Below are 57,671 nucleotides of genomic sequence, written 5' to 3' on the forward strand. Positions count from 1 at the left end.
AGCGGATCCGGGCGGCGGACGGCACGATCAGATCCGCGTCATAGCGGCGCAGCCGGCCGTCGCCGTACTTGTCGCGGGTGGCGTCGACCGCGGCGCAGCGCGGTGAAGAGCACCACGTTGATCGCGCCCAGGATGGCCGACGTCCCGATCACCGCGCTGGCGCTGATGCGGAAGTCGCCCGCGCTGCCGTTCGAGGCGAACAGGTCGGCCAGGGTCGTGTTCAGCGAGTTGAACACGCCCATCGCGTCCAGCGCCAGGTACAGCACCGAGGTGGCGACCACGATGACGACCAGGAGCACGAAGGACACGGCGAACGAGAACTTCATGACCGACCACGGGTCGATGCGCTTGATGCTCAGCCGGGCCCGGCGCGGGCCGCGCGAGGCGGCCGAGCCGGCACTGGTCCGGGCAGCACGCACGGCTTCGGTGACCCGTACCGCGCCGGCGCTGGCGCTGTTGACCACCGAGCGCAGCGTCGAGGAGCCGGCCGCGGCCCGACCGGTGGCCGTCGCCGGCCGGTCGGAGGTCGCGATGGCGCCCGTGGGCTCCGAATCCGGGACGGGCATGCCCGCCGGCCGGGTGAAGGTGCCGGTGGTGGTCGTGGCGGCAGCAGCAGCGGTGCTGCCGGCCGGCTCGTCACCCCCGGTCGCGGACCGGGCCGGGGTCGGCTCGGACTGATCAGCGGGGACTGTCGCGCGGCCTACGGCCGCCCGGCCGGTCGACGAGGCGGCGTCGCCGCCGTCCTTCTCGACCGGACTCGCCGGAGCCCCCGCGGTCTCCGACATCGCCTGTGTCTCCGTCATGCACTAGTCCTGTTCGTCCGGCTCATCGGCATTGCGGGCAATGGCGACGAGGGTTACGCCTTCTGGGAGGTCCATCAGCTTGACACCCATTGTGTTCCGATCGCGCGTCCGCCGCACGGGCTTCACCGGAGTTCGGATAACTCCGCCGTTGCTCGTGATAGCGAAGAGCTCGTCTTCCGGGCTGATAACGACCGCACCCACCAGTCCGCCACGGCGTTCGGTGATCTTTGCGGTCAGTACGCCCTTTCCGCCCCGGCCCTGCACCGGGTACTCGTCGATCGGGGTGCGCTTGGCGTAGCCGCCGTTGGTCGCCACGAGGACGTCCATGCCGTCCCGGACCACCTCCATGGCCAGCAGCTCGTCGCCGTCGCCGAAGCGCATGCCGATGACGCCCGACGTGGCGCGGCCCATGGGGCGCAGTGCCTCGTCGGTGGCGTTGAAGCGGATGGCCTGGGCCTGCTTGCTCACCAGCAGCAGGTCGTCCTCCGCGGCGATCAGGGCCGCGCCGACGAGCTCGTCGTCGTCGCGCAGGTTGATCGCGATGATGCCGCCGCTGCGGTTGGAGTCGAACTCCGCCAGCGCGGTCTTCTTGACCAGACCGTTCTTCGTGGCCAGCACCAGGTACGGCGCGACCTCGTAGTTCTGGATCTCGATCACCTGGGCGATCTGCTCGTCGGGCTGGAAGGCGAGCAGGTTGGCCACGTGCTGGCCCTTCGCGATGCGCGAGGCCTCGGGGAACTCGTACGCCTTGGCGCGGTAGACCCGGCCCTTGTTCGTGAAGAACAGGATCCAGTCGTGCGTGGAGCAGACGAAGAAGTGGCTGACGATGTCGTCCTGACGCAGCGTGGCGCCGGAGACGCCCTTGCCGCCCCGCTTCTGCGAGCGGTACAGGTCAACCTTTGTCCGTTTGGCGTACCCGGTTCGGGTGATGGTCACGACGACGTCCTCGCGCGCGATGAGGTCCTCCATGGAGACCTCGCCGTCGAACGGGATGATCTTCGTGCGCCGGTCGTCGCCCCACTTGGCCACGATCTCACCGAGCTCGTCGGAGATGATCTTCCGCTGCCGCTCGGGCTTGGCCAGGATGTCCTTGAGGTCGGCGATCTCGATCTCGATCCGGGCGAGCTCGTCGATGATCTTCTGACGCTCCAGCGCGGCCAGGCGGCGCAGCTGCATGTCGAGGATCGCGGTGGCCTGGATCTCGTCGACGTCGAGCAGCGCCATGAGGCCGGTCTTCGACTCCTCCGCGCTCGGCGAGCGGCGGATGAGGGCGATGACCTCGTCCAGCATGTCCAGCGCCTTGACCAGACCGCGCAGGATGTGGGCCCGCTCCTCGGCCTTGCGCAGGCGGAAGGCCGTCCGTCGCTGGATGACCTCCATCTGGTGGCTGACGTAGTACATCAGGAACTGGGCGAGGTTCAGCGTGCGCGGCACGCCGTCGACCAGCGCCAGCATGTTCGCGCCGAACGTCTCCTGCAGCTGGGTGTGCTTGTAGAGGTTGTTCAGCACCACCTTGGCCACGGCGTCGCGCTTGAGCACGAGCACCAGGCGCATGCCGGTCCGGCCGGACGACTCGTCGCGGATGTCCGCGATGCCGCCCAGCTTGCCCTCCTTGACCAGCTCGGCGACCCGCTCGGCGAGGTTGTCCGGGTTGACCTGGTAGGGCAGCTCGGTGACGACGAGGCAGGCGCGCCCCTTCTTGTCCTCCTCGACCTCCACCACGGCCCGCATGCGGATCGAGCCGCGACCGGTGCGGTACGCCTCCTCGATCGTGCTGGTGCCGACGATCAGACCGCGGGTCGGGAAGTCCGGGCCCTTCACGATCCCGATGGCGGCCTCGAGCACCTCGGCCTCGGTGGCCTCGGGGTTCGCCAGGCACCATTGCACGGCCTGGCCGATCTCGCGCAGGTTGTGCGGCGGGATCTTGGTGGCCATACCGACGGCGATGCCCTCGGAGCCGTTGACGAGCAGGTTCGGGAACCGGGCCGGCAGGATCGTCGGCTCCTGGTTGCGCCCGTCGTAGTTCGGGATGAAGTCGACGGTGTCCTCGTCGATGTCGCGCAGCAGCTCCATCGCGAGCGGGAACAGCCGGCACTCGGTGTACCGCATGGCGGCGGCGGGGTCGTTGCCCGGCGAGCCGAAGTTGCCGTTGCCGTCGATCAGCGGGTAGCGCAGGGACCACGGCTGCGCCATGCGGACCAGCGAGTCGTAGATCGCGGTGTCGCCGTGCGGGTGGTAGTTACCCATCACCTCGCCGACGACGCGGGCGCACTTGAAGTAGCCGCGGTCGGGGCGGAAGCCGCCGTCGTACATCGCGTACAGGATCTTGCGGTGCACGGGCTTGAGGCCGTCGCGCACGTCCGGCAGCGCCCGGCCGACGATGACGCTCATCGCGTAGTCGAGGTACGACCGCTGCATCTCCACCTCGAGCCCGACGGGCTCGATGCGGCCGTGCACGCCGACCTCTTCCGGCCGAGGGTCAGGAGTCTCGCTCACTGTCTAAAACTCTTTTCCTGCGTATGAAGCTGAGGAAGCTGTGGATAACGCTGTGGATCAGGGCCCGACCTGTGGATAAACAGTGTGTCTATCCACAGGTCGGTAGGTTCCTGCTCTTAAATGTCCAAACTCGGACATCTGTCCGGACTAGATGTCCAAGAACCGGACATCCTTCGCGTTGCGCTGGATGAACGAGCGGCGTGCCTCAACGTCCTCGCCCATCAGCACGCTGAAGAGTTCGTCTGCGGTTGCCGCGTCGTCCAAGGTCACCTGACGCAGTGTCCGGGTACCCGGGTTCATCGTGGTCTCCCACAGCTCCGGGTAGTTCATCTCGCCCAGACCCTTGAACCGCTGGATGTCGTCGGGCTTGGCGTTCGGCTTGGTCTCCTGGCGCAGCCGGATCAGGCCGTCCCGCTCGCGGTCGGAGTACGCGTACTGCGCGTCGTCGCCCTTCTTGTTCCACTTGATCTTGAACAGCGGCGGCGACGCGAGGTACACGTGCCCCAACTCGACCAGCGGTCGCATGAAGCGGAACAGCAGCGTCAGCAGCAGCGTCTGAATGTGCTGGCCGTCGACGTCCGCGTCGGCCATCAGCACGATCTTGTGGTACCGCAGCTTCTCGATGTCGAATTCGTCGTGGATGCCGGTGCCCAGGGCGGTGATCAGTGCCTGGACCTCGTTGTTGCGCAGCACCTTGTCGATGCGCGCCTTCTCCACGTTCAGGATCTTGCCGCGGATCGGCAGGATGGCCTGCACCCGCGGGTCGCGACCCTGCTTGGCCGAGCCGCCGGCCGAGTCACCCTCGACGATGAACAGCTCGCACATCTTCGGGTCGGTGGACTGGCAGTCGGCCAGCTTGCCCGGCATCGAGCCGGACTCCAGCAGCGACTTGCGCCGGGCCAGCTTGCGCGCCTGCGCGGCGGCGATGCGGGCACGGGCGGCCTGCGAGGCCTTGGTGATGATGGTCTTGGCCTCGGCCGGGTTGCGCTCCAGCCAGTCGGCCAGCCACTCGTTGCAGACCTTCTGCACGAAGCTCTTGACCTCGGTGTTGCCCAGCTTGGTCTTGGTCTGACCCTCGAACTGCGGGTTGGCCAGCTTCACCGAGATGATCGCGGCCAGACCCTCGCGGATGTCCTCGCCGGAGAGCTTCTCGTCGCTCTTGAGGATTTTCTTGTCCGCGCCGTACTTGTTGACGATGGTCGTCAGCGCCGCGCGGAAGCCCTCCTCGTGCGTGCCGCCCTCGTGCGTGTTGATCGTGTTCGCGAAGGTGTAGACCGACTCGCCGTACGACTCGTTCCACTGCATCGCGATCTCAAGGGCCATGCCCTCGCCGTCGGCGCCGAACTCCACCACCGACTTGTGGATCGGGCTCTTGGTGTTGTTCAGGTGCCGCACGAAGTCGGCGATGCCGCCCTTGTAGCAGAAGGTGACCTCGCGGATCTCGGCCTCTTCGCCGTCGGTGGCCAGCGCGCGCTCGTCGCGCAGCGCGATGGTCAGCCCCCGGTTGAGGAACGCCATCTCCTGCACGCGGCGGTAGATGGTCTCGAAGTTGAACTCGACCGTCTCGAAGATGTCCGGGTCCGGGTAGAACGTGACGCTGGTGCCGGTGCGGTTGGTCGCCTCACCCTTCTCCAGCGGCTCGGGCTTGGAGTTGTTGTAGCGCTGCCGCCACACGAAGCCGTCCTTGTGGATCTCCAGGTCGATGCGCGTGGACAGCGCGTTCACCACGGAGATGCCGACGCCGTGCAGACCACCCGAGACGGCGTACGCCTGGCCGTCGAACTTGCCGCCGGCGTGCAGCACGGTCAGCACGACCTCGACGGTCGGACGCTTCTCCACCGGGTGCATGTCGACCGGGATGCCGCGGCCGTTGTCGACGACGCGCACCCCGCCGTCCTTGGTGAGCGTGATGGAGATCGTGTCGCAGAAGCCGGCGAGCGCCTCGTCGACGGCGTTGTCGACCACCTCCCACACGAGGTGGTGCAGGCCCCGCTCACCGGTGGAGCCGATGTACATGCCGGGGCGCTTGCGTACCGCCTCCAGGCCTTCCAGGACCGTGATCGATGACGCGTTGTAGGCCTTGTCGTTCTGCTTCGGCGTTGCCACTCTCAATCCCTCCTCCGCCGCCGGGGCGACGGGGACGACAACCAGTCCTGTCTCACCGCGTCCGCATACCCACGCACCGGGGACAGGCTTCGCCGGGCAGGCATACGCGGGACGGGGGTGACACACAGCGCGGCACAGGGCGGACCTGCGGCGCGCGGGACAACCCACCGGTGTCGCGTACACGGTCCACCCAGTGTTCTGCTCTCGGTCTCGATCCTACTGTGTCGCGCTGACATCTGCCGCACGCGGCACCCACAGAACGTCGTTTCGGGGCCCTCACAGCCCCGTAGCCGCCCGAAAGCCTCCGGTCGCAACTCCCCCTACGGACGTGATGCTCCTGAGGGCCGCTGGCGAGCGGGCCCAGAAGCACCGGTTCAGAGGGTCGCGCAATGTCCTCCGTATGCCGTAAGTTGCGCACGGCCTGGAACTCAAGCGCTCGAGAGGCTGACATGGGTCTGGACAACGTCGCGGTGCAGTGGCCGGCCACGGGCCGCTTCTACGACCCGGTGGCGCCCGCGGAATTCGTCGACTTCGCCGAGCTGGCCGAACAGCCGAGCACCGCCGCGCCGACCGCCGCGCTCGCGGGTCACATCGCCCGCACCGGCACGGTCCGCGCCACGGCGTACACCGAGGTCGTCGATCTGCTGCTCGGGCTCAAGGGTGTGCTCTACGCCACCGAGGCCGCCGAGGAGGACGAGGACCCGGTCATCGACCCCGACGGCTGCGCCTGGATCGCGGGTGGCCTCGAGAAGTTCGTCGCGGGCCATGCACCGCACGGCGACACCGTCACGTTCGACAGCGTCGCCGCGGTGCTTCGTGCCGCACTGACCGATTCCCGACTCCCCGAGCAGCAGCTGCGCTGGCTCGAAACGCGCCTCGACGCGCTGCGCGAGGAGACCGACGGCGACCCCCAGTGGAGCTTCCCGCTGTCGGAGTTCGGGGTGCTGGCCCAGTTCTACCGCCGCTGCGCCGACCGCGGCTTCGCCGTCTACGCCGAGTCCTGACCGTCCGGGCGGGCCTCGTCCGGTCCCGCGGTCCCCGCGTCAGCGGGACCGGACGCCGGATGCGCCGAACGGCGGCGCAGCACCCACCAGAGCGCGAACGCGGCGAGCAGCACCACCGCGCCGCCGCCGAGCAGTGCGGCGACCGGCACGTCGCCCTCCAGCTCGACCTCGGGAGCTGCGCCGAGCAGTTGATTGCCGGAGCACAGGCTGGTCTGGCCCTCGCGGCTGTACACGAGATAGCGGTTGCCCTCGACGAAGTCGAAACCGCAGCTCGGCCCTTCGATCGCGGTCTTCACCTCGACGTGACCCTGCGCGTCGCCTTTACGCACCTGCTCGACGGTGAGCCGGGCGGTCATCAGGTCGCCGGACGACATGCTGAACGCGGGCCGGTCGACGTCGACGACCACCCCGACGAACACCAGGTCGGCCCAGGCCGTGTTCTCCACCGGATCGGGTTCGGCGCAGCTGCACGCGCACGCCGCCCCTGACGGCCCGACCACCAGCACCGAGGTCAGCACCACCAGCGCCGCAAGATGTCCCCACAGTCTCCGCATGGCCTTCAGATGCCCAACCCGCCACCGAGGTTCCAAAGATCCGCCCCGATGCCCGACAGCATCGAATCAACCGACTCATGATCGCTGTCTGTGGTCAGGTCGCGCGGTCTGACCGAACGTTTCGCCCTGAACCAGCGATCACCACTCGCCACGGGCGCGTTAAGAAGGGCACCTTCCTCTACGCATAGCGATGTGAAGGTGCCCTTCCTTTGCTTTGGGTCAGCCGTAGGTGTCGCCGGGGCCGGTGCCGCGGACGCGTTTGCGGCCGTGGGTCCAGGAAGGGGCGGCGGGACCGTGGATGTGGAGTTTGGTGACGACGTTGTTGCCCACGGTGCCCGCGATGCGGGTGAGGATCGTGCGGGCGAGCAGGCGGAGCTGGGTCGCCCAGGCGGTGGACTCGGCTTCGACGGTCAGTTCGCCGTTCTCCAGTTTCACGGGGCGGCTGTGGCTGGCGATGTCGGGGCCGACGCACTTCTCCCACTCGCCGAACACGGTCGCCTCGGCTGTCGGGCGCTGCCAGCCGCGCGTCTTCATCAGTCGGGACAGCACATCGCCGAGCTTCGCCGGGTCGCGCGGGTCGGGCCCTGGGCCGGAGTAGCCGCGCGGCCGGTAGCGGGCCGGGCTCTCACCCTTGGCTCGTGCCTCCGCCGCGGCCTGGTTACGTGCCGCGCGCTTCTTGAGCGCCGCGTCCAGCGCGGCCCGCGCCAGCTCCGGGCCGTTCTGCTCCGCGGGGGGTACGGCGTCAGCCACGGCTCAGCTCCCCGGGAGTCACGAAGTATCGGGCACCGCGCAGCGCGGCGGGCACGTCGGCCTCGACCGCGCACGTGATGATCACCTGCGCGGCGTCGCCGATGAGCTGGGCCAGCCGCTCACGGCGTCCGGTGTCCAGCTCGGCGAAGACGTCGTCGAGGATGAGCACGGGTTCGATGCCGTCCGCGCGCAGCAGGCTGTAGCCGGCCAACCGCAGCGCGAGGGCGTACGACCACGATTCGCCGTGGCTGGCGTAGCCCTTGACGGGCAGGTCGCCGAGGCGGAACACCAGATCGTCGCGGTGCGGCCCGGCCAGCGTGGTGCCCCGGGCGATCTCGTCGGCGCGCACCTCCGCCAGCGCGGCCAGCATCGCCTCGGACGTCGGCTCGGGCACCGAGGCGCGGTACTCCGCGACCGCCTTGCCGACCCCGGCACTGACCTGCTGGTAGGCGTCCTCCAGGTACGGCGCGAGCTGCTCGACCAGGCCGAGGCGGGCCCGCAGCAGCTGCGCCCCGTGCTCGGCGAGGTGGGTGTCCCACACCTCGAGGGTGCTCAGGTCGCCGCCGCGGGCTCCGCCGACCTTGCGGCTCAGGTACGCGGTGCGCAGCAGGGCGTTGCGCTGTTTCAACACCCGGTCGTAGTCGGCCCGCACCCCGGCGAACCGGGGCTGCCGGGCGGTGAGCAGGTCGTCGAGGTAACGCCGCCGCTGGTCGGGCTCACCGCGCACCAGGGCCAGGTCTTCCGGCGCGAACAGCACGAGCCGCAGCGCGCCGAGGATTTCGCGGGGCCGCTTGGCCGGAGACCGGCCGAGCCGGGCGCGGTTGGCCTTGCCCGGCACGATCTCCAGCTCGACCAGCAGCTCACGGCGCTCGTGCACGATCGCGCAGCGGATCACACCGCTGCTCGCGCCCACCCGCACCAGCGGGGCGTCGGTGGAGACCCGGTGACTGGCCAGCGTCGCGATGTAGCCGAGTGCCTCGACCAGGTTGGTCTTGCCCACCCCGTTCGGGCCGATCAGCACGTTCGGCCCCGGCTCGAGGTCGACGCCCACCCGTGGGTACGAGCGGACGTCGACGAGTTCGAGCCTTCTGACGTACAACTCAGCCGGCCTGCTGCACGGCGTGGCCACCGAACTGGTTGCGCAGCGCCGCGATCGCCTTCATCGCCGGGGAGTCGTCCTGGCGGGACTCGAAGCGGGCGAACAGCGACGCGGAGATGACGTGCATGGGCACGGCGAGGCGGATGGCCTCCTCGACGGTCCAGCGGCCCTCGCCGGTGTCGTCGGCGTAGCCCTTCAGCTTCTCCAGGTGCTCGTCGTCGGTGAGCGCGAGGTCCATCAGGTCGAGCAGCCAGGACCGGATGACCGTGCCCTCGCGCCACGACCGGAACACGCCCGGCACGTTGGTGACCAGCTCGGAGGCCTCCAGCAGCTCGAAGCCCTCGGCGTAGGCGTGCATCAGGCCGTACTCGATGCCGTTGTGGACCATCTTGGCGTAGTGGCCGGCGCCGACCGGGCCCGCGTGCACGAAGCCGAACTCGCCCGCCGGCTTGAGCGCGTCGAAGACCGGCATCATCCGGGCGACGTTCTCGTCGGAACCGCCGACCATCAGGCCGTAGCCGTTCTCCTTGCCCCAGACGCCGCCGGACACGCCGACGTCCATGTAGCCGATGCCGCGCGTGCTCAGCCGACCGGCCCGCGGGCCGTCGGAGGAGAAGCGCGAGTTGCCGCCGTCGATGATCAGGTCGCCGGGGCTGAGCAGCGGAGCCAGCTCGTCGATGGTGGCCTCGGTGACGCCCGCGGGCACCATCACCCACACCGCGCGCGGCGCCGCCAGCTTGGCGACGAGGTCGGCCAGGTTCTCGGCGTCGGACAGGGCCGGGTTGCGGTCATATCCGACGACCTCGTGACCCGCCTCGCGCAGGCGGTCACGCATGTTGCCGCCCATCTTGCCGAGTCCGACCAGACCGAGCTGCATGTCTTCCCCCTTGGTGCGTTGGAGCCTGGCCGCTGTGTCAGCGGCCCACCCTGATCGGCATGATCAGGTAGCGGAACCCGGGGATCACCGCACCGTCGGCGTCGGCGGGGGTGATCACCGCGGGCTTGAACGGGTCGTTGAACGAGAACACCGCAGTCGGCGCGCCGAGCGCCCCCAGGCCCTCGATGAGGTACTGCGGGTTGAACGCGATCGTCATCGACTCACCGGTGAAGGTGGCGTCCATCGCCTCGCTCGCCCGCGCCTCCTCGGTGCCGCCGGCCTCGACCACGAGACCATCCTCGCTGAAGCTCAGGCGCACCGGCGTGGCTTTCTCGGCGACCAGCGAGACGCGCTTGACGACCTCGACCAGCGCCGACACGGTGACCCGGGCCTCGGAGGCATAGCTGGGCGCGAACAGCGAACGCACCGGCGGGTACGACTGGCCGTCGAGCAGACGGCTGGTGGTCCGGCGGGAGCCGCCGACCTTCGAGCCGCCCAGGAATCCGATCATGCCCTCGCCCTTGCCGCCGTCGGCGAGCGCGATGGTGACGTCGCCGCCGGTCGGACCGAGCGTCTTGGCGGTGTCGGCCAGGGTGCGCGCCGGGACGAGCGCGTTGACGCTGATCTCCGGGTCGTCCGGCGTCCAGGAGATCTCCCGGATCGCGAGCCGGTAGCGGTCGGTGGCGAGCAGCGCCAGGGTGTCCCCGGAAAGCTCCAGCCGCACGCCCGTCATCATCGGCAGCGTCTCGTCGCGCCCGGCCGCGATGGCGACCTGGGACACGGCCGAGGCGAACACGGCGGCGTCGACGCGCCCGGCGCTGGCAGGCAGCTCCGGCAGGGTCGGGTAGTCCTCGACGGGCATCGTCGGCAGGGTGAACCGGGCGCTGCCGCACACCAGCTCCAGGTGCGCGCCGACGGCGGCGATCTCCACCGGCTTGGCCGGCAGCGCCTTGGTGATCTCGGCGAGCAGGCGGCCGGAGACCAGGGTCGCGCCGTCCGCGTCGGCCTGCACCTCCACGTCCACCTGGTTGGAGACCTCGTAGTCGAAGCCGGAGACGTGCAGGCGGCCGTCGGCGACCCGCAGCATCACGCCCGCGAGGACCGGCACCGAGGGCCGGCTCGGAAGGCTCTTGGCGGTCCAGGCCACGGCGTCGGCAAGCGCGTCACGCTCTACCCGAAACTTCATCTCAGCCCTCCTGTGGTCACGTCGATGCTGCCAAGCTGACCACTGAAACCTTAGGACCCCCGGGCGATCTCCCCTCGGCGGCCCCTGTGGATCGGCGGTGGCCGAGCATCCACAACTTCCCGAACCCCGATGATTTCTTGATTTCTCTCTTAGAGATAACTCCCGTCTTCATCATCGGTGCTGTGGAAACTGTGGATTAACGCCGTACTCCCTGGTCAGCACGCATGCGGGGGTGTGGAGGAGCGGTGGACGGCCGGTGGATAACCCGCCTGGTTCTCCACAGCCGGAGCTTCGTCCACCGGTTGTCCACGGGCGTCCACAGGTTATCCACCGGCAATCCCCAGTGGTTCTCCCCAAACTGTGGACACCGGGCATCCACGTCCTCCACAGCGATATCCACCGATCATGGTCCGCTGTCCACGGATCAAGCGCTCCGTCCACACGGGCGTCCACACCCTTTCCACAGCAAGATTTTTGGCGGATCCTTCGTCCACATCCGTCCACAGCGGATCCACAGGCAATCCACCGGGTTATCCACGGACTTATCCACGAACGCTGTGGACAACGGGCAACCTTTCGCCGTCGGAGGCGGCTTCTAGGGGGCGTACCCGGCTTCGGGCACCCTCTACCCACAAGGCGGATCCCGATGAGTGCATCGCGCGCCGACGAGTTCGAGGCGTACGTGCGGGCGCGGACGCCGGCCCTGCTGCGGGCCGCCTATCTGCTGACCGGTGACCAGCATCTGGCCGAGGATCTCGTCAACGACGCGCTGAGCCGCACCCACCAGGTCTGGCACCGGGTCTGGGACGGCAGCCCCGAGGCGTACACCCGAAAGATCATGTATCACCTGCAGATCTCGTGGTGGCGTCGCCGCAGGCGCTCCCCGGAGCGGCTGACCGATCTCCCGCCGGAACCCGGTGCCCACTCCTCCTCTCACGTCGTCGACGAGCAGGCCCGAGCCGTCACCCGGCTCGCACTGCAGGAGGCGCTCGGCCGGCTCGGCGTCCGCCAGCGTGCGGTCCTGGTCCTGCGCTACTTCGAGGACCGGTCCGAGGCAGAGGTGGCCGACCTGCTCGGCATCACGGTCGGCACGGTCAAGTCGCAGTCCGCCAAGGCGCTGGCGAGACTCCGCACCGTCGCGCCGGATCTGCTCGACTTCCCCACCAGCGACAGGAAGCTGTGATGAGCGACCTCTTCCGCGCCCAGCTCGCCGAGCTCGCGGCGCAGGCGACTCCGGTCGACCTCTATCCCCGGGTGCTGGCCGCCTCGCGCCGACGGGCGCGGCGCAGGGTGGTCGCGTCGGTTGCCACGGTCCTGGCGCTGGCGGGTGGGCTGTTCGCCACGGTGGTGGTCGTCGGCAGGCCCGTCGCGCCGCCGGTGATCACGCCGTCCACCTCACCCGGCGCGGTGACCGCTCGGCCGTCGCCCGCGGCGACCCCCGCCCCGACGGTGACGTCGCCGGGGCAGGGCCTCGCCGCGCCGGATGTGCGCAACGCGTCGTTCGAGGTGCCTGCGATGGCGCTGTGCCCGGCGGGCCGCCGGACCTTCGTCGACGGCACGGAACGGGAGGGCCCGTACAACTTTCTGACTGTGGCCGAGCTGTCCCCGCCCGCACGCGCGGATCTCGACAGGGTGCCCGGAGACGAGCTGCTGGTGCTCGTCAGTTGCCGGATCGAAGGGATCTTCACCCGTAAGCAGGTGCTGGCACTGACCGTCGCCGACGGCTCGCTCCGCCCGCTCGGTTTCGTGCTCGACGCGAAGACGTTCGACTTCTTTCCGTGGGTCGACCCGGGGCAGGTCTCGGTGCGCGGGGACGTGGTCACGGTGCGCATCGAGGGGTACGGCAACGACGACGGCGCGGAGCGCATCACCCCGCAGGATCGGGGCTACGCGTACCGCGACGGGGTCTTCGTCCAGGTGAGCGGTCCGACGGCGCGGCCGTCGCCGTTGCCCCGTTAGATCTGCTTGATGCGGTTGGTGAGTTCGGCGATCTGGTTGTAGAGGGATCGCCGCTCCGCCATCTGCTGCCGGATCTTGCGGTCGGCGTGCATGACCGTGGTGTGGTCACGTCCCCCGAACGCCTGTCCGATCCGGGGCAGGGACAGGTCGGTCAGCTCGCGGCACAGGTACATGGCCACCTGGCGCGCGTTGACCAGCACCCGCGAGCGTGAGTGGCCGCGCAGGTCCTCCAAGCTGACGCCGAAGTACTCCGAGGTCGACAGCATGATCTGGTCGGCGGTGATCTCGGGGGCGGCGTCGTCGGGGATGAAGTCGCGCAGCACCTCCTCCGCGATCGACAGCTTGACCTGCTCGCGGCTCAGGTTCGCGTACGCGGTGACGCGGATCAGCGCGCCCTCGAGTTCGCGGATCGAGTTCGACACCCGCGACGCGATGAACTCCAGCACGTCGGCGGGCGCGTGCAGGCGCTCCTGAGCGGCCTTCTTCTGCAGGATCGCGATCCGGGTCTCCAGGTCCGGCGGCTGGATATCGGCCAGCAGGCCCCACTCGAACCGGGTGCGCAGCCGGTCCTCCAGCGTCGACAGCGCCTTGGGCGAGCGGTCGGAGGTGATGACGATCTGCTTGTTGGCGTTGTGCAGGGTGTTGAAGGTGTGGAAGAACTCCTCCTGGGTCCGGTCGCGCTTCTCCAGGAACTGGATGTCGTCGATCAGGAGGATGTCCACGTCGCGGTAGCGGCGCTGGAACGCGCTGGCCTTGTCGTCGCGGATCGAGTTGATGAAGTCGTTGGTGAACTCCTCCGTCGACACGTACCGGACGCTGCGGGCGTGACCGAGCTCCTGGGCGTAGTGGCCGATCGCGTGGAGCAGGTGGGTCTTGCCCAGCCCGGAGCCGCCGTAGATGAACAGCGGGTTGTAGGCCTTCGCCGGGGACTCGGCGACCGCCACCGACGCGGCATGCGCGAAGCGGTTGGAGGAGCCGATGACGAACGTCTCGAAGCGGTACTTCGGGTTCAGCTTGTTGCCGCCGGCGTCGCCCGCAGCCGAGCCGGGGGTGGCGCCGGGACGGCGCTCGCGCTCCTCTCGTACCGCAGCCAGCGGGTGCGGCACGTTGCGGCTGTCCACCGGGCCGGTGCCCCGGCCGGGGCCGGAGTCGGACGGGCCGTCGCGGTCGGGCGTGCGCAGCACGGCGGCACGCACCGGGGCGACCTCGGGGTGCCGCGGGACCGGGACGGCGAACAGCGCGTCCTCACCGTCGGCGGCCGGCGCCACGATGGAGTGCTCGGCGGGCGGCGGGGTGTAGACGGGTGCGGTGTACGCCACCGGGGCGTACTCGGCGGGTGGGGGCGGTGGCGGCGGCGCGGGCCGGGCCGCGGACTCATCCGGGGGACGCACCTTGACCGCCACCTGCACCGGCCGGCCCATGATCCGCGACAGTGTGTCGGTGATGGCGGTGCGCAGCTTCGTCTCGATGATGTCGCGGATGAACGCGTCCGGCACGCTCAGCAGCACGAGGTCGTCGACCACCGCGAGGGCCTGGGTGAGCCGGAGATAAGCACGGTGCTGCGCCGAGACGATCTCGTCAGCGAGCTCGTCGGTGGCAGCCAGCCACACGGCATTGAGGTCGCTCACCTGTCAGCCTCGTTCATGCGGTCGACCCTTCGATTCCGTGTAGCGGGGCTCGGTCTCGCACCGGGCTGCCCGTCAGCGCCCGCCCGACGGCTCCGATCAATGACGGTGTCATCACGGACCGTGGTTTTCCCCCGGGTTATCCCCCGAATCAACGAGGTTCTCCACAAGTTATCCACAGGCTGTGTGTCGATCGGTATCCGAGGTCCGGCTGGCATGGGTCGCCCTATCCGGCGCACGAGCGCCTGCAACACGGCCCACCGTGCCGAACGAGCCACCTTATTGCCCGGTTTTGCGGTAACTGCCACAATTAACGGCCAGCCCCGTCAGCCAGGCACTCCGGCACGCTAACAGGGTTATCCACAGGCGTCCACTCGTTGTCCACAGCTTCACTCTCGGTGAGTGTTGATAACGACACTGTGGGTTGCGGCGTAGGCGACACTGTTGACACGGTGAGTGAGCTGCGAAGAGTTCTTGGCGGACATCGACGGCACGTGTACCCTGGAGCGGTTGCTCCATCACCCTCTGCTAGGGTGTCGGTTGCGGCGTCCGCCCTGACTCAGACAAGATCGAGATTCTTCGTCCCGATCCTGCCGTCAACCGGGCGGTGCATCCGCGAAAAGCTAGAACTTCCCCGCTTGACGGCGGGGCGATCCCCAGGAGACCTGACGTGAGCAAGCGCACGTACCAGCCGAACAACCGTCGGCGCGCGAAGACCCACGGCTTCCGGCTGCGTATGCGCACCCGCGCCGGGCGCGCGGTGCTGTCGTCGCGCCGGGGCAAGGGCCGCGCCCGCCTGGCGGTCTGAGACCCCGGACGGGCCTCGGATGCTGCAGGCTGCGCACAGGTTGAGGCGAAGCGCTGACTTCGCCGCCGCCGTGCGGGCAGGCCGCCGAGCCGGTCGTGGCGCCGTGGTGGTGCACCTGACGGTGCCCGCAGCGGCCATCGAGCATGAAACGGCGTGGCAGGGAGCTGATCCCGGCCACGCCGTTGCCGTGTCCGGGCAGGTCTCACAGGCGGGGTTCGTGGTCTCCAAGGCGGTGGGGAACGCGGTGATCCGCAACACGGTGAAGCGCCGGCTGCGCCATCTGGCGGCGGACCGGCTGGACGGGCTGCCCGCCGGAACCACCGTGGTGGTGCGCGCGCTGCCGCAGGCGGCGTCCGCCTCGTACGAACAACTGGGTCGGGACCTCGACGGCGCGCTCGCCGCGGCGCTCAAGCGCGACCCCGGCCAGGCATCGCGCCGCAGGTCGACCGGGGGTAAGACATGACGCAGCCGTCGCGACCCACGACACTCGCCGGGCGCGTGCTGGCCCTACCCATCATCGCGTACCGTCGTTGGGTGAGTCCGGGCCTGCCAGCCCGTTGCCGGTTCTACCCGTCCTGCAGCGCCTACGCGCTGGAGGCCATCGCGCAGCACGGCGCGCCGCGGGGGTTCTGGCTGACGGTCAAGCGGCTCGGTCGCTGCCATCCCTTTCACCCGGGCGGATATGACCCAGTGCCACCCAACACCCGCCGCAGTACTGATGTGACTGGAGCAACACCCTCATGATGGACTGGATCTACACGATCGTCTCGAAGGTCCTGCTGCTATGGCACAGCCTCTTCGACAAACTCTGGGGCGACGGCACCTGGCTCGCCACCAACTGGGACTGGGTCCTGGCGATCGTATTCCTGGTGCTCACGGTGCGCGTGTTGCTGTTCCCGCTGTTCATCAAGCAGATCCGGTCGCAGCGGGCCATGCAGACCCTCCAGCCGCAGCTGAAGGCGCTGCAGGAGAAGCACAAGGGTGACAAGGAGACGCTCCAGCGCGAGATGATGGAGCTCTACCGGCGGGAGAAGGCCAACCCGCTGATGGGCTGCCTTCCGCTGCTGATCCAGATGCCGATCTTCTTCGGCGTCTTCCACGTGATCAAGCGCCTCGGCACGGGCACCGTCGACGAGACCCTCTACGGCTGGACCGCCGCGCAGTTCCAGAGCGGCATGGCCGCCGACCTGTTCGGCGTGTCCATCGGCGCGACCTTCACCCAGGGCGGCGCGGCCGCCGTGCTCTGCGGCATCCTCGGCGTGGTCATGATCATCACGACCTACATGACCAGCCGCCAGATGATCCTGAAGACCGGCTGGTCCGAGGACCCCACCCAGAAGATGATGCAGAAGCTGATGCTGTACGGCATCCCGGCGACGCTGATCATCTCTGCGGTGGCCTTCCCGCTCGGTCTGATCATCTACTGGACCACGACGAACCTCTTCACGCTCGGCCAGCAGATGTGGGTGCTGAAGAAGTACCCGCCGCCGAAGATGGCCGGCGCCAAGGCGGAGCCGAAGGTCATCGACCCGGAGGTCGCCAAGGCGCTCGCGCCCAAGGTCGGCGCCAAGCCGACCAACACCAAGCGCAAGACGGTGAAGAAGAACGTCGGCTGACCTCAGCCATGATCGCCCTGCGATCGCGGCCCTGCCCGAAGCCGTCCTCCGCCTCGCCGCGGAGGACGCCGGGCGGCGGCCGCCGGCGCGGGCCGGCTGACTGCCACCCCCACAGACCTGCTCGTGATCCCCGCTTCGTGAGGCGCGGGGCCGATCACGGGGTTTTGATCGGACCGAACACCCGGAGAAGAACGTGACCGACCAGACTGAGCTGGACGACGTGGCAGTCGAAGACCTCGCCGAGACCGAGGCGGCAAAGGGCACGGCGGAGGCCGAAGAGACCGAGGAGGGCGCCGACGAGGCCGCCGCTCCCAAGCGCAAGGCCGCCAGCGACGCCGACCTGTTCCGGCAGAGCGAGATCGCGGCGGACTACATCGAGGGCCTGCTGGACATCCTGGACGCCGACGGCGACATCGACGAGCTGGTCTCCGGTGGCCGCCCGGTGGTCGAGGTGGTCGGCAGCCGACTGCAGTCCCTCGTCGGCCCGCGCGGCGCGACGCTGGAGGCACTGCAGGAGCTGACCCGACTGGCGATCTTCAAGCAGACCGGTGAACCGAGCCGCCTGCTGCTGGACGTCGGTGGCTACCGCGACCAGCGCCGCAAGGAGCTGGGCGCGCTGGCCAAGAACGCGGTGGAGAAGGTCAAGCAGCACGGCGAGGCCGTCAAGCTGGAGCCGATGTCCGCCTTCGAGCGCAAGTGCGTGCACGACGTGGTCAACGCCGCGGCGGGGGTGCAGAGCGAGTCCGAGGGCGTCGAGCCCAACCGCCGGATCGTGGTACGTCCGGCGTGAGTTCCGACGACAAGACGGAGCCGGTCATCCCCGACGGGGTGACCGGCTCCGTGCTCTCCCCCGACCTTCGTCCGGCGGCCGAGACGCTGTTCGGCGACCGCCTCGACATCGCCGTGCGCTACGCCGACCTGCTGGCCACCGACGGGGTGGTGCGCGGCCTGATCGGCCCGCGCGAGGCTCCCCGGCTGTGGGAGCGACACCTGTTGAACTGCGCCGCAGTGGCCGAGCTGATTTCCCCGTCCGCCACGGTCGTCGACGTGGGCTCCGGAGCGGGTCTGCCCGGTATCGTGCTCGCAGTGGCTAGACCGGATATTTCGGTCATTCTGGTTGAACCACTGGCACGTCGGACCTCCTTCCTGGAGGAGGCGGTGGCGGCTCTCGGCCTGACCGGTCAGGTCACCGTGGTACGCGGCCGCGCGGAGGAGCAGATCGGCCGGCTCAGCGCGGACGTCGTCACCGCTCGCGCGGTGGCGCCGCTGGACCGGCTTGCGGGCTGGTGTCTGCCGCTGGCCTCGCTGGGAGGCCGCCTGCTGGCACTCAAGGGGGTGTCGGCCACCGAGGAGATCGCGGAGCACGGTGACGCCGTTGCCCGCCTCGGCGGTGGCCCGGCCGTGATCCACCAGTGCGGCGTCGGCCTGATCGACCCGCCCACCACCGTGGTGGAGATCGTTCGGGAGCGCGAAGTCGTGCCGAAGACTGCCAAGCCGACCCGGCGGGCAGGGCGCGGAGGGCGCCGGCGCTGAGCGATGCGCCCTCCGCTGACGGAGAGGGCGCACGACGATGGGTGTCCTGCGAACCGACGGAGCCGGCGCGTCCGCCTCGGCCGACCTGCCGCGCCCGCGAACCTATGCCGGTGCTTTTCCAGGCACAGGGGCGGCCATCCGGTCGCCCCTGTCCGGCGCGGTGCTGGCGACCGGTGCGCCCCCGGCCCGGCGGGTGATGCGTACGGCTCCCGTCGCCCCCGTGGCCGCAGGTTGGCCGGGCACCTCCCTGGCGCTGCGGCGGCTCGGATGTCGCATGTCACTGGTGCCGGGATTCTTGGTGTATGTCCAGCCAGAAGGCCGTCACACGCGTGCCCAACCGGAGGACGGTGGTAGCTTCCGTCGCCCGTCCGCCGTAGGCTGGCCGCGCGTCGATAATGTGGACCCGACTGTCGCGGGTGCGGTCTTTGCACCGCCGGCAGAGACGCCAGCGCGCGCCGGACCGGCCGGCGCAGCCATCCGATCCGATGCGGGCAGGGATGACACGGTGCAGGAATACGGCATGAGCCTCCCCCAGGGCTCTTACGGCGTTGTTTCACGTGAAACATCAACCCCGGCGCAGCGAGGCGCCGCCAACCAGGGCTCCGGTATGAGGCCGACCGTCGCGAACACGTACACGTCGAGCGCGGCAGGGTCATATCCGGCTCCCGGTGGTCCGGCGAGCCCTGACGCGACCGGTTTCCGTGCGACGGCCTCGGTGCCGCCGCCGGGGAGCAGTGTGCCGCCCGCGGAGTTCTCCTCGGCTCCGCACGGTGCGACCGGCTACGTGCCGGTGTCCGCTCCCCCGGCGAACCGGCCGCCGTCGCCCCGCCCTCAACCCAGTTCTACGCATGTCGCGGGTGAGGATCAGAGTGCGACCGCGTACGGTGCTTCTGACGCGAACACGACAGCGTCCGGTAGTTCGGAGGACCCACCGTTGGCCATGGAAGCGATGCGCGCCGTACAGATCCTTAACCCGAGCGGTGAGGTCACCATGCCTCGCCCGACCCGGCAGCGCGTCATGTGCGTCGCCAACCAGAAAGGCGGCGTGGGCAAGACGACCACGACGGTGAACCTTGCGGTGGCGTTGGCCCTGCACGGCAACCGGGTCCTGGTGGTCGACCTCGACCCGCAGGGCAACGCCTCGACCGGACTCAACGTGCCGCACCACGCGGGCGTGCCGGACGTCTACGACTGTCTGATCGACCAGGTGCCGATGGAGGAGGTGGCGCAGGCGGTCGAGGGCATCCCGAACCTCTACTGCGTGCCGGCCACCATCGACCTCGCCGGTGCCGAGATCGAGCTGGTCTCCGTGGTCGCCCGCGAGTCGCGGCTCGGCCGCGCGATCCAGGGCTTCCCGATGGAGTTCGACTACGTCTTCATCGACTGCCCGCCGTCGCTCGGCCTGCTGACGGTCAACGCGCTCTGCGCCGCACAGGAGGTGCTGATCCCGATCCAGTGCGAGTACTACGCACTGGAGGGCCTCAACCAGCTGCTGAACAACATCAACCTGGTGAAGGCCCACCTGAACCCGAACCTGGACGTGTCCACCATCCTGCTGACCATGTACGACCGCCGTACCCGCCTTGCGGACGCGGTCGAGCAGGACGTACGCAACCACTTCGGCGAGAAGGTGCTGACCTCGGTCATCCCCCGCAACGTGCGTGTGTCCGAGGCACCGAGCTACGGCCAGTCGGTCATGACTTATGATCCCGGTTCGCGTGGAGCCACCAGCTACTTCGAGGCCGCGCAGGAGATCGCCGAGCGCGGCGCGAAGATCGGAGTTGCGGCATGAGCACGCGGAACAGCACCACTGCGGAAGGCGAGGCAGCGGCATGACCCCGCCCCCCGTACGTAAGGGAGGCCTCGGTCGCGGTCTCGGTGCGCTGATCCCCTCGGCCCCGGTGGCGGCGGAGGCTCCTGTCGCGGCCCCGGTGCCGGCGCAGGCCGCCCCGGTCGAGGCTGTACCGGCCGCTGTGCCGGTCTCCGCTCCCCCGGCCGTCACGGTCGCCGTGGAGGCTCCGCAGGCTGTGGAGATGCCGCCCCCGGCGCAGGTGATGGACCTGGCACCCGTGCCCGGCGCGCGGTTCGCGGAGATCCCGGTCGGCTCGATCGTGCCCAACGCGAAGCAGCCCCGGCAGATCTTCGACGACGAGATGCTCGACGAGTTGAAGATCTCCATTCAGGAGGTCGGCTTCCTGCAGCCGATCGTCGTTCGCGAACTCGGCCAGGACAAGTACGAACTCGTCATGGGCGAGCGGCGCTGGCGTGCCGCACAGGCCGTCGGCAAGGAGATGATCCCGGCGATCGTGCGGGACACCCGCGACGACGCCATGCTGCGCGACGCCCTGCTGGAGAACATCCACCGGGCGCAGTTGAACCCGCTGGAAGAGGCGGCGGCGTACCAGCAGCTGCTGGAGGAGTTCGGCGCCACGCACGACGAGCTGGCCAAGAAGATCGGGCGCAGCCGGCCGCAGATCTCCAACACCATCCGCCTGCTGAACCTGCCCCCGCAGGTGCAGAAGCGGGTGGCCGCCGGAGTGCTGTCCGCGGGCCACGCACGTGCGCTGCTCAGCCTCGACCAGGCCGACGCCCAGGACAAGCTCGCGACGCGTATCGTCGCCGAAGGGCTGTCGGTGCGGGCCACCGAGGAACTGGTGACCCTGGCCAATGCGGAGAGCGACGCCAAGCAGCCAGCCGCCAAGCGGCGCGCCAAGCCACACGCCCCCGCCCTGGTCGACCTGGCGGACCGGCTGTCGGACCGGTTCGACACCAAGGTGAAGGTGGACATCGGTCGGAGCAAGGGCAAGATCACGATAGAGTTCGCGACGGTTGACGACCTGGAGCGGATCGTCGGGATCATCGGCGTGGAGAACCAGGAATAGACTAGGTTGACGAAGCGGGCCGCCCGATCGGGCGGCCCGCTCTCTTTCGCCCTGGCACAGGTTGAAGCGCCGGCTGAGGCTGACCAGGAAGTATCTCGGCTCGACCCGGTGAGGGCCTGGCGCGATTCCTAACCGCCTTCACCCGCCTCCTGCTTCGGACACGGCCCTTCCCTGGCTTTCCGCTCGTGGCGCGCCGGCTGTACCGGCTCCTCGCGCCGTCTGCTCCCGCATCTGGCGCGTCCAGGGTGGCTGGTATGGCCAGGTGCAGCTGTCAGGATCGGTCGGCCTCTGCAGTGAGACGCAGCGGGGTAACTCCATGCTGGCTGAATCCCTCCTCGCGGCAAGCCAACCGACCCGCCTCTTCGGGCGGCACGTGGGGACGAGATCCGCCTTGTCCATAACCGCGTCCTCCATCCGGGTCTGGCCGTGGGATACGGTGCACCTCGTCCGGGGCAATGGCCGACAGCCGAGGAGGGTCGCGTCGGTTGCGCCTCCGCTGCTGGAGGGATGCCCCGCGAGGTGGGACTGAGCCAAGGCCCGAGTGTGTGGGTTCGTCAGGCGGGAGGCCCTTCCCCGGTTTGCCGAAGCGGACTTGCGAACTCTGCCAGCAGGGCTGGCGGCCGCCGGAGATGACGACCGGTGCGGCCGGACCGGGCCCGATGGCACCTCTGGGTTGACGGTGCGCCGGGCTGGTTCCCGACAGAGCTCGCGGACTACGCCTGTTGGACCGCGGTCAGCCTGGCCGGCCGTTCGGGCCTGCAGCGCGATCCTGGGCGCGTGATGGGCCTGCTGGGACTGGTCCTCGGGCCTGCGAATCGGGCCTCTGGATGAGGCTGATGGCGGGGCCGACGGAGAGCCTGGCGGAACCCGATCGACGGCGTTGACGGGATCGGGGCTGTGGGCAGCTGTGCTGCATGGGTCGAGGGACCGACTGGTGGATCACGTCTGCGGTTCGGGTATGCGACCGTTCGCGGGGCCTGCGAACCGGTCGCACACCGGATCGGTCATCGTCCCATCTGGGGCCGGGGTTCACCGATGGTTACTGCGCGGCGCAGGGTCTGGCGAATCAGTCTCGTACGCCAGGGTCTGCTCGGTGGTGTGTCAGGCGGGCGTGCAAGTCGGTGGCTGCTGTACCCGAAGGCCGGAGCGTCTGGGGGCCGCTGGACCGGGTGTGGGGCTGAGAACTGAGTGAGTGCGTTGCCTGGCATAGCCGGTGGCGGGAACCGTCAGTGCGGAACGGGTGGCTTCGGCTCTGGGAGGTTCGGGGTGGTGGCGGTGCGCCCGGCAGGCCGGTGTGATGGCACGCGCGGACCGACATCCGGCTCACCGAACCGGCAATCGGCGGCGACCTGATCCGCCGACTCTGCGAGGCGGCATCACGTGGGATGTCATGCTTGCCCCCTGTCTCACGGCTTCGCCTGGAGCAATAGTTGCGGCCGGTGCGTGGCCTAGGCGCGCACCGGTGCCGAGGCCGTGATGTTTCACGTGAAACCAAGAGATCCTCTGTCACGCAGCGGACGTGGTGTTCGGCTTCACCTCACGTACTCCCGGCCGTGCGCGCGGTTGCACCGGCACTTCCCTGCTCGCGCTGCGGCCATCCTGGTGCGTTCGTCCGGCACCGCGTTCGGGGCAGTGGGCAACAGAGTCTTCACCGGTGGTGGAAACGGAGCCGCGGCCGGGCCGGCACCACCCACCTTGTCGTCAGCCGGCAAGAGCGAGGCGCATCATCGCGACACACCAAGGCTGCCGCAGGTGCGCTCTCCGCAACTGCAGCGCAGGCTGTCCAGGACGGCGACGACAGCGTTGCCGACTTGACGCGGCCTCGTGCCGGGTCCGGGGCAGGTGGTGAGTCGTGATGTGTGAACCCGTTCTGTGGGGATCGGTAGGTGCGTGACGGGCAGTCCTGACGAAGCTACGTGTCGGAAGGCCCATGTTGTGGCCGTCGGTCTCGGCGATGCCTGCGATGCGGTTCGTGCCTCGGGCAGCGGCGGTAGCGCCCACAACCGGCATCGGTTCCAGTGGGCGGCCATGAGATGCCGCCCTTCCTTCCTGAACCTGCCCGCGTCGCCCAGCCGCCGTCCGACGGCGGCGCGCCGACCTCCTCGACACATCCTTGAAAAAGTTGCCGGCTGTCGGACCTGTCTTATCAGCCGGCCGACCGCCCGTGCGATGGATCGAGGCCGGCTGGCAGAGCGCCGTTACGTCGGGCTGTCTGTTCCACGCGTCCCTCATGCTTCGAAGAGACCTCGGCGAGGCATGTGGTGGTCGAGCGCCTGGCACAGCTCGGTGATGGTCAGCGAAGTTCGACGCCGGCGGGAGGTCTGCACCGCCGGCACTAGTTCGAGGTGCAGGGGGCGGTGGCCCGGTCCCAGCGCTTCCGGAGGTTGTACTGGTCTACCCAGCCCTCTGCCGGTCACGCCTTCGGTGCGACATCCTGACCGCCTCCGGGAGCACCCTGCGAATGCACGCACCCACCCTTACCGCCCCCAGACCGATGGCAAGGTCGAACGCTTCAACCGCAGCACGCTCGACGATTGGCCCTACGCGCGGCACTGCCGCCCAGAGACCGAACGCGGTCAACATTCGGATGCTGGCTGCACTCCTACAACCACCACCGCGGACACACCGCGCTAGCCGGCCTGCCACCCGCCAGCCGCGTACCCAATCTCAGGGGCCAGAACCTCTAGCCGAGGCCGGGTTGTTCTCCGTCTCGCAAGAACGCGGATCGGGCGCGCCGGCGATCTTCTTGTTTCACGTGAAACCTTGCGATCGCCGCTCAGCACGCGCTGCTGTGGTCGAAGGCATGTCAGCCTGGTACTGAGGCTCCGATCGTGAGGAACGATTCGAGAGGTCCCGCCTTTAGTGTCCGTGCTGGAGCCGCCTGTCGGGAGGGAGACCGGCAATGCACGAGCCGACGGCACCCGGTGCCTCCACCGGCTACGTGTCTCGGAGTACCCAGGCTCTCGTCGTACAGCGGTGCATAAGGATCCGCTCGGGTGTGGGGGACGCAAGCGCTGGGGCAGTCTTGCCTTGAGCTAGACCCAGCGTTCGTGCCAACTCGCAGTGCCGGTTGGCGTGCCATTGAGGTGCCAGCTGCCACCGCTCCGCTTCCGGCCCGGCGGCCGGCTGAGATGTCACCGGCGCTGGTGGTGCCATGGAGCGGTGGCGAAGGGTGGGTTTGCTGTCCAAAGCCAGCCCGCCATGACGGTGGCGGCGGCCCTCCCCGCTTGCCGAGGGATCGCGGTCGGCGCGGGCAGGGCTGAGGGAACACGAGATGCTGGAGAGCCAGCGCGTGCCACTCGACGGGCCGTGGCCGAGCGTGTGTGCACCTTGCGGCTGACCGAGGAGTAAACCGTGCCACCCGTGGGGAAGCAACGGTTGGGAAGCCGCCGACGATCGGAAGGTCGGATCGGCCGTAGGAAGTCTGATGCAGCATTCCGTGTGATGGGCGGAGATGCGGTCGCCTAGCCGCGTGCGCGACCGGGCACGGCGGCGGCCAACGGCCTTCACCAACTGGTGGTCCGCACTGACTGGACGGGCTCTGCAGCGCAAGCCGGTCGCTCGTCGACTTGTGCCCCACCCACCGTCGGGAGTTGCGCTACTCCCCGGGGAGTACGGGCGGCATCGGCTGCCGTGCGGACCTGTGCCGGGAGGCTGTCGATGGCATGGTCATTCACTGTCGGTCGGCTGACGGGTGAGCCTGTCGTAGTGAGATCGGGTGCGACGTTCGTCAACGCGGGTGGGGTTGGGGCGCTGAAGCTCCTGCCGATGGCTCTCCCAGTACAGTCGCCGACGATCAGCGGTTGCTTCGACATCAGGGCGCCTCTCAGTCAGGTGCGGTGGACCCTCCCACAGTTGTAGGCCGCGTCGCTCCCCTGTCGGCACGGCATCGGTGGCCGGCACCCCGCTGTTGCGCGTGGCCGAATGCTGCGGCACCTAGACCGAAGGGCCGTGCGTAACGGTCCTGAGACACCTCGCCTGTCGAGCGGTGCACCGTCTGGAGGGAGCCCTACTTCGGCCTGCGCACGCCCGATCCAGCCGCAAAGTCCGTCTATCAACCTGCAGGTGGAATCGACATGCTCGGAAAGGCGAGCCGCCGCCGCAGACCGCGTCACAGTCCAGGTGCAGGTTCCCGCAGCGGGACGAGCTGAAACCAAGAGGTACGCCAGCCCGGTTCTTCGCTGTGGGCGGGGCTCTTGGCGGCGTCGTGGAGGAAGGTGGCCGTACACTCCCCCGGCTGTGTGTATCCGTGCGATGGGCCTGCGCGTGGAACGCATCCTGAGTGAGTCGGACCGTCGCGTCTGGCATGTGCGCGGGATCGTTCCGTGGTCCTGGCGGCTGCCACGCGATGGGTATCCGCGCCAACCGGTGAGTGTTGGCCGGACCTGGTTCTGAGTGGTCGGTACGCGATGGCGTGGACGGGCGCACTGTTTCACGTGAAACACGATGATCGCGTTCACGGCCTCGGCTGGATTTCTGCGGAGATTCGCTCCAGGCTTACCGGTGACGCCGGGCCAACCCGATTCAGTACCGGCAGGCAACCGGCTCATCGAACCTAGGTTTGCGACGTGCTCTCAGAGGATGGCTGCCTTGGAGGCACATACCGGTTGCGGTCGGGGCTCCAACGCGGAGGGCTGAGGCACATCGCCTCTCGCTTGTTGTGTGCGGTTCCGTGTAGGGCTCGGTACGACAACTGGTGCCGTGTTGGGATAGGTCCACGCGGCACCTGGATGGCGGCTGTTCGGACGTGGGTTGGGTACGCGGACGGTGTCGGCGTGCGCTTGTACCTCTGCCGGCCGTTCGTGGTCATGCTTTGAACCGTGCGCCGCACGTTCGTATGGATGGTTCTGTTTCCGCTTCCAGATCCGCGACCGGGTCCGCGCCGACACGGCAGGTGCCGACTCACACCGAATCGTCGCTTGGCTGGAGTACGGCGATGTTCGGCATCCAGTGCGGGCAGGGCTGGCTCGCCACAATGTGGCGCACACAGTTGAGGAAGGTGACACATGGGGAAGAAGTATTCGACGAAGCGTTGACTGTCCACCGCGGGCTGAGCCGCCGGCACCACGCCGCCCTTGTGCCCGTTGGGCCTGAGGGTCGGCGAGTACGCCTGCGGTTCCCTCGGACTTCCAGACGCCCGGCATTGCTTCGAGGCTTCGCCGGCGTCCGCGCGCGGCGAGTTGGCTTAGCTGGCTGACGGCGGCCGGCAGTCAACAACCGCGGCCTGGCAGCCCCCGATTCGGGCGGGAGCGGGTGCGCCTTGCCAACTCGGCAAGGTCGCCGGTTCGCTCAACGAGAGGGCGTTCGTCACGCGGGCACAGTGCTTGGTTGGCGCGTAGCCTTCCAGGACTCCGGTGGCGAACATGGGTTACGGCAGAGCGTTCGCGGTGGTCCGGGCGCACGGCCGTGTTGCCAGACAGGCCAAAGACATCGCCTGTTGATGCACCCGTTGTGAACCGGAGTCGCTGGTTCGGCGGATGGATCCAACAACGTTCGACACTCCAGCCAGCGCACGTTGGACTCGGCGTTCTCAACGCTCTCGTGCATCAGCGGCACAGCAGTCTCGGAGGTCAGGCCTCAGAGGTCTCAGCGGTTACGAGTTGAGCCGGCGTCCCCGACTTCCCCTGAGACCTGACACTCTGAGGGTTCAGGTAGACCTTGCGTTCCGGTGGCTCCGTGCGTCTTCTGAGACAGTGAGACCACCGCCGCTCGGCGGACCGATGGATGAGGTCTCAGGCCTATCTCCGTCGCGTGGATTCGCACGTTCTAATGGTCGTGGCGGGCCCGGCACCCGTTGCCGAGCTCGGCAGTCTTGACGATCCGGGTTCATTGGTGAACGCGGTGGGCTCAGCCGCAGTGGTGGCTGACGGACCTGTGTGGCCAAGACTGAGCAACTGGGGAAACGAATGCCGGCCGTCTGGCCCTCTGACGGATGGGTTTCGACCGTGGTGAGGGGGCCGGGTGACGGTGCCGTCGGTGAACCTGCCCAGCTTCTCCGCCGCGGTGGCCGTGGCGCCGCAACCTGTCCACCGGTCCCACCGACCGCGCGGATTCTCCGAGGTCGTTTACGCGTTCACCTCGGCGGCCCAGGGCGGGAGCTAAGCTGGGCCCGGCTCTTGTCGCTGGATCCGGCTGCGGTTCACCTCGGCCGTGAGGCCGCCTGATCCCGGTGCACCGCCCAGAGCCCCGGCGGTTCTGGCCGACCGCGCTGGGTTCGGCCCCGTGTCGGCCCTCGGGACTACCGAGGCGTGGGACAAGAATCCATGGGTGCGGAGTGACGCGTTGTTCAGTCCAGCATGAGGTGCAGAGATGAAGGAACGATCCGGCGGGTTTCCTGCACGCGGTTTCACGTGAAACCACGCTGACGGCAACGGTCGGAAGGATCGCCGCTCGGTGGCGGTAGGGATCATCGTTGGCCGGCCGCAGTGCGGCATTCGGCGACAGGCTGTGGCGGACACGCCTGCGATGGGTGCGATGGTGGTCCGGGGTAGCCATGACTCGGCCACTCCGTCCCGCTGATGCCAGAGGTGATGAAGACCGGCACAGGGTCCCTTGCCGAACCCGCCTGGCGAAGGGCACATCCGGAGCGGGTTGGCGGACCGCCGATGTCAGATCAACTGGTGAGTGCCGAGCACGAGTATGCCGCGATAGCGGCCGATGACGCAGTCAGCCTGCGCGGGGTCTTCATCAGTGCTGGAACTCGATCGCTGCTGCACCGCGCGTTCGAGCCGGGATCAGTTGACATGTGGTCGTTCACCGAGCCGAGCTGAAGTCATGCACTGCACAAACCGGCAGTGCCTTCACTCCGGCTGGGCAGGCTTTGTCGCGTCACCGCGGCACCGAGCCCCGGCGGCAGGTCCGGCACCCGATCGCGAGTCACACTCCCCCACGGACTCGCGGTGGCATGGAGGCGACCGCCTGTTGGCCGCTGCCCCAGCACTGGCCGCACACAGACCCCGGGAAGACATGGCGTCATGAAAGCGGGCGGGTTCTCGGTGGAAGTGCCCGCGCCCGGGAATCCGAGTCACTGAGCCCCGCCTAGCCGACGCGGACAGAGCACCTCTGGCAGAGTCATGCCAGGCGACTGAGGCGTCGACCCGTGCCGAGCATCAAAGACCTGTGCTGGCGTCGCCGGGCCGGCCAACGGCTCCGCCGATCCCCCAGACTCCGCTGGGGATCCCGGCACACAGGGTCGGCATTGACGGCGACGGGGCGTCCGGTCGTGGCTCGGTGCTGCCGGACTTCGTCGGGGGCATGACGGCCTGATTCAGACAGTCTGAGCTTGGCCACCGAGCTGGGCCGAGCGAGCCCAGGCCTCACGTGGTCGACAGCGGGCAGATCCCTCGCCACATCTGGCCCTACGGATCAGCCCCAGAGATCCGAAGCTGTGCCCGAGCCGTGCTGGGATGCAGAGGCACTGATGCTGACCACCCGCAACCCGCTGGAGAGTTCGAGCCGCCGTACGTCGGGCCCAGCGCGACTGATGCCCAGGACGACCTTTCTGAACCTTGAGCACCCGGGATGACTGGTTCGGCACCCCCTTCCGGGCGCCTGCCGTTCGGTCTGCCATCGCAGCTCCACCCGGCGGCGCTGGAACACCCAGGGGTCCGTACACAGGTCATCGGAGTTATCCACAACCCGCATGCCCAAGGTCAACGATCTCCACCGCCCCGCCGAAGTGCGAGGAAGGTCACGTATCCGCTGTCCACAGCCCCGGACTGTCCTCTTTCCACAGCCGGAGGCCGGTTATCCACAGGCCATGTTTCACGTGAAACCACCGCGGCGAACGGGTCGAATCCTCGTGCTGCCAACGGGATCAGCACGTAAACAGACATGCCGTCGCTCTGTGCACTCATGGCGTAACCGAGGTCACGATGCCACATTCCACAGGGCGGCCCCGACCTATCCACAAAGTTATCCACAGGCACCCTGTGGGCTGTGGTTTCACGTGAAACCGGCGTTCGGGAATCCACAGCCGGGGGGAGACAGGACCGCCTGGCTGGGCTAGATTCTGCAGGTGGCCGATACCCCCATGCCCCTTCCCGGCTTCACTGCGTGGCCCTCGTTTCCGTTCGAGGGCGACTTCAAGATCAAGCATCTTGACCCGCCGGTAGAGACCGAGCCGTCCCGCAAGGGTGAGGACTCGGCTGACTGCACGGCGTGCACCGCACCCGACGACGCGTACATCTGGGTGAACGAGCGCTGGCGCGTACGCACCATGGACCGGCCCACGGGCCTGCCGATGGTGCTGATGCTGGAGCCTCGGTCCCACCTCGATCTGGGCGACCTGCCGAACCTGCTCGCCGCCGAACTCGGCGTCATGACGGTGCGGCTTGAGCGGGCCATCCGTTCACTGGACAAGGTGGCCCGGGTCCACGTCTACCGGTGGGGTGACGGGGCCGCGCACCTCCACGTGTGGTTCATGGCCCGCCCGGTCGGGCAGTTGCAACTGCGCGGCACGTTCCTGCCGCTGTGGGATGACATCCTGCCGCCGATCCCCGAGGACCAGTGGCGGGAGAGTCTGGCCCACGTCGCGGCGTGGCTGGCGGAGTTCGGCGGCACGCCGCTGGCGCAGCCGCCACGCATCGACTGGCAGGCGCCCGCCAAGCTGACCGACTCCTGACCGGGTCGTGTGAGGCATACCGCTGACCCGGGTTCCACCGCGCCGGTCGACGCAGCGCATCCCGGCCCTTGGCACGAGTGGTAGTCGCACAGACCCGAGCGAGTGAGGCCCAGCACGGCGGCGACCGGCAGGCACCCAGGCCGGCGACATAACGCGAAGCGCCCAGGTTCCCGCAGAACCTGGGCGCTTCGCTGTTCAGCTGTGCCGGTCAGCCGGCGGGGCGGGCGGCGGCCTGCATGACCAGGCGGGCGATCACCTCTCCGAGGTCGAGTCCGCCGGCCTGCACCGCCATCGGCAGCAGGGAGGTCTCGGTCATGCCCGGTGAGACGTTGACCTCCAGGACAGTGCACTCCCCCGACGGGGCCACGATCAGGTCGACCCGGGACATGTCACGCAGGCCCAGCGCCTGGTGTGCGGCCAGCGCCGTCTTGACCACCTGTGCGCTCGTGTCCGCCGACAGCCGGGCCGGCGCGTGCCAGGTGGTGAGGCCGGCCGTGTATCGGGCCGCGTAGTCGTACACACCGTTGCTGGGCACGATCTCGACGGGCGGCAGCGCGAACGGCCCCTCGCCGAGGTCGAGGATGGACACCGCCACGTCCACGCCCTCGACATAGCGCTCCACGAGAGCGGTCTGGTCGTACGCGAAGCACCCGACCATCGCGGCCGGCAGCGCGGAGGCGTCCCGGACCACCGCGGCGCCCAGCCCAGAGCCGCCCTGGGCGGGTTTGACCATCAGGGGCAGGCCGAGGCGGTCCACGATGCGCTCCAGCACGGCGACGGCGCCGAGTTCGGAGAACCGGTCGTGCGGCAGCGCGACCCACTCGGGAGTGGGGATGCCGTACTCGACGAAGACCGCCTTCGCGGACGGCTTGTCCCAGGCGAGCCGGGCGGAGCGGGCATCGGGTCCGACGTAGGGCACGCCGCACAGGTCGAGCACGCCACGCAGAGAGCCGTCCTCGCCGGTGGAGCCGTGCAGTGCGATGAACACGGCGTCCGGCGGGTCGGACTTCAGGGCGGGCAGCAGGGCCACGTCGGCGTCGAGCATGTCCGCCTCTACGCCGACGGCGCGCAGGGCGTCCAGCACCCGGCGGCCCGATCGCAGCGAGACGTCACGCTCGTAGGACAGGCCGCCGGCCAGCACCAGGCAGCGGAGGTCGGTTCGGACGGCAGGCGAAGCGGACGGTGCGGTCACCCTCGAATCATGCCAAGTCGGGACCGGGCGCGTGCGCGCCGGGCCGCGGCAGCTCGGTCACCGCGTCCAGCGGCCCGGTGTCGCCGAACACGGCCCGCGTGGCCAGCTCCTGCTCGACCACTCCGGCGAGGCGGCGCACGCCCTCCCGGATGCGCTCCGGCGGCGGGAACGAGAAGTTCAGCCGCAGGTGCTGCTGACCGGTGCCGTCGGCGTAGAAGCCGGTTCCGGGCACGTACGCGACGCGCGCGGCGATGGCACGGGGCACCATGGCCTTGGAGTTGAGGCCGGCGGGCAGGGTCGCCCAGACGAACAGGCCGCCTGCCGGGTGGGTCCAGGTGGTGCCCTCGGGCATCAGGTCGGACAGCGCGGTCAGCAGCGCGTCGCGGCGCTCGGCGTAGATCTGCTGGTACGTCTTGAGTTGCTGGCGCCACGGCATGGTGGACAGGTAGGTGCTCACCACGGACTGGGCGAAGTTGCTCGGGCACAGGATGTTCGCCTCAGTGGCGATCACCAGCTTGTCGCGTACCGCGTGGGGGGCGAGGATCCAGCCCACCCGCAGGCCCGGCGCGAAGGTCTTGGAGAAGGTGCTCAGGTAGAAGACCCCGTCACGGCGGCGGGCGCGCAGCGGCCGCGGCGCCTCGCCCTCGAAGCCGAGGCGGCCGTACGGGTCGTCCTCGATGACCAGCAGTCCGGCCCGCTCGCAGATGTCGAGCACCTGCTCGCGGCGCTCCTCGGACAGGGTGACGCCCGCAGGGTTCTGGTAGGTCGGGATCGTGTAGAGGAACTTGACGCGGCGGCCGAGCCGGCGCTGCTCCTCGATCGCGATCTCCAGGGCGGCCGGGATGAGGCCGTCGTGGTCCATCGACACGTGCACGACCTGGGCCTGCGCCGCCTGGAAGACGCCCAGCGCGCCGACGTAGGTGGGGCCTTCCGCGAGCACGACGTCGCCGGGGTCGAGGAACAGCCGGGCGATCAGGTCGAGTGCCTGCTGACCGCCGATGGTGACGACGACGTCGTCGGGCGACGCGCCGACCGAGGCGTCGATGCCGACGTCGGCCATCAGGGCGCAGATCTGGTCACGCAGCTCGGGCATGCCCTGGCCGAGGCCGTACTGCAGCGCGCTGGCGCCCTGCTTGGCGACGAGTTCGCCGATGACCTCGCCGACCGCGTCGAGCGGTAGCGCGGAGATGTACGGCATACCCCCGGCGAGTGATACCACCTCGGGGCGGTTTGCCACGGCGAAGAGAGCTCGAATCTCCGAGGCGGTCATCCCGATGATGCGCTGCGCGTACCGATCGGTGTAGTCGTCGAGCGTCGTGCCCGTCTCCGCCACGGTCCCTCCCCGGCTGGACAAACAGTTGGTCATCGAATCGTACGCTGGGTCATGTGGGTCTTGAACCGACATTCGGTCGAATCCATCCAACGGGATAGGGTGCAGGAAGGCCGTAATCGGGCGTAAAGTCAATGGGTTGGCTCGGTGGCGGGCCAATTTTCGGCGCACGCGGCTCTGCCGCGGTAAGAGCACGGAGCTGCTCATGTCACGCAGAGTGGTGAATCTGACGCTGGACACCCTGGAGGACCTGCCCAAGGGATGTCGCAACTGCGTGTTCTGGGAGCTTGATCCGGTTTCCGGTGAGCGGGCCTGTGCCAACGGCGACCCGGGCCTGGAGAAGGAGGCCTGGGTCTCGCAGACCCTGCTGGAGTGGGGCTCCTGCGGCAAGATCGCTTACGTCGACGGCATGCCCGCCGCGTTCGTGCTCTACGCGCCCCCGATGTACGTTCCCCGCGGCAACGCCTTCCCCACCTCTCCGGTCTCCCCCGATGCCGTGCAGCTGATGACGGCGCACGTGGTGGCCGCGTTCGCGGGCGGCGGGCTGGGCCGGGTGCTGATCCAGTCGGTGGCCCGCGACCTCACCAAGCGCGGCATCCGCGCCATCGAGGCGTTCGGCGACGCCAAGTTCGGCGAGCACTCCGACGACGAGGACACGCGGCAGTTCAGCTGCCTCGCCCCGGCCGACTTCTTCCTCGCCGTGGGTTTCAAGACGGTGCGCCCACACCCGCGCTTCCCCCGGTTGCGCATGGAGCTGCGGACCGCGCTGTCGTGGAAGTCCGACGTGGAGTACGCGCTGGAGAAGCTGCTGGGCTCGATGAGCCCGGAACTGCTGCGGCCGGGAGTGCGGCCGGCGGTGCGCAGCACCACCAACTGAGCGGCACCACGGACCGGCGCGTCAGCGCAGGCCGGGCTCCGGCAGCCGCGGGCGGACCGCAAGTTCCGCGCGGTCCGCGGCGGCCCGGCCGGAGGCCCAGCCCGCGGCGTTGACCACTCGTGCGGTCCGGCTGACCCGGTGCGGGAACAGCTCTTCGAACGCCGTGTCCACGGCCTCGTTCCGGGCGGCGAGCACGGGCACCAGGTCGGTGCCGGCGGACAGTTCGGCGTCGACCTCCGCGCGGACCTCGGTGAGCCGCTCGCCGATGCGGGCGGCGTACGCGCTGAGGAACGCCTGCCGGAACGAGCGCACGTCGTTGCGGCCGTACCGGTCGGCCCTGGGGTTCGCCGCGGTCATCGCGTGCACGGCCTGCACCAGGAGCGAGGTGTAGAGCAGTTCCACGGCGTCGAGGTCGGGTTCGAAGCCGACGATGGTGCTCAGACCGAGATCCTTGAAGTTCAGCGCGCGGCAGCGGTTGGCGTCGGCGACGACCTGCAGCAACATCGCCTTCGGTCCCTCGTAGGGGTTGGCGATGACGATGCGCCGGTTGGCCGGGCCGTCGCTCGCGCCCGCCGCCGCGTCGACGAGCGCGTGGTCGATGCTGTGCCGGGCCATCAGCTGCTGCGCCTTGGCGGTGAACGCCTCGGCCTCCTCGGGAAAACCGGTCGATTCCGCTTTCGCCAGCAATGCCCGGATTCGATCGAGCATGCGCTGGTCGGCGCTGTTTGTCGACCCGGATGCGTTCCGACGAGGCGGGATGGGCGAACCGGGCGCGTGCCCGGCCGGCTCCAGCGGCGGCAGTTCCTGGTAGAGCCAGCGCATCAGCTCGAACGCGCCACCGAGCACCTTCAGCCGGTCGAGGCCGTGCCGCTCACCGAACCGGGCGAGGTGTTCCGTGTCGGCGGTCCACCACACGGTCGCGTCCAGTGCCGCCAGTTCGGCCGCCCAGCGCTCGTCGACCGTGGCCGGGTCGTGGGCCTGCGTCCGGGCGGCGAGCACGTCGGCGAGCAGCCGCGCCATCCAGACCGCAGCGGCCTTCGGGGCTTTGACGCGGGCGGCGAAGCGGCCCAGGGTGTGGTCCAGCTCGATGGGCCGCCAGTTGCGGTCCCAGGCGTGCTGCACCGCTTGTCCGAGTGCGCGGGAAACGGCCGCGTCGACGGCCTGGGAATCGAGGGTGCTGCCGTACACCTGCTCGCAGCCCACGCGGTAGCGCAGCTGGTCGCGGTACAGCAGAGCGGCGGTGACCTCGGACAGCATCCGGTCGGCGTACCGGAGAGCCTCGGCGGCGGTGGGGGTGGTCGGCATGCTCAGGTGCTCGGCAGGGCCAGGCGCAGCGCGCTCACGTCGATGGTGCCGGTCTTCACGTCGATCTCGACCGGGTAGTACATGCGCTGCACGGCGGCGACGATCGCCTCCACCACGCGCTCGCGGAACATCGGGTCGATCAGCTGCGCGCGGTCCTTCGGGGAGGTCAGGTAACCGACGTCTACGCGTACCGCGGGCATGCGGGTGTAGCGCAGCAGCTCCCAGGTCTTGGCGTGGGTGTGGCAGTTGCGCAGCCCGGTGCGCGCCACGATCTCCCGCTGGACCAGCCCGGCCAGCCGCTCCCCCATCGTCGAGGTGACGCCGTTCGAGGTGCCGTAGTGGTAGGTGGCGACTCCGTCGGCCTGCGGGTTGTGGTGGCCGTCGATGTGCAGCGAGATCAGCAGGTCCGCGGCCAGGTCGTTGGCCAGCTGCGCGCGGTCCAGGTCGCTGGGCGCCTCGATGGGCAACGGGCCGCGGGTCAGGTGCACCCGCATGCCGGCCGCGGCGAGCCGGCCTTCCAGCCGGGTGGCGAGGTCGTACGCCAGGTCGGACTCGGTCCAGCGCAGCGGGCCGTCCGGCACGACCACGCCCGGGTCGGAGCCGCCGTGCCCCGGGTCGACGATGATCTGCCGCCCGACCAGGCTGGGCCCGGTCTGCCGGAAGGTCACCTCCTCGCGGAGTTTCAGCGGGGAGCCGCCGACCACCTTGCGCCCGAGCCGCCGCAGCATGTGCAGGGTCTGCGGGCCGCAGGTGCCGTCGGGGGTCAGGCCCATCTCGCGCTGGAAGGCCGACAGGCCCCGCGCGGTACGCGGCCCGTACACGCCGTCGGTGCGCCCGACGTCGTAGCCCATCTCCAGCAGCCGCTCCTGCAACTGGCGCACGTCGTCGCCGCGCAGCGGGTCGGAGACGCTGAAGTAGAGCGTGCGGGCGCCCAGGGTCCACCGGGCGGCGTCCAGCGCGCGCCACGTCTCGGCGCCCACCTCACCGTCCACGGACAGCCCACGGTCCTGCTGGAACGCGCGCACGGCCCGTTCCGTGGCAGGGTTGAAGTGGTCCGCCTCGGCCGGGTCGGCCGGGGCCTCCAGCAGCCCCAGCGCGACCAGGATCGACCGGATCTCGGTGACGGCCGGGCCGCGCTCACCGCGCTTGATGGCTCGCACAGCGGACCTCCTGGTAAACCTCACAAATGCCACCGGAGCCTATCGTGCCGCGCGGGCCGGTAGGGATCTCGAACCTGTAGTCGTTCCGACGCGCCGTCCGTAGGCGGCCCGGCGGACCATGACCATGTTCCTCGGCGGGGGGCCGGACAAACCCGTGGGGCCTCAAGCCGCAGCTGGAAGCCCCACGGGGTGGCGCAGCGTCAGAGTGCCGTCTGGATGAGCCGGAGGATGTCGCTCTTGGGCTTCGCGCCCGCGACCGACTGCACCGGCCGCCCGCCCTTGAACACGGTCAGCGTCGGCACCGACATGACGCGGTAGGCCCGCGCGGTCTCCGGGTTGGCGTCGATGTCCAGCTTGACGATGGTGACCTGGTCGGCCATCTCGCCGGCGATCTCCTCCAGCACAGGTGCCACCTTGCGGCACGGCTGGCACCACTCGGCCCAGAAGTCCACCAGTACCGGCTTGTCGGACTGCAGTACGTCACTGACGAACGTCGCGTCGGTGACCGCCTTCGCGGATCCCATTCGGGTCTCTCCTATCTCAGATCTTTCCGTCTTCCGTCCGGCGGGCCGGTGTGGGCGAGATCGTGCGCTCACTCACCGGTGCGCCAGACTGTGCTGCTGCTTCTCGCCCACTAGTGGGCGAGAAAGCGCTCCGCGTCGAGCGCCGCGGTGCAGCCCGTGCCGGCTGCGGTGATGGCCTGGCGGTAGGTGTGGTCGACCAGGTCGCCCGCGGCGAAGACACCCGGGATGTCGGTACGCGTGCTCGGCGCGTCGACCTTCACGTAACCCTCGTCGTCCAGCTCGACCTGGCCGCGGAACATGTCGCTGCGCGGGTCGTGGCCGATGGCGACGAACACGCCGGTCGCCGCGATCTCCCGGGACTCTCCGGTGATCACGTTGTGCACCCGGATGCCGGAGACCTTGCCGTCCGTGCCGAGGACCTCGTCGATCACGGTGTTCCACTCGACGGAGATCTTCTCGTTGGCCAATGCGCGCTCCGCCATGATCTTGCTGGCGCGGAACTCGTCGCGGCGGTGGATGATCGTGACGTGCTCGGCGAAACGGGTGAGGAACGTCGCCTCCTCCATCGCCGAGTCGCCGCCGCCGACGACCACGATGCGCTGGCCCTTGAAGAAGAAGCCGTCACAGGTGGCACAGGAGGACACGCCGTGGCCGAGCAGCTCCTGCTCGCCGGGCACGCCCAGCGGCCGCCAGGCCGAACCGGTGGTGAGGATGACGGCGCGGGCCCGGTACTCCTGGTCGCCGACCCATACGCTCTTGACGTCGCCGGCCAGCTCGACGCGGGTGGCGTTGTCGGTGATGAACTCGGTGCCGAAGCGCTCGGCCTGCTTGCGCATCTGGTCCATCAGCTCCGGACCCATGACCCCGTCCGGGAAGCCGGGGAAGTTCTCCACCTCGGTGGTGGTCATCAGCGCTCCGCCTGACTCGACGCCCTCGATGAGCAGGGGCTTCAAGTTGGCCCGAGCAGCGTAGACGGCGGCGGTGTACCCGGCCGGACCCGAGCCGACAATGATCAGGTTTCGGACGTTCTCCACGAGACGCGCTCCCTTGGGTCGACACGAACTGTTCGCGCCGTACTTGTCGCTGGCTGAAACGCCATCGTACGGAGCGGATGTTCCATTACGGCCCCAGCGGTGGGTCAGCTCACTGTGTCTAGTTGCGGGGCGCGCGGAACAGCTCGTCGGGACCCGTCAGGCCGCACTGCGGACCGGCCACGAACCACCAGTTGCCGGTGGCCGTGTCCACCTTCACGATGAGGGCGGGACGGCCCTCGAAGCGGGCGAAGTCGGCACCGGTGACCGTGCCCGGCAGCACCGTGCTGATCGCCGCGAAGCAGGTCGCCAGCGCCTCGCCGGAGCCGCCCAGCCGGTTCAGATCGGTCGCCGCGGCCATCTCGCTGCCGTCGAACGTCCGTGCGGCCTCGGAGCTGGGTGTGGTCTTCTGCGACATGCTCCCGCTGGCCAGCATCTCGCGGCGGTAGTCCGTGCCGCTGGCGGTGGTCGGCACGCCGCCATCAGGGGCCACGGCGATGGCGGGAGCGTTCTCCGCGGTGAGGCCGGCACCCGCGTCCTGCTGCGACGTGGCGAGGGGGCCGAGCGGCAGCACGATGCCCGCCAGCGCGAGCACGCTCGCGGCTACCACGACCGGGGTGGCCCAGCGTCGCCAGCCGCGGCGGGCGGCCCGGGAACCGGGAGCGTCCCGGTTCAGCGTGCGCTCCCCCACCGCGGGGCGCGGCGGGACAGGCCGGGGCGCGGTGAACTCCGGAGACGCCAGCAGGGCGTCGAAACGTGCGGCGATGTCGTCGGGCATCGGCTCCGGGGCCGCGCCGAGGGCCGTCAGGTCCGCGTCGACGAGGGCCAGTGCGGTCGTCAGGTCGGCGGCGGCGGAGCGCCAGCCGGGATCGTCGGCGACGAGCCGTGCGACCCGCTGGTGCTCCGGGGTGCCGTCCAGCGCACCGCCGACGTAGTCGGCCAGCAAGTCGAGATCAACTGCGCTCATCAGAGCCCCCCTCCCGGTGTGACGTCCTGTGCTCGTGTCCCTCCGACGTCAGGGGAGTCGCCGAGGTTGCGCAGGTGCCCCAACATCACAGCGAGCCGGGCCCGGCCCCGTGAGCAGCGGCTCTTGATGGTGCCCTCGGCCACTCCCATCATCTGCGCGACCTCGGCCACCGAGTAGCCCTGCAGGTCCACCAGCACCAGAGCTGCGCGCTGGTCGTACGGCAGCTCGGCCAGCGCGGACCGGACCACCATCGCGGTGTCGTGGTCGGTGCTGGGCGCGGCCGGCTCGTTGCGGGTGGGGGTGTGCCGGTCGTCGTCGTCCGCGCCGGCCTGGCCGGGCAGCGGCACGGTCAGGTGCGCCTGGCGGCGGCGCAGCCGGTCGACGCACGCGTTCACGACGATGCGGTGCAGCCAGGTGGTGACCGCCGCCTCGCCGCGGAAGCGGCCTGCGGCGCGGTGCGCCGACAGCATCGCCTCCTGCAGCGCGTCGGCGGCGTCCTCCCGGTCGTTGGTGGTGCGCAGCGCGACCGCCCAGAGCCGGTCGCGGTGACGGCGGAACAGCACCCCGAAGGCGTCGGGCTCGCCGGCGGCATGGGCCGCCAGCAGCTCCTCGTCCGTACGGGGGTCCTGCCCGGTCACTGCACCTCTACCGCGATCTCCTGCACGCCGACACGGTAGGGGTAGTCCGACTCGCCGGGGTCACGCGGCAGATCGGTGATCCAGACCAGCAGGTACTGGTACTGCGTGGAGGCGTCGGTGGAGAACACCATGGTGGTGCCCGAGTCCTTGCCGAAGGCCTGCGAGCCGGCGACCTGCTGGTAGGTGTCGACGATGGTCTTGTCGCCGGCCCTCGAATCCGGCGCGGCGGCCGAGCCGCCGAGCAGGGTGGCCGACGCGCCGGGGGCGGAGAGCTGGAGCGTGACGCTGGACACCAACTGGGGCTTGTCCAGCATGATCAGGATGCCGATGCCCTTTTTGGCGGTGTTGCCGAAGTTCGACCACTTGTATCCGGTCGTCTGCCACAGCGTCTTCGGGTTGCCGTCGACCATGTTCGGCGCTTGCTTCTCGTTGTCGCGGTCCTTGACCGGGGCGACGATGCGCACCTGGTCGGCGCGCAACTTGACCGCCTGCGGCTGGGGTGCGGGGGTGGCGCTGGCCTCCACGGCGACGTTGGGCGTCGGCCGGAGCGTGGACGGCTCGGTCGCGTCGGCGTTGAGCGCCCGCACGGCGAGCACCAGGCCGGAGACGACCAGCGCCAGGGCGACGCCGCCGGCGACCATCAGGCGCGGGGTGGCGGCCCGGGGGGCCGGCTCGGGCGCGGCGCTCTCGTCGGCGAAGCGCAGCGTGCCGTTGCCGCCGAAGAGCAACCGCTCGCCGGTGTCCAGGCGGGCCAGCTCGCCGGTGAGCACCTGCGCGGTGGGCACGGCCAGCTTCGGGTCGAGCAGGTCCATGACGAGGTCGTCGAGGTACGTCGGGACGCCGGCGCGCACGTTGCGGGGCGCGACCAGGCTGCCGGTGCTGTCGCGGCGGGCGTCGGCCAGCGCGGTCGCGCGGCCCGCCTCGGCGCGCGGCCAGTGGCCGGTGAGCATGAAGTAGGCCAGCGCGCCGAGGCTGCGCACGTCGGCCTCGTTGCTGGTGGTCGAGTCGACCCGGGCGTCGGCCAGCACGACCCGCCCGTCGGCGGCGACCAGGACCGTGCCGGGGTGCACGTTGCCGTGCGCCATCCCGCTGGCGTGCAGCGCGGACACCGCGTCGGCGACGGCGTGCAGCACGGAGGTGGTGCGCTCGGCGTCGAACGGGCCCTCCTCGGCGACCAGGTCGCGCAGCGCGGTGCCGTCGATCCACTCGCGGATGACGTAGGCCCGCTCGCCCTCGTCGATCGCGTCGTAGACGCCGATCAGGTTGCCGTGCACGACCCGGCTGGCGGTGACCGCCGCGGAGAGCATCTCCTCGGCGGCGGCTCCGCCAGGCGTACGCAGCACCAGTGCGACCGGACGGCGCAGCACGATGTCGACCCCGCGCCAGACCTGGCGGCCCGCGCTGTCATCGTTGACGTGCTCCTCGAGGCGGTAGCGCTCGGCCAGCACATCGCCGATCGCAAGCCCGCCCAGAGCTCCGGCAGCGGACCCGGCCGCGCGTGGACCCTCGCCGACCTGGGTCACCCCGTCCTCCCTCATCAAGCAGTCGCTCTCTATCAGCCCGGCGTGGCGTCGATCAGCCATTCGGCGCGTGTCGAAGCCGTCGCATTGTTGTCCGCTATCTAGAGAGCCTAGGCGCTCCGCTCGGTTGCCGAGTGCGACCTTACAGCTATCCGACGAATCGGCGCATCGGCAAGGGGCCGGTTCCGGGACTCGAACGTATATCAGTCGGCGGTTCGGATACTCCGTGCGTGGGACCCAAAATAGCTACGCTTCCTCCATATCGGGCAAATTGCGGCAAGGGGACGTATCTCATGGTGGACGCGGCGGCGACAAAGGCGGGCTACACCTTCGACGGCCCGGCGCTCGACCTGGGCGCGCTCGTCGGCGACGACGGCAAGGCCGACCCGGACTGCCCGATCCGGGTCCCGCTGGCCATGCTCAACCGGCACGGCCTGGTGGCGGGCGCCACAGGCACCGGCAAGACCAAGACCCTCCAGGTGATGGCCGAGCAGCTCTCCGCGGCGGGGGTGCCGGTCTTCCTGGCCGACATCAAGGGCGACGTCAGCGGCATGGCCGCCCCGGCAGTGCCGTCCGAACGGATCACCGAACGCATGGCTGAGCTCGGACAGCCCTGGACCCCGACGTCCTACCCCTGCGAGTTCCTCACCCTCGGCGGCAAAGGCGTCGGCGTGCCGGTGCGCGCCAGCATCACCGACTTCGGGCCCCTGCTGCTGGCCAAGGTCATGGACCTGACCGAGGTGCAGACGTCCTCACTCAACCTGGTCTTCCACTTCGCCGACGCGAAGGGCCTGCCGCTCGTCGACGTGAAGGATCTGCGCGCGGTGATCCAGTACCTGGTCTCCGAGGAAGGCGCGGCCGAACTCAAGGGCCTGGGCGGGCTGTCCAAGCAGACCGCCGGAGTGCTGCTGCGCGAGCTGATCGCGTTCACCGATGCCGGGGCCGACGCGTTCTTCGGCGAACCCGAGTTCGCCACCACGGACCTGCTCCGTAACGTCCCCGACGGGCGGGGCATGGTCACCATCCTGGAGCTGCCCGGGGTGGTCGCCCAGCCCGCGCTGTTCTCCTCGTTCCTGATGTGGCTGCTCGCCGACCTCTACCAGGAGCTGCCCGAGGTCGGCGATCCGGACAAGCCCAAGCTCGTGTTCTTCTTCGACGAGGCGCACCTGCTGTTCAAGGACGCCTCCAAGGCCTTCCTGGAGTCGATCACGCAGACGGTGCGGCTGATCCGGTCCAAGGGCGTCGGGGTCTTCTTCGTCACCCAGACACCCAAGGACGTGCACGCCGACGTGCTGGCTCAGCTGGGCAGCCGGGTGCAACACGCGCTGCGGGCGTACACCCCCGACGACGCCAAGGCGCTGAAGGCGACGGTGTCCACCTTCCCGAAGTCGGGCTACGACCTGGAGGAGGTGCTCACCCAGCTCGGCACGGGCGAGGCGATCGTGACCGTGCTGAACGAGAAGGGCTCCCCCACCCCGGTCGCGTGGACCCGGCTGCGGGCACCCCAGTCGCTGATGGCGGCCGTCGAGCCCGCGATGATGGCGGCACTGGTCGCCGGGTCGCCGCTGGGTGCGAAGTACAACGTCGCGGTGGACCGGGAGTCGGCATACGAGATGCTGGCGGCCCGGCTTGCCCCGCCACCCGCCCCGGCCGCGCCCGTGCCGCCCCAGCAGCAGGCGCCCGCTCCCCCGCCGCCGGCCAGGGCCGAACCGAACCTCGCCGAGCAGATCCTCGGCTCCAAGACCACCAAGCGCCTGCTCACCACGGCAGCCGCCGCGGCCGGCACCGCCATCATCCGCTCCATCTTCGGCACCCGCCGCCGCTGACCACACGGCACCGCGCCGCGCCGGGTCGAGTGTTCCATGATCGTTCGAGTTGCCTGGCATCTGTGCGTATCTTGGGCGCGCTTTCGCCCGATTGCCTGGCAAGTCGAACGATCATGGTGCGTCACGCGCCCGCGTCACCCGCAAGCCCGCAGCGCGCGAGGTGACCCAACGACGTCGTGAGGTCGGGTGCGGTGCGGAGGTCAGCGGCCGATCTTGCGGCGGACCATGGCGACGACGTCCTGGACCTCGCCGACCTTGAGGGCGAGGGCGGACGCGCCGTAGACGCCGCAGATCACGATGCCGCCCGCGATCAGCGTCACCCAACTGGTGAAGGGGCTGACCGTGGACTGGGTGGCGCCCATGAAGAGCAGCTTGACCGTGCCGTAGCCGGCCGCGGCGGCGATCAGCGCGGCGACCACGACCTTGCCGAGGGTCACCATGATCCGGCGCAGGCCGATCAACCCGATCCGGCGCTTGAGCAGGGTCGCCGAGAGAATCGCGGCGAAGGCGTACGAGGCGGCGTTGCCGATCATCATGCCGACCGCGGCGGTCGACGCGGCGAACAGCGCCCACCAGCCCAGTTGGATGGACAGCCGCATGGTGATCACCGGCAGGTTGAGCAGCGCCGGGGTCTTCGTGTCCTGCAGCGAGTAGTAGCTGAAGTTGAACAGCTGGCTGATCGCGAACGGCAGCAGCGCGAGGCCCGCCATGGCCAGCACCGGCGCGGTCTCGATCGAGTCGGCGCGGTGGAACGCGCCCCGCTCGAACAGCGCGATCGAGATCGGCAGGGACAGCACCAGGTAGGTGACCGCGATCGGGGCCAGCATCACCACGACCGTACGGATGCCCCGGCTGAGGTCAGCCGCCACGTCGCTCGCCCGGCCCTCGGCCGCCGCGGCGCTCATCCGGGGAAGCAGCGCCGTGATGATCGAGACCGCGACGATGCCGTGCGCCATCATCATCAGCAGGAAGACGTTGTTGTAGATCATCGGACCGGCCGCGTCCTGCTCGCCCGCCTGGTTGAGCAGGTTCGTCAGCACCAGCAGCGCGAGCTGGTTGACGATCACGTAGCAGAACATCCAGCCGCCGACCCGGGCCAGCCGGCGCAGGCCCAGCTCGCGGAAGTCGAAGCGCCAGCGCCAGCGGAAGCCCACCCGGCGCAGCGCGGGCAGCAGGCCGCAGGCCTGGACCACGATGCCGAGCAGCACGCCGCCGCCCAGCACCAGGATGCGGCCCGGGGTCATGTCCTCGGGGTCGATCTGCTTGGCCCCGAACGTCACCAGGTAGAAACCGCCGGTGGCGATGACGATGACGTTGTTGAGGATCGGGGTCCACATGGGGGCGGCGAACTGCCCCCGGGTGTTGAGCACCGCGCTGCACAGGCCGGTCAGACCGTAGAAGAAGATCGTCGGCAGCATCAGGTACGACAGCGTGGTGATCAGGTGCCGGGTCGCCTCGGACGAGTCCCGGCTGGCGTACGCGATGGTCAGCAGCGGGGCGCAGATCACCGCCAGCACCGTGGTGATGCCGAGCACGATCACGGTGAGGGTGAGCAGCCGCTGGGTGAAGGCCTGGCCGCGGTCCGCGTCGCCCTTGCGGGCCCGGACCAGCATCGGCACCAGCACGCTGGACAGGATGCCGCCGAGCAGCAGCTCGTAGATCATCCCCGGGAAGATCTGCGCGGTCGTGTACGCGTTACCGACCATGCCGCCGCCGAGCGCGGCCGCCATCGTCGCGGTACGCAGGAAGCCGGTGCCCCGGCTCACCAGCGACCCGACCGCCATCATGGCCGAGTTGCCGGCCGCCCCCTTGTGCTCGTCCTCGAAGCTGGGCTCGGCCGCGGCCTCGATCTCCTCCGCGGGCAGCGCCGTTCCCACCACGTGCGGGATCACGGTGGTCTGGTCCGCGTCGACCGGGGGGAGGCGATCGGGGGCTGTCATGGGATGCACCATACCTGCGAACGGCCATGACCAGCCTCCCCAGTACGCTGGATGATCGATGTCGCCCTCACCTGAACTCACCGCCGTCCAGCGCAACGCCGTCACCGAGCTGTTGCGCGTCTCACCCGTCGCCGACGAACTGGGCCGCCGGTTCGCCAAAGCCGGGTTCGAGCTGCACCTCGTCGGCGGATCCGTCCGCGACGCGCTGCTCGGCCGCCTCGGTGACGATCTCGACTTCTGCACCGACGCCCGCCCCGAGGACACCCTCAAGATCGTCAAGGGCTGGGCCGAGGCGATCTGGGAGACCGGACGCGAGTTCGGGACCATCGGGCTGCAGCGCGGCGGGCTCCGCCTGGAGATCACCACGTACCGGGCGGAGTCCTACGACGGGGTGAGCCGCAACCCGCAGGTGCAGTACGGCGACAACCTGCACGACGACCTGGTCCGCCGCGACTTCACGGTCAACGCGATGGCGGTCAGCCTGCCCGGCCACGAGTTCGCCGACCCGTTCGGCGGGCTGGCCGACCTGGCCGCGCGGGTGATCCGTACGCCCGGCACCCCGGCCCAGTCGTTCGGCGACGACCCGCTGCGCATGCTGCGCGCCGCCCGGTTCGCCGCCCAGCTGCGCTTCACCGTCGACCCGGCCGTGGTCACCGCCATGGAGCACATGGCCGCCGACCTGGACCGGATCACCGCCGAGCGCATCCGGGACGAGTTCTCCAAGCTGCTGTGCGGCGCCGACCCGGTGACCGGGCTGCGGCTGCTGGTCGACACCGGCCTGGCCGACCGTTTCCTGCCCGAGCTGGCCGGCCTCAAGCTGGAGATCGACGAGCACGCCCAGCACAAGGACGTGTACGAGCACACCCTCAAGGTGGTCAGCAACGCCGTCGGCTTCGACACCGCCGACGGCGGCCCCGACCTGATCCTGCGCCTCGCCGCGCTGCTGCACGACATCGGCAAGCCGGCCACCAAGGCGGTCGGCGGCGACGGCGGCGTCAGCTTCCACCACCACGAGATGGTCGGCGCGCGCATGGCCAAGTCGCGGCTGAAGCTGCTCAAGTACCCCAAGGACGTGATCTCGCCGGTGGTAGCGCTGGTCGGGCTGCACCTGCGCTTCTACGGGTACGGCCGCGGCGAGTGGACCGACTCGGCGGTGCGCCGCTACGTCACCGACGCCGGGGACCAGCTCGCACGCCTGCACAAGCTCACCCGCTCCGACTGCACCACCCGCAACAAGCGCAAGGCCGCCCTGCTCGCCGCGGACTACGACGCGCTGGAAGTGCGCATCGCCCGCATCCAGGAGGAGGAGGACCTGGCCCGGGTTCGCCCGGACCTCGACGGCAACGCGATCATGGAGCTGCTCGGCATCCCGGCCGGCCCGGTCGTCGGCCGCGCCTGGAAGCACCTCAAGGAACTGCGCCTGGAGCGCGGCCCCCTCGACCGCGACGAGGCCGAAGCCGAACTCCAGCGCTGGGCCCGCACCGAGGGCCTCATCCCCTGACGCTGCCCGGCCCGCCCGACCCGCCCGCCCGGCGCGCCGCGCGCTGGACGCCGGGCGTCGGGCGCGGGCGCAGGCGCAGGCGCCGCAAGATCGTCCGACTTGCCAGGCACTTGTGCGTATCTTGAACGAGCTTTCACCCACTTGCCTGGCAAGTCGAGCGATCACGGCCGAGCCGTCTTCCGCCACCGCCACGCCACCGCCACGCTGGAGGCGGCCTGCCCGCAGTTTCGGGGAAACTGCTGCAATCAGCGGCCGTGAACCTGCAGTTCCCCCGAAACTGCAGCAACCCCGCCGGCGTCAGTGCGGCTAGGCCTGGTGGACAGCGTCGGCGCTGAGGGCGGTCGGCCGGGAGGTGGCGAACCAGTACCAGACCGCGAGCAGGACGAACGCCGTCGCGGTGATGATCAGGCCGAGGGGGGACTTGCCGTTCGGGGGCAGGGTCAGCGCGGCGGTGAACAGGCCCGTGACGAAGCACAGGTTGAACGCGGTGTCGTTGACGCTGAAGATCCGGCCGCGGTACTCGTCCAGGCATTCGCGCTGAATCGTCGCGTCCACGATGATCTTCATGCTCTGCGAGGCGACGTTCACCAGGAACACCGCGACGAGCAGCAGCGGCGCGACGAAAGGCAGCCCGAAGACCAGCACCACCACGCCCACCGCGGCGACCACGCCGCTCAGCCAGCGCCGGGCGTCCCACCAGCGCACCGCGAGCGGGGTGATCACGGCGGCGAGCGCCGCGCCGGCAGCGCCCGAGAGCACCACCAGCCCCAGCTGTCCCATCGACTGCGCGGCACCTGCCTGCTGCGCGGCGACGCGCTCGGCGGCGTGCCCGAAGTAGCGGCTGTAGAGCAGCAGCACCGCGAGCGTGAGCACGCCGTACAGGAAGCGGTACGACGACTGCAGCACCATGATCCGCAGCGCCTTGCTCCGCTGCCCCAGGTGCCGAGCACCGCTGATCATGCCGCGGAACACCTGGACCACGGCCTCGCCGAGCTTCGTGGTGGTCCGCTCGTGCGCCAGCGGGCCCAGCTCGTCGCGGCGGAAGAAGCGCCGGGCCAGCAGTCCGGAGACCAGGTAACCGAGGGCCGCGGTGGCCGCGATGGCGCCGTACCCGTGCCGGTCGGTGCCGACCACCCGCAGCGCGACGACGGACGCGGCGGTGAACAGACCGACCGAGTAGCAGATCGTGCCGAGCGTGGAGGCCAGCGCGTTAGCCGGGACCAGCTTGCGCTCCTCCACCACGTGCGGGAGCGAAGCGGACAGGCCCGCCAGGAAGAACCGGTTGATCGCGATGACGATGAGCGCGCAGACCGCGAACGCCAGCCCCTGCGCCCCGGACCACAGCAGCGCCGCCGCGGGCAGCACCATCGCGGCACGAGCCAGGTTGGCGTTCGACAGTGACGCGCGGCGGTCCCAGCGGTCCAGCAGCACGCCGACGTACGGCCCGAGCAGCGAGTACGGCAGCAGCAGGATGGCGAAGCCGGCCGCGATGGCGACCGGGCTGGACTGCCGGTCGGGGTTGAACAGCAGCGACCCGGCCAGCCCGGCCTGGAACCAGCCGTCGGCGATCTGGCTGGTCAGCCTGACCCCGAGCAGCCGCCGGAACGGAGCCCCGGCCAGGATCGCGCGGGAGGTCGCCGCGACCTTCGGCGTCGGCACGGTGTTCGGCATCACGGGGTGCGGCACGTCACCACCCTACGTGGCGCGGGAGGTCCGTACATGAACGCTGCGGGCGTTCCGGTCATCTACGACCGGAACGCCCGCAGCGGTGTGCGTATCGCGAGCGCGGTGGCCGTCCCGATCACCGGACCGCCCGCCGCGGATGGATCACTCCTTGGTGTTCGCCGCGCCGGTCACCCGGGCCAGCAGCGCCGGCAGGTCGATGCCGGTCAGGTCGTTGCCGAGCTGCAGGCCCTGGGCCACGTTCGTGGCCACGGACTTGGTCAGCGAGCTGGCGCCGTCGGTGGAGATGACGGTCATCTTGTCGATCGCGCCCATCGGCGCGGACGCCGCGGCCACGACCTGCGGCAGCACCTTGACCAGCAGGTCGAGCACGGCAGCCTCGCCGTACTGGGCGAACGCCTCGGCCTTGAGGCGCATCGCCTCGGCCTCGGACTGGCCCTTGGCCAGGATGGCGGCCGCCTCGGCGGTGCCTTCGCGCTCGACCGCGTCTGCGATGGCGGTACGCCGCCGCTGCTCGGCCTCACCCTCCTTGGCGCCTTCGATCGCGTTCGCCTCGGCCAGCGCGGCGCGGCGGGCGCGCTCGCCCTCACCGGTCAGGCGGGACTGCTCGGCGTTGGCCTGCGCGGCGGCGATGGTCGCCTGGCGGGCCGCGTCGGCGGCGAGCACCCGGGCGTTGCGGTCGGCCTCGGCCTCCTGCTCGACCTTGTACCGGGCCGCGTCGGCGGGCTTGCGCACCTCGGTGTCGAGCTGGCGCTGCTTGAGCTCGGCGTTCTGCTCGGCGACCTTGCGCTGCTCGGCGATGATCACCTGCTGGCGCTCGGCCTCGGCCAGCGGACCGGCCGCGGCGGAGACGGCCTTGGCGGCGTCGATCTCGGCCTGGATGCCGGCCTGCTTGAGGGCCAGGTTGCGCTGCGCCTCGGCGATGGACTCCTCGGACTTGAGCCGGGCCTGCTCGGCTTCCTGGCGCGCGGCCGCCTCGGCGATGGCCGCGTCCTTGAGCACCCGGGCCGCCTCGGGGCGGCCCAGGTCCTGCAGGTAGGAACCCTCGGCGAGGATGTCCTGGAGCTGGAACGTGTCGAGCACCAGACCCTGGTTCGTCATCGAGTGCTCCGCCTCCTCCGCGACGGCGGAGGCGAAGGCGGCCCGGTCCCGGATGATCTCCTCGATCGTCAGCCGGCCCACGATGGAGCGCAGCGCACCGGCCAGCACCTCGCGGGTGAACTCCTCGATCTCGGACTGCTGGTGCAGGAAGCGCTGCGCGGCCGCACGGATGGCGTCCTCGGTGCCGCCGACCTTCACGATCGCGACGCCCTGCAGGTTGGCGCGGATGCCCTGCTTGCTGACCGCGCCGGTGATCTCGACGTGGATGCGGCGGCTCGACAGGTCGAGGACCTGCAGCTTCTGCACGACCGGCAGCACGAACACCGACGCGCCCATGACGACCTTCTGGCCCGACAGGTCGGTGGAGCGTGCGCCGTCGGCGGTCTCGGTGACCCGGCCCTTGCGGCCGGTCACGATGAAGGCCTCGTTCGGGCCGGCCACCTTGATCCGGGACAGCACGAAGAGGATGAGCAGGAGCACGAGCAGCACGCCGCCCGCGATCGCAATGGTGAGGGCTGTCATTGCCTTCCTTCTCTCAAGGAGCTACTGCTCCGGGACTTCCTGCACGATCACGCTGGTGTCGCTGACGGCGGACGTCACCACGACCTTGGTGCCCAGCGGCACGGGGCGCTCGGCGCGGGCGGACAGCTTGACCGGCTGGCCGCCGATGCGCACGCGGACCTCGCCGAAGCCGCCGGCAGGGATGGGGGTGACCACCACACCCCGGGTGCCGACCAGGTCGGCGCGGGTCGGGGTGGCGTCGGTCCGCATGTTCGACATGCGTTTTACCAGGTAGCTGGCCAGTATGGCCAGGGGTATGGCGGCGACTATCGCGATGAACACCACTGCGGCGATGCCCAGGGCGTCGCCGGTCAGCTCGTTCACGACGGCGGCGCTGAAGCCGAAACCGCCGATCAGTGACGCGACGAGTTCCGTGGAGACGAAACCGTCGCCGAGGTCGAGGAGGTCACCACCGAGGACGGCGACCGCCGCGATGACGATGCCGAGTGCCCCGATGATCAAAAAGACCAGTGTCGCCGTACCCACGCCGGGAACCGTAGCGACCTCGGGCAACAACGGGATCGGTCACTCGGCCACCCAGCTCAGGACTTTGATGGCGCCGATCCCCGCCAGCACCATCGCGACGCCGATCACCAGGAAGGTGAACAGGCACGGCACCACCACGCCGCGCTTCTTGGTGGGGGCGCGGTAGGACCCGGCCCACTGCGTCGGCTTGCCCGACCGCTCCGCCTCGTCGGCCAGCTGCACCAGGCGTTCGGTGGCGGTCGCGGACAGGTGCACGGTGTCGCCCTGGAAATGCAGCAGCCGCAGCCGCTGCCACGGATCAGGGTTGGCCTTGGCGAACGCCGTCAGCTCGGCGTCGCGCACCTCGTCGGTGAGAAAGCCCCACCGGCCGGCCTCCACCGGATTACCGGTCTGCCGGTAGATGGAGGACAGCAGTGCGCGGATCTCGACGTCGTCGGGAAGGACGGCCAGCAGGGTCCGTAGACGCTGCACAGCCAGATGGGTATGCCCGGCCGCGAGATCGGCGCGCACCCGGGCGAGTACGTCCGCCTTTGCCACGCCCTGATCCTTATGGACCGGTGGCATGTCACGCCAGGGGCAATTATAACGGCCGGGTCACAGATCAATACCGACGCTCGGCGCTAGAAGATCCAGCCCAGCGCGGTCCGGGCACCGATGACCACCAATGTGGACAGTGCCACCAGCGCCGCGACAGCCGCAGCCGCCTGCAGACGGGAGCCTCGGCGGGGGTTCGGCTTCGGCGCCTGTGCCGAAGCGGCGGCCAGCAGCGGTGCCAGCCTCACGCGGGAGATGTCGGTCGGCGCGGGTGCGCCGGTCGGCCAGCGAAGTGCGTCGAGGCGACGGTGTGCCGGGTAGCGGGCCTCGAAGGCTTCGAGTTCCTCGGGTTCGGCGATGTCGTCCAGGTAGGACCAGCGGCCGGCTTCGACGGCGTTGCCGGTGGCCCGGTAGATCGCGGCGAGCCTGCGCCGCAGATCAAGGTCGGTGGGATGCGCGGCGACCAGGCTGTGCATGCGCTGGATCGCCGGGTAGGTATGGCCACGTGACAGGTCCGTGGTCACCCGATCCATCAGATCTGACTTACCCATGTCCCCACTATGCATATCAGCGGGCCGAGGGTCCATACACCGAGCGTGCCGTAAAGATGCGCGTCAGGGGCCTATTAGTACAGACGATGGCCTATCTACCGCGTGACGTACGTCAATTTCTGCAGTAGACAGGCCATCGTCAGGTGAATGAGTGTGCCCGCTCACACTTTTCAAGAACGGGCCCGAAATCAACGATTAACAGAGCCCTTGATGAAGTTCTCGACCGACTCGTGGGCGTCGTGGTCGTTGTACTGCACCGGCGGAGACTTCATGAAGTAGCTCGAAGCGGACAGCACCGGGCCACCGATCTTGCGGTCCAGCGCGATCTTCGCGGCCCGCACCGCGTCGATGATGACGCCGGCCGAGTTCGGCGAGTCCCACACCTCGAGCTTGAGCTCGGCGTTGAGCGGGGTGTCACCGAACGAGCGGCCCTCCAGGCGGATGTAGGCCCACTTGCGGTCGTCGAGCCACGGCACGTGGTCCGACGGGCCGATGTGCACATCGCTCTTGGACATCTCGTGCGGGATCTGGGACGTCACCGACTGCGTCTTCGAGATCTTCTTGGAGATCAGGCGGTTGCGCTCCAGCATGTTCATGAAGTCCATGTTGCCGCCGAAGTTGAGCTGGTACGTGCGCAGCAGCTCCACGCCGCGGTCCTCGAACAGCTTCGCCAGGGCGCGGTGCACGATCGTGGCGCCGACCTGGCTCTTGATGTCGTCGCCGACGATCGGCAGGCCCGCGTCCTCGAACTTCTTGGCCCACGCCGGGTCGGAGGCGATGAAGACCGGCAGCGCGTTCACGAACGCGCAGCCCGCGTCGATAGCCGCCTGCGCGTAGAACTTGGCCGCCTGCTCCGAACCGACCGGCAGGTAGCAGACCACCACGTCGACCTTGGCGTCCTTGAGGACCTTCACCACGTCGGCCGGGGCGTCGTCGGACTCCTCGACCATCTCGCGGTAGTACACGCCCAGGCCGTCCATGGTCGGGCCGCGGTGCACGGTGATGCCGGTGGGCGCCACGTCGCACAGCTTGATGGTGTTGTTCTCGCTGGCCACGATGGCCTCGGCGAGGTCGCGGCCGACCTTCTTGGCGTCGACGTCGAACGCGGCGACGAACTCGACGTCGCGGACGTGGTAGCCGCCGAAGTCGACGTGCATCAGGCCGGGAACACGTTCGGACGGGTCGGCGTCCCGGTAGTACTCCACGCCCTGGACCAGGGACGAGGCGCAGTTACCGACACCGACGATGGCAACGCGGACGGAGCCCATAGCTCCTGCCTCCTTCTTCTCTTCAGGCGGACAGCCGGTCGGCCGCGCCGCCCAACTCACTCGGCGGAGTCGTCAGGGCCCGGTCGGGCCGTGAGCGGTCTTGCGGAATCTGTGGTGCGCGGGCTCGGTCGGAGCTCGCCCTCGGCCCCGCGCGGCGGCGGGGTGCGGCCGGAGCGCTCGTTCGCGATGAGCTCCTCCAGCCAGCGGACCTCGCGGTCCGCGGCATCCAGGCCATGTCGCTGCAGCTCCAGGGTGTACGCGTCGAGCCGTTCCGCGGCTCGGGCGAGCACCTCCCGGAAGCCCTCCCGGCGTTCCTCCACCTTGCGGCGGCGGCCCTCCAGGATGCGCAGGCGGATGTCGACGTCGGTGCGGGAGAAGAAGGCGAAGTGCACGCCGAACGCGGCGTCCTCGTATGCCTCCGGCCCCACCTGCGCCAGCAGGTCCTGGAACCGCTCCTTGCCCTCGGCCGTGATCTTGTAGACCACCCTGCCCCGACGGCTGGTCAGCGGCGGTACGTCGGCGTCGCCGGCGGGGGTCTCCCCGGCCTCGGTGATCCAGCCGGCGGTTTGCAGCCGTCGCAGTGTGGGGTAGAGAGAGCCGTAGCTGATCGCCGCGCGGATCGCGCCCAGCTTGGTGCTGAGTTGCTTGCGCAGCTCATACCCATGCATCGGGGACTCATGCAGCAGGCCGAGGATGGCCAGGTCGAGCATGTCGGCCACCCCCTCTGATCGGTCTCGCGGTCTGGGTCTTGGTGCACGATGTATCGCGCCGATACATCGTTACGTTAGAACGGGGTGATGGGTCGAGGCAATACAACGGTGCTGATGATCACCAGAGCCGATGATCATTGAGCGCTCGGCTTGGTGCTGGTCACGCTGTGTGACGGCGGTCGCGGCGGGCCGAACGAGGGGTTACCCTCCTTTTCATGCGCGCGCAGCAACGGGTCTCTGCGTCGCCTCGTGCCGCCCAGCGGCGAGGCGACGGATTCGTTGACTATTCCCTCCAGCGGCGAGCTCTGCTGCGTGAGGTGTACGCGGGAAGGGTGGGCACGTCAGAGGTGTGCGATGCCTCGCCCTACCTGAAGAGCGCGGCTCGTTTCCACGGCGAGGCCACCGAGAACCGGTGCCCCATCTGCCGGCGCGAGTTCGTGATCAACGTGCACTACATTTACGGCGATCAGCTCAAGAACTCCGCGGGTCAGGCGCGCTCACGCGCCGAGCTCGCGGTGCTGGCCGACACGCTGGGTGAGTTTCAGGTCTACGTGGTCGAGGTGTGCCGCGGCTGTGACTGGAACCACCTGGTGGAGCAATACCTCTTGGGACGCGCACACAGGACAGCCCCCCAGCTGTCAGCGGCTGCCGCCACCGCCCCATCCCCGACCGGAACGGTGTGACAGATGACTTCGTACGGCGACCCTCACGCCGGCAACGGGTATGACGACGAGCAGTATCGTCAGTCATACCCGGCCCCCGTGCAGAATTCGGGCCGCGCCTCGGTGCCATCCGACGACTACGGCTACGACTACTCGTCGAGCGACCAGGCGGACTACGGGCAGTACTCCGCCAATGGTGGCGGGTACGCCCAGGGCGGCGGCTACGGCGGCGCGGACCAGAACGGCTATGGAGACCAGGGCTACGGCCAGGCTCCGGTGAACCCCCCGATCAGCCCGGCGGCCGGTCGTGCCAGCGTCGGCGCCTCCGCCGGACGGGCGACCGTCGGCGGCAGCGCGGGGCGGGCCAGCGTCGGCGCTCCCGCGGGCCGCGCCAGCGTGCCCGGTGTCGCGGGGCGGGCCAGTGTGCGCCCCGCGGGCCTCGACATGGAGGACGACGAGCAGTCGGCCGGCAAGGGCAAGAACGCCAAAGCCGGTAAAAGCGGCAAGTCCGGTAAGAAGAAACGCAACAAGCTCACCATCGCGCTCGCCTCGGTGGCGGTGCTGATCATGCTCGCCGGTGGCGGAATGATCGCCTTCACCTCGTTCCTGAGCGGCGTGCCCGAGCCGGGCGAGTTCAAGCTGCAGCAGAACACCCTGATCTACGCTGCCGACGGCACGACCCAGGTCGCGCAGCTCGGCACGGAGAACCGCCGCATCGTCGACATGAAGGTGCTCGACAAGAAGATCAAGGACACCCTGATCGCGGGCGAGGACCAGGAGTTCTACAACCACGACGGCATCGACCTGTGGGGTATCGCGCGTGCCGCGTGGAACAACCTCACCGGCGGCGCGACCCAGGGCGCCTCGACCATCACCCAGCAGTACGCGCGTGCCGCGGCGCAGGACCTCGAGGTCAGCTACGCCCGTAAGCTGCGTGAGGCGGTCTGGGCACGGGAACTGGAGCAGGAGTACTCGAAGGACGAGATCCTCGGCTTCTACGTCAACACCGCCTACTTCGGCCGCGGTGCGACCGGCGTGGGCGCGGCGGCCAAGGCGTACTTCAACGTCGAGGCGGAGAAGCTGACCATCGCCCAGGCGGCGGTGCTCGGCGCGGTGCTCAAGCAGCCCGAGCCGCAGTGCGGCGACGTGGAACTCAAGGACTGCCAGTACAAGGGCTACGACCCGCAGAACGACGAGGCCGCTGCCAAGGACCGCTGGAACTACGTGCTCAACAGCGTGGTGAAGATGAACACGCTGACCCAGGCCGAGGTGGACCAGGTCAAGGCCGAGGGCTTCCCGAAGGTGACCACGTTCACTCCCGGTGGCAAGAACAACGCCACCTGGGGCATCAAGGGATCCAGCACCGGCCCGGTGATCAACTACATCAAGAAGGAGATGGAGACCCCAGAGGTCAAGAAGGCTCTGGATGCCATCGGCGTCACCGACTGGAAGAACGGTGGCCTCAAGATCACCCTGACCATCAACCCCAAGGCACAGGCGGAACTGGAGAAGCGGCTCTACCGCGAGTACGTCACAGCCGACACCTGCAGGGACAAGAAGGACAAGATCGTCCCTTTCACGCTCGCCGAGGACGGTAAGACCAGGATCGGCAAGGACAAGAAGCCGTTGGTGACCGACTCCGCGAAGAGCAAGGATCCCAAGTACGTCACCTGTGAGGCCGAGGTCAGCAAGGTGACCGAAAGGTCGACCTCCATGCTCAACAAGTACCCCAAGAACGTCACGGCGGCCGCCGTCTCGATCAACCCGCAGACCGGTGCCGTGCTCGCCTACTACGGCGGCATGGACGGCACCACGTACGACAAGGCCGGCAGGAACGGTGAAGGCGGTCCGTTCGTCGGTGGCGGGCACTCCCCCGCTTCGTCGTTCAAGATCTACACGCTGGCCGCGGCGGTCCAGGCCGGAATCTCGGTCGAGTCGCACTGGGATCCGACCGATTTCTACCCGAAGGGTTCCAAGACCAAGATCCGCAACGCCGGCCGCGATGGTGCCGACGCGGGCTGCCACACCAACTGCACGCTGAAGCTCATGGCGCAGAAGTCCTACAACGTGCCGTTCTACAAGGTCACCGAGAAGATCGGCCCGGCCGCGGTGATGGACATGGCGGCGAAGGCGGGCGTCACCATGATCTGGGACGACGGAAACAAGGCCTACGACCTCACCAAGAAGAAGGGGAGCGAGGTTCCGCTCGGTCCCCACGTCGGCTTCGGCCAGTATCCGATCACCGTGCTGGACCACGCCTCGGGCATCGCCACCTTCGCGGCCAATGGCATCTACAACAAGCCGCACTTCATCGCCAAGGTCGAGCGCAAGGTGACCGAGGACGGCAAGAGCGTGTGGAAGCCCGTTCCCGGCACCGGTCCGAAGATCAAGGGCAAGCAGACCATCGACCCGAAGGTCGTCGGCGAGGTCAACGCCGTGCTGAAGAACTACGGCGGCAACAAGCTGAACAGCCGCGACTCGGTCTCCAAGTCGGGCACCTGGCAGGCCGGCAACAAGTGGGCCGGGCAGAACTCCAGCGCCTGGTACGTCGGTTACACGCCGCAGATCGCGACCGCGGTCTGGGTCGGCAACTACGCCGGCGAGTCGAGGCCGATCACCGACCGGAGCGGCAACAAGATCGGCAGTGGCGACCTGCCGAAGGACATCTGGGTCGGGTTCATGAACAAGGCCAACGAGCTGCTCAAGTTCGGCCCCAAGCCGATCGAGCAGGGCTGCGGCGGCTGCATCGGCGACCCGGACGCCGGCGACGGCAAGGAGACCACGCCGACCCCGGACCCGGGCGCCTGCTTCCTCAACCCGAACCAGCCGGGCTGCGAGAACCAGCCGGGCGGCCCGGGCGGCCCGGGTGGTCCGGGCAACAACCCGAACCCCTCGCCGACGCCGTCGGGCACCGGGGGTGGCGGGATCTGCATTCCGAAACCAGGCAAACCCTGTCCGTGACAGATGCGTGAACGAAGAGGGGCCCCTGCGGGGGTCCCTCTTCGTTTCCAGGGGGTACGCGGGGCTTGCTGCACTTCCCAGGATTCTGAGGCAGGATGTCGGGCTATGAGTGATGTTCGTGAGCACGTGGTGTCCCCCGCCAGGGAGGACGGCTTCGTCCGGGGCCTGGCCGAGGCGATCGGCGGACCGCGTGGTGAGCATGCCGTGCCCGAGACGCCGCAGCGCGGCGGGCGGTTCTGGACGGCCGCGCGGATCGTGCTCGCGCTCACCTGCCTGACCCTGGCACTGCACTGGGTCCAGAAATCGCCCTGCCGGGACGGCGCCTGGGCGGACTACAAGCAGTACACCCACTTCTGCTACACCGACGTGCTCGCGCTGTACTACGCCGAGCACCTCAACGAGGGCGCGGTGCCCTACGTCGACTACCCGGTGGAGTACCCGGTGCTGACCGGCGCGTTCATGGGCGCGCTGGGCCTGCCGATCCACGCGCTCGGCGAGAAGAACAGCGCGATTCCGCAGGCGACGCTGTTCTACGACACCAACGCGTTCGTGCTCAGCCTGTTCGCCATCGCCACGGTCGCCATGATCCTGTCGCTGCGAAGGCGCAGACCCTGGGACGCGGCACTGTTCGCGCTGTCGCCCGTGTTGCTGGTGACCGCGACGGTCAACTGGGATCTGCTGGCCATCGTGCTGGCGGTGGCCGGGATATGGCTGTGGGCGAAGAAGTATCCGGTCGCGGCGGGGGTGATGCTCGGACTGGGCATGGCGGCGAAACTCTGGCCGGCCTTCCTGTTCCTGCCCATCCTGATCGTCGCCGTGCGCTCGCGGCAGTACGCGGCACTGGTCAACTCGGTAGCGGCAGGGGTGATCGCCTGGCTGGCGGTGAACGTGCCGGTCATGTTGATCAATTTTGAGAACTGGCGGCGCTTCCTCGACCTCAACTCCGAACGCATCATCGACTGGGGCACCTCCTGGTACGTCGGCCGCCACTTCGACCCGTTCGGGCTGGAGCTGTGGAACAACGTCCCGCTGGTGACGAACCTGTCGCTCGCGCTGTTCGCACTGTGCTGCGTGGGCCTGCTCGTGTTCGGCCTGCGGGTGAAGACGCCGCCGCGGCTGGCGCAACTGGCGTTCGTCGTCGTCGCGGTCTTCCTGATCACGAACAAGGTGTGGTCGCAGCAGTTCACGCTGTGGCTGCTGCCCCTGCTGGTGCTGGCCCGCCCGAAGTGGCCGGCGTTCCTGGCCTGGCAACTCGCCGAAGTCTGCTACTTCGTCGCCTTCTACGGCGAGCTGATGGGCGCCTCGGGCAAGCAGGTCTTCCCCGAGTGGGTGTTCGTCTTCGCCTCGATGATGCGGCTGTCCACCGTCATCCTGCTGGTGGTGCTCGTGATCCGGGACATGGTCCGCCCTGAGCTGGACGTG

The 57,671-nt window shown here is 69.3% G+C and carries 44 protein-coding genes and 2 pseudogenes (1 of these 46 running past the window's edge); 20 read left to right on the plus strand and 26 right to left on the minus strand.

Features of this window, described 5'->3' with window-relative positions:
• Nucleotides 1-38 precede the first annotated feature (38 nt).
• From AB0B35_RS24860 to gyrB, 3 genes are all read right to left on the minus strand, one after another.
• Nucleotides 39-803, minus strand: coding sequence for a DUF3566 domain-containing protein (locus AB0B35_RS24860; RefSeq protein ID WP_361049341.1), 765 nt, complete (start codon nt 801-803; stop codon nt 39-41).
• 3 nt (nt 804-806) lie between these two features.
• The gene (gene gyrA, locus AB0B35_RS24865) at nt 807-3,299 is read right to left on the minus strand and encodes a DNA gyrase subunit A (RefSeq protein ID WP_360523466.1); all 2,493 of its coding nucleotides are present in this window, start codon (nt 3,297-3,299) and stop codon (nt 807-809) included.
• 147 nt (nt 3,300-3,446) lie between these two features.
• Nucleotides 3,447-5,405 carry a DNA topoisomerase (ATP-hydrolyzing) subunit B gene (gene gyrB / locus AB0B35_RS24870; protein ID WP_360523463.1) on the minus strand — a complete coding sequence of 653 codons (1,959 nt, stop codon included), beginning with the start codon at nt 5,403-5,405 and terminating at the stop codon, nt 3,447-3,449.
• Nucleotides 5,406-5,854: 449 nt separating this feature from the next.
• On the opposite strand from gyrB, the gene AB0B35_RS24875 reads away from it, so the two are divergent.
• Nucleotides 5,855-6,409, plus strand: a complete 555-nt coding sequence (locus AB0B35_RS24875; protein ID WP_203695040.1) for a hypothetical protein — start codon at nt 5,855-5,857, stop codon at nt 6,407-6,409.
• Here AB0B35_RS24875 and AB0B35_RS24880 read toward each other — a convergent pair.
• The 5 genes from AB0B35_RS24880 to dnaN form a co-directional block, all read right to left on the minus strand.
• The gene (locus tag AB0B35_RS24880; protein WP_361049343.1) at nt 6,394-6,963 is read right to left on the minus strand and encodes a hypothetical protein; all 570 of its coding nucleotides are present in this window, start codon (nt 6,961-6,963) and stop codon (nt 6,394-6,396) included. The genes AB0B35_RS24875 and AB0B35_RS24880 overlap by 16 nt on opposite strands.
• A gap of 219 nt (nt 6,964-7,182) precedes the next feature.
• A complete protein-coding gene (locus AB0B35_RS24885) occupies nt 7,183-7,713 on the minus strand; it encodes a DciA family protein (RefSeq protein ID WP_361049345.1) in 531 nt (176 codons plus the stop codon).
• Nucleotides 7,706-8,812: a DNA replication/repair protein RecF gene (gene recF, locus AB0B35_RS24890; protein ID WP_361049347.1), complete on the minus strand. Its 1,107-nt coding sequence runs from the start codon at nt 8,810-8,812 to the stop codon at nt 7,706-7,708. The genes AB0B35_RS24885 and recF overlap by 8 nt, the downstream gene beginning before the upstream one ends.
• Nucleotide 8,813: 1 nt before the next feature.
• Nucleotides 8,814-9,689, minus strand: coding sequence for a phosphogluconate dehydrogenase (NAD(+)-dependent, decarboxylating) (gene gnd, locus AB0B35_RS24895; RefSeq protein ID WP_360523451.1), 876 nt, complete (start codon nt 9,687-9,689; stop codon nt 8,814-8,816).
• A gap of 37 nt (nt 9,690-9,726) precedes the next feature.
• On the minus strand, nt 9,727-10,875 hold the full coding sequence (gene dnaN, locus AB0B35_RS24900) for a DNA polymerase III subunit beta (RefSeq protein ID WP_360523448.1): 1,149 nt from the start codon (nt 10,873-10,875) through the stop codon (nt 9,727-9,729).
• A 646-nt stretch (nt 10,876-11,521) separates the two neighbouring features.
• Here dnaN and AB0B35_RS24905 point away from each other — a divergent pair.
• On the plus strand, nt 11,522-12,058 hold the full coding sequence (locus AB0B35_RS24905) for a SigE family RNA polymerase sigma factor (RefSeq protein WP_361049349.1): 537 nt from the start codon (nt 11,522-11,524) through the stop codon (nt 12,056-12,058).
• Nucleotides 12,058-12,834, plus strand: coding sequence for a hypothetical protein (locus tag AB0B35_RS24910; RefSeq protein ID WP_361049351.1), 777 nt, complete (start codon nt 12,058-12,060; stop codon nt 12,832-12,834). Before AB0B35_RS24905 ends, AB0B35_RS24910 begins: the two co-directional genes overlap by 1 nt.
• Here AB0B35_RS24910 and dnaA read toward each other — a convergent pair.
• Nucleotides 12,831-14,462, minus strand: a complete 1,632-nt coding sequence (gene dnaA, locus AB0B35_RS24915) for a chromosomal replication initiator protein DnaA (RefSeq protein WP_361049353.1) — start codon at nt 14,460-14,462, stop codon at nt 12,831-12,833. The genes AB0B35_RS24910 and dnaA overlap by 4 nt on opposite strands.
• Before the next feature lie 667 nt (nt 14,463-15,129).
• Between dnaA and rpmH the strand changes: the two genes are divergently transcribed.
• From rpmH to AB0B35_RS24970, 11 genes and pseudogenes are all read left to right on the plus strand, one after another.
• Nucleotides 15,130-15,267: a 50S ribosomal protein L34 gene (rpmH, locus tag AB0B35_RS24920; RefSeq protein ID WP_120317612.1), complete on the plus strand. Its 138-nt coding sequence runs from the start codon at nt 15,130-15,132 to the stop codon at nt 15,265-15,267.
• 19 nt (nt 15,268-15,286) lie between these two features.
• Nucleotides 15,287-15,730, plus strand: a complete 444-nt coding sequence (gene rnpA / locus AB0B35_RS24925) for a ribonuclease P protein component (protein ID WP_361049355.1) — start codon at nt 15,287-15,289, stop codon at nt 15,728-15,730.
• Nucleotides 15,727-16,011, plus strand: a complete 285-nt coding sequence (yidD, locus tag AB0B35_RS24930; RefSeq protein ID WP_166381194.1) for a membrane protein insertion efficiency factor YidD — start codon at nt 15,727-15,729, stop codon at nt 16,009-16,011. The genes rnpA and yidD overlap by 4 nt, the downstream gene beginning before the upstream one ends.
• Nucleotides 16,008-16,883, plus strand: a complete 876-nt coding sequence (yidC, locus tag AB0B35_RS24935) for a membrane protein insertase YidC (protein WP_360523433.1) — start codon at nt 16,008-16,010, stop codon at nt 16,881-16,883. The genes yidD and yidC overlap by 4 nt, the downstream gene beginning before the upstream one ends.
• Before the next feature lie 193 nt (nt 16,884-17,076).
• Complete coding sequence (locus AB0B35_RS24940) at nt 17,077-17,673, plus strand: R3H domain-containing nucleic acid-binding protein (RefSeq protein ID WP_361049357.1); 597 nt, start codon at nt 17,077-17,079, stop codon at nt 17,671-17,673.
• A gap of 38 nt (nt 17,674-17,711) precedes the next feature.
• A complete protein-coding gene (gene rsmG / locus AB0B35_RS24945) occupies nt 17,712-18,416 on the plus strand; it encodes a 16S rRNA (guanine(527)-N(7))-methyltransferase RsmG (protein ID WP_361049545.1) in 705 nt (234 codons plus the stop codon).
• Nucleotides 18,417-19,023: 607 nt separating this feature from the next.
• Entirely contained in the window at nt 19,024-20,208 is a 1,185-nt protein-coding gene (locus AB0B35_RS24950) for a ParA family protein (RefSeq protein ID WP_361049547.1), read from the plus strand.
• 40 nt (nt 20,209-20,248) lie between these two features.
• Complete coding sequence (locus AB0B35_RS24955) at nt 20,249-21,298, plus strand: ParB/RepB/Spo0J family partition protein (RefSeq protein WP_361049359.1); 1,050 nt, start codon at nt 20,249-20,251, stop codon at nt 21,296-21,298.
• 2,466 nt (nt 21,299-23,764) lie between these two features.
• Nucleotides 23,765-23,985, plus strand: a pseudogene (locus AB0B35_RS24960) (integrase core domain-containing protein); the annotation flags it as partial.
• A 3,918-nt stretch (nt 23,986-27,903) separates the two neighbouring features.
• Entirely contained in the window at nt 27,904-28,068 is a 165-nt protein-coding gene (locus AB0B35_RS24965; RefSeq protein ID WP_361049361.1) for a hypothetical protein, read from the plus strand.
• A 1,247-nt stretch (nt 28,069-29,315) separates the two neighbouring features.
• A pseudogene (locus AB0B35_RS24970) lies at nt 29,316-29,903 on the plus strand (hypothetical protein); the annotation flags it as partial.
• Nucleotides 29,904-30,129: 226 nt separating this feature from the next.
• Here AB0B35_RS24970 and AB0B35_RS24975 read toward each other — a convergent pair.
• Both AB0B35_RS24975 and AB0B35_RS24980 read right to left on the minus strand, forming a co-directional pair.
• The gene (locus AB0B35_RS24975) at nt 30,130-31,113 is read right to left on the minus strand and encodes a D-alanine--D-alanine ligase (protein WP_361049363.1); all 984 of its coding nucleotides are present in this window, start codon (nt 31,111-31,113) and stop codon (nt 30,130-30,132) included.
• A 7-nt stretch (nt 31,114-31,120) separates the two neighbouring features.
• Nucleotides 31,121-32,383 carry a PLP-dependent aminotransferase family protein gene (locus AB0B35_RS24980; RefSeq protein WP_361049549.1) on the minus strand — a complete coding sequence of 421 codons (1,263 nt, stop codon included), beginning with the start codon at nt 32,381-32,383 and terminating at the stop codon, nt 31,121-31,123.
• Nucleotides 32,384-32,648: 265 nt separating this feature from the next.
• Here AB0B35_RS24980 and AB0B35_RS24985 point away from each other — a divergent pair, with 265 nt between their 5' ends.
• Nucleotides 32,649-33,320, plus strand: coding sequence for a GNAT family N-acetyltransferase (locus tag AB0B35_RS24985; protein ID WP_360523417.1), 672 nt, complete (start codon nt 32,649-32,651; stop codon nt 33,318-33,320).
• 21 nt (nt 33,321-33,341) lie between these two features.
• Here AB0B35_RS24985 and AB0B35_RS24990 read toward each other — a convergent pair whose 3' ends face one another.
• From AB0B35_RS24990 to AB0B35_RS25020, 7 genes are all read right to left on the minus strand, one after another.
• Nucleotides 33,342-34,625 (minus strand): DUF2786 domain-containing protein, encoded by a 1,284-nt coding sequence (locus tag AB0B35_RS24990; protein ID WP_361049365.1) that lies wholly within the window; start codon nt 34,623-34,625, stop codon nt 33,342-33,344.
• A gap of 2 nt (nt 34,626-34,627) precedes the next feature.
• Nucleotides 34,628-35,785, minus strand: coding sequence for an N-acetylmuramoyl-L-alanine amidase (locus AB0B35_RS24995; protein WP_361049367.1), 1,158 nt, complete (start codon nt 35,783-35,785; stop codon nt 34,628-34,630).
• Nucleotides 35,786-35,985: 200 nt separating this feature from the next.
• Entirely contained in the window at nt 35,986-36,309 is a 324-nt protein-coding gene (gene trxA / locus AB0B35_RS25000; RefSeq protein ID WP_361049369.1) for a thioredoxin, read from the minus strand.
• 110 nt (nt 36,310-36,419) lie between these two features.
• Complete coding sequence (trxB, locus tag AB0B35_RS25005; protein ID WP_203695059.1) at nt 36,420-37,343, minus strand: thioredoxin-disulfide reductase; 924 nt, start codon at nt 37,341-37,343, stop codon at nt 36,420-36,422.
• A 118-nt stretch (nt 37,344-37,461) separates the two neighbouring features.
• Entirely contained in the window at nt 37,462-38,307 is an 846-nt protein-coding gene (locus tag AB0B35_RS25010; RefSeq protein ID WP_361049371.1) for a hypothetical protein, read from the minus strand.
• The gene (gene sigM / locus AB0B35_RS25015; protein WP_361049373.1) at nt 38,307-38,945 is read right to left on the minus strand and encodes an RNA polymerase sigma factor SigM; all 639 of its coding nucleotides are present in this window, start codon (nt 38,943-38,945) and stop codon (nt 38,307-38,309) included. The genes AB0B35_RS25010 and sigM overlap by 1 nt, the downstream gene beginning before the upstream one ends.
• Nucleotides 38,942-40,468: a protein kinase family protein gene (locus tag AB0B35_RS25020; protein ID WP_361049375.1), complete on the minus strand. Its 1,527-nt coding sequence runs from the start codon at nt 40,466-40,468 to the stop codon at nt 38,942-38,944. The genes sigM and AB0B35_RS25020 overlap by 4 nt, the downstream gene beginning before the upstream one ends.
• Nucleotides 40,469-40,758: 290 nt before the next feature.
• Here AB0B35_RS25020 and AB0B35_RS25025 point away from each other — a divergent pair, with 290 nt between their 5' ends.
• A complete protein-coding gene (locus AB0B35_RS25025) occupies nt 40,759-42,291 on the plus strand; it encodes a helicase HerA-like domain-containing protein (protein WP_361049377.1) in 1,533 nt (510 codons plus the stop codon).
• Nucleotides 42,292-42,491: 200 nt separating this feature from the next.
• On the opposite strand, the gene murJ is transcribed toward AB0B35_RS25025, so the two are convergent.
• The gene (gene murJ, locus AB0B35_RS25030; protein WP_361049379.1) at nt 42,492-44,231 is read right to left on the minus strand and encodes a murein biosynthesis integral membrane protein MurJ; all 1,740 of its coding nucleotides are present in this window, start codon (nt 44,229-44,231) and stop codon (nt 42,492-42,494) included.
• A 58-nt stretch (nt 44,232-44,289) separates the two neighbouring features.
• Here murJ and AB0B35_RS25035 point away from each other — a divergent pair, with 58 nt between their 5' ends.
• Nucleotides 44,290-45,732 (plus strand): CCA tRNA nucleotidyltransferase, encoded by a 1,443-nt coding sequence (locus AB0B35_RS25035; protein WP_361049381.1) that lies wholly within the window; start codon nt 44,290-44,292, stop codon nt 45,730-45,732.
• A gap of 306 nt (nt 45,733-46,038) precedes the next feature.
• On the opposite strand, the gene AB0B35_RS25040 is transcribed toward AB0B35_RS25035, so the two are convergent.
• The 7 genes from AB0B35_RS25040 to AB0B35_RS25070 all read right to left on the minus strand — a co-directional run bounded on the left by AB0B35_RS25040 (nt 46,039) and on the right by AB0B35_RS25070 (nt 52,626).
• Entirely contained in the window at nt 46,039-47,418 is a 1,380-nt protein-coding gene (locus AB0B35_RS25040) for an MFS transporter (protein ID WP_361049383.1), read from the minus strand.
• A gap of 141 nt (nt 47,419-47,559) precedes the next feature.
• Nucleotides 47,560-49,038 (minus strand): SPFH domain-containing protein, encoded by a 1,479-nt coding sequence (locus AB0B35_RS25045; RefSeq protein ID WP_361049385.1) that lies wholly within the window; start codon nt 49,036-49,038, stop codon nt 47,560-47,562.
• Nucleotides 49,039-49,059: 21 nt separating this feature from the next.
• The gene (locus AB0B35_RS25050; protein ID WP_360523379.1) at nt 49,060-49,563 is read right to left on the minus strand and encodes an NfeD family protein; all 504 of its coding nucleotides are present in this window, start codon (nt 49,561-49,563) and stop codon (nt 49,060-49,062) included.
• A gap of 39 nt (nt 49,564-49,602) precedes the next feature.
• The gene (locus tag AB0B35_RS25055) at nt 49,603-50,100 is read right to left on the minus strand and encodes a DUF6584 family protein (protein WP_361049387.1); all 498 of its coding nucleotides are present in this window, start codon (nt 50,098-50,100) and stop codon (nt 49,603-49,605) included.
• A gap of 83 nt (nt 50,101-50,183) precedes the next feature.
• Nucleotides 50,184-50,648, minus strand: coding sequence for a DUF6584 family protein (locus tag AB0B35_RS25060; protein ID WP_361049389.1), 465 nt, complete (start codon nt 50,646-50,648; stop codon nt 50,184-50,186).
• 188 nt (nt 50,649-50,836) lie between these two features.
• Nucleotides 50,837-51,916 (minus strand): inositol-3-phosphate synthase, encoded by a 1,080-nt coding sequence (locus tag AB0B35_RS25065; protein WP_360523370.1) that lies wholly within the window; start codon nt 51,914-51,916, stop codon nt 50,837-50,839.
• A gap of 56 nt (nt 51,917-51,972) precedes the next feature.
• A complete protein-coding gene (locus tag AB0B35_RS25070; RefSeq protein ID WP_308440459.1) occupies nt 51,973-52,626 on the minus strand; it encodes a PadR family transcriptional regulator in 654 nt (217 codons plus the stop codon).
• A 215-nt stretch (nt 52,627-52,841) separates the two neighbouring features.
• On the opposite strand from AB0B35_RS25070, the gene AB0B35_RS25075 reads away from it, so the two are divergent.
• The 3 genes from AB0B35_RS25075 to AB0B35_RS25085 form a co-directional block, all read left to right on the plus strand.
• Nucleotides 52,842-53,309 carry a DUF5318 family protein gene (locus tag AB0B35_RS25075; RefSeq protein WP_203695073.1) on the plus strand — a complete coding sequence of 156 codons (468 nt, stop codon included), beginning with the start codon at nt 52,842-52,844 and terminating at the stop codon, nt 53,307-53,309.
• A 3-nt stretch (nt 53,310-53,312) separates the two neighbouring features.
• Complete coding sequence (locus tag AB0B35_RS25080; RefSeq protein WP_361049391.1) at nt 53,313-56,249, plus strand: transglycosylase domain-containing protein; 2,937 nt, start codon at nt 53,313-53,315, stop codon at nt 56,247-56,249.
• Nucleotides 56,250-56,354: 105 nt separating this feature from the next.
• A protein-coding gene (locus tag AB0B35_RS25085; protein ID WP_361049393.1) for a glycosyltransferase 87 family protein crosses the window boundary here: on the plus strand, nt 56,355-57,671 show its 5' portion. It continues 111 nt past the right edge of the window; only the first 1,317 of its 1,428 coding nucleotides appear in the window; its start codon is at nt 56,355-56,357; the stop codon falls past the right edge of the window.

The sequence above is a fragment of the Catellatospora sp. NPDC049133 genome (genome assembly GCF_040648455.1).
GTDB lineage: Bacteria > Actinomycetota > Actinomycetes > Mycobacteriales > Micromonosporaceae > Catellatospora > Catellatospora aurea.

What these genes read in the sequence shown, in the direction of transcription:
- AB0B35_RS24950 (WP_361049547.1), top strand. Translation starts at nt 19,024, where the DNA reads ATGAGGCCGACCGTCGCGAACACGTACACGTCGAGCGCGGCAGGGTCA.
- AB0B35_RS24880 (WP_361049343.1), bottom strand. Translation starts at nt 6,963, where the DNA reads ATGCGGAGACTGTGGGGACATCTTGCGGCGCTGGTGGTGCTGACCTCG.
- murJ (WP_361049379.1), bottom strand. Translation starts at nt 44,231, where the DNA reads ATGACAGCCCCCGATCGCCTCCCCCCGGTCGACGCGGACCAGACCACC.
- AB0B35_RS25010 (WP_361049371.1), bottom strand. Translation starts at nt 38,307, where the DNA reads ATGAGCGCAGTTGATCTCGACTTGCTGGCCGACTACGTCGGCGGTGCG.
- AB0B35_RS24860 (WP_361049341.1), bottom strand. Translation starts at nt 803, where the DNA reads ATGACGGAGACACAGGCGATGTCGGAGACCGCGGGGGCTCCGGCGAGT.
- AB0B35_RS25070 (WP_308440459.1), bottom strand. Translation starts at nt 52,626, where the DNA reads ATGCTCGACCTGGCCATCCTCGGCCTGCTGCATGAGTCCCCGATGCAT.
- AB0B35_RS25025 (WP_361049377.1), top strand. Translation starts at nt 40,759, where the DNA reads ATGGTGGACGCGGCGGCGACAAAGGCGGGCTACACCTTCGACGGCCCG.
- dnaN (WP_360523448.1), bottom strand. Translation starts at nt 10,875, where the DNA reads ATGAAGTTTCGGGTAGAGCGTGACGCGCTTGCCGACGCCGTGGCCTGG.
- AB0B35_RS24965 (WP_361049361.1), top strand. Translation starts at nt 27,904, where the DNA reads ATGTCAGATCAACTGGTGAGTGCCGAGCACGAGTATGCCGCGATAGCG.
- AB0B35_RS24905 (WP_361049349.1), top strand. Translation starts at nt 11,522, where the DNA reads ATGAGTGCATCGCGCGCCGACGAGTTCGAGGCGTACGTGCGGGCGCGG.
- AB0B35_RS25075 (WP_203695073.1), top strand. Translation starts at nt 52,842, where the DNA reads ATGCGCGCGCAGCAACGGGTCTCTGCGTCGCCTCGTGCCGCCCAGCGG.
- AB0B35_RS24875 (WP_203695040.1), top strand. Translation starts at nt 5,855, where the DNA reads ATGGGTCTGGACAACGTCGCGGTGCAGTGGCCGGCCACGGGCCGCTTC.
- AB0B35_RS24980 (WP_361049549.1), bottom strand. Translation starts at nt 32,383, where the DNA reads ATGACCGCCTCGGAGATTCGAGCTCTCTTCGCCGTGGCAAACCGCCCC.
- trxA (WP_361049369.1), bottom strand. Translation starts at nt 36,309, where the DNA reads ATGGGATCCGCGAAGGCGGTCACCGACGCGACGTTCGTCAGTGACGTA.
- AB0B35_RS25080 (WP_361049391.1), top strand. Translation starts at nt 53,313, where the DNA reads ATGACTTCGTACGGCGACCCTCACGCCGGCAACGGGTATGACGACGAG.
- AB0B35_RS25045 (WP_361049385.1), bottom strand. Translation starts at nt 49,038, where the DNA reads ATGACAGCCCTCACCATTGCGATCGCGGGCGGCGTGCTGCTCGTGCTC.
- gnd (WP_360523451.1), bottom strand. Translation starts at nt 9,689, where the DNA reads ATGCAGCTCGGTCTGGTCGGACTCGGCAAGATGGGCGGCAACATGCGT.
- yidC (WP_360523433.1), top strand. Translation starts at nt 16,008, where the DNA reads ATGATGGACTGGATCTACACGATCGTCTCGAAGGTCCTGCTGCTATGG.
- AB0B35_RS25060 (WP_361049389.1), bottom strand. Translation starts at nt 50,648, where the DNA reads ATGGGTAAGTCAGATCTGATGGATCGGGTGACCACGGACCTGTCACGT.
- AB0B35_RS25035 (WP_361049381.1), top strand. Translation starts at nt 44,290, where the DNA reads ATGTCGCCCTCACCTGAACTCACCGCCGTCCAGCGCAACGCCGTCACC.
- AB0B35_RS24910 (WP_361049351.1), top strand. Translation starts at nt 12,058, where the DNA reads ATGAGCGACCTCTTCCGCGCCCAGCTCGCCGAGCTCGCGGCGCAGGCG.
- AB0B35_RS25065 (WP_360523370.1), bottom strand. Translation starts at nt 51,916, where the DNA reads ATGGGCTCCGTCCGCGTTGCCATCGTCGGTGTCGGTAACTGCGCCTCG.
- rnpA (WP_361049355.1), top strand. Translation starts at nt 15,287, where the DNA reads ATGCTGCAGGCTGCGCACAGGTTGAGGCGAAGCGCTGACTTCGCCGCC.
- AB0B35_RS24985 (WP_360523417.1), top strand. Translation starts at nt 32,649, where the DNA reads ATGTCACGCAGAGTGGTGAATCTGACGCTGGACACCCTGGAGGACCTG.
- AB0B35_RS24955 (WP_361049359.1), top strand. Translation starts at nt 20,249, where the DNA reads ATGACCCCGCCCCCCGTACGTAAGGGAGGCCTCGGTCGCGGTCTCGGT.
- yidD (WP_166381194.1), top strand. Translation starts at nt 15,727, where the DNA reads ATGACGCAGCCGTCGCGACCCACGACACTCGCCGGGCGCGTGCTGGCC.
- AB0B35_RS24990 (WP_361049365.1), bottom strand. Translation starts at nt 34,625, where the DNA reads ATGCCGACCACCCCCACCGCCGCCGAGGCTCTCCGGTACGCCGACCGG.